Genomic DNA, 55992 nt, shown 5'->3' with positions numbered 1-55992 from the left:
TGGGACGCGCTCCTTACTTCGACAGGGCCTGCTTCACCGCGGCCGACACCAAGCCCATCTCGGCCTTGCCGGCCAGGCGGGTCTTCACCGCGCCCATCACCTTGCCCATGTCGCCCGGGCCCGTGGCACCCAGCTCGGCGACGATCTTCGCCACCTCGGCAGTCACCTCCTCGGCGCTCAGGCGCTTGGGCAGGTAGCCCTCCAGCACGTGCAACTCGGCGGTTTCCTTGTCCACGAGGTCGGTGCGGCCGGCGGTGCCGAACTGGGCGATCGAATCTTTGCGCTGTTTGATCAGCTTGTCGATGATCGAGACCACTGCAGCGTCGTCCAGCGTGATGCGTTCATCGACTTCCTTCTGCTTGAGCGCGGCCAGCAGTCCGCGGATGGTGAGCAGCCGGGCCGAATCCTTGGCCTTCATGGCGGCCTTCATATCTTCGGTGATCTGGTCTTTGAGGCTCATGGGGATTCCTTGTGTGTGACGTGCGGATGTGAAAAAGCCCGCGTGGTGCGGGCTTTTTAGCAGACTGCCGGGGCGGATCAGTACAGGCGCTTGGGCAGCTGCATGCTGCGGATGCGCTTGAAGTGACGCTTCACGGCGGCCGCCTTCTTGCGCTTGCGCTCGGCGGTGGGCTTCTCGTAGAACTCGCGGGCACGCAGATCGGTCAGCAGGCCGAGTTTTTCGATGGTGCGCTTGAAGCGGCGCAGTGCCACATCGAACGGCTCGTTTTCTTTGACGCGAATCGTAGTCATGTATCCAATGAATCCTAAGAAGTTGCGCTCGGTGTCAGGTGCGATTGGTCCGTCAGGAGGGTCCGGATTCCTGGCGGGATCAGCTTTCGGCTTTGCCTTTTCGGCTCACCTGATCGCGGCACGGGGTTGCTAGCAAAGACCAAGATTATAGCCCGCGATTTCACGGCCCGCAACGCCCGGTTAGTGGCTGCTCTCAAGCACCCGGGAGGGCCTGGGCGCAGGCGGCGGCGCTGGCCCAGGCCCACTGGAAGTTGTAACCGCCCAGCCAGCCGGTCACGTCGACCACTTCGCCGATGAAGTACAGCCCCGCTGTTTTCTGGCTTTCCAGGGTCTGAGAGCTCAGCTCGCGGGTGTCCACTCCGCCAGCGGTGACCTCCGCCTTCTTGTAGCCCTCGGTGCCAGACGGCGTCAATTCCCAGCGCTGGAGTCCGGTGGCCAGGGCTTGAAGGTCGCGGTCGCGCAGTTCGGGCATGGGCTTTTCGGCCAGGTCCGGCTTGCCGGCGAGCCAGGTCTGGGCAAGGCGGCGGGGGAGGATCTCGGCCAGTTCGTTGCCCAGCTTGCGTTTGGACGCGTTCTTGGCCGCAGCCAGGTCGGCTTGCAGGTCCTGCGCGGGGGCCAGGTCCAGGCGAATCGGCGTGCCCGGCGACCAGAAGCTGGAAATCTGCAGGATGGCCGGCCCGCTCAGGCCGCGGTGGGTGAACAGCAGGTCTTCCAGGAATTCGCCCTTGGACTTGCCCTCGCCCGTGGTGACGCGGGCTTCGAGCGACAGGCCGGACAAGTCGACGAAGGGCGCCCACTGGCCGGCATCGAACGTCAACGGCACGAGGGCCGGGCGGGTGTCGATCAGCTTGTGCCCGAACTGCTTGGCGATGCGGTAGCCGAAGTCGGTCGCGCCGATCTTCGGGATCGACAGCCCACCGGTGGCAATCACCACGCTGCGGGCACGCACCATGCCGCGGCTGGTGTCCAGCACGAAGCCGTCGCTGATGGCGTTGACCGAGCACGGCTGCCATCGAGCGACGCCGCCAGCCTCGCACTCGCGCAGCAGCATCTGGATGATCTCGTCGCTGCTCTCGTCGCAGAAGAGCTGGCCCTTGTGCTTCTCGTGGAAGGGGATGCGGTGCCGCTGCACGAGGCCGATGAAGTCCTGCGGCGTGTAGCGCGCCAGCGCCGAACGGCAGAAGTGCGGGTTGGCCGAGAGGAAGTTGGCCGGTCCGGCGTCGCGGTTGGTGAAGTTGCATCGCCCGCCGCCGGAGATGCGGATCTTTTCCGCCACCTTCTCGGCATGGTCGATCAACAACACCCGCAGCCCACGCTGGCCGGCCATGCCGGCACAGAACAGGCCGGCCGCGCCGGCGCCGATGACGACGGCATCGAAGGTGTGCATGCGGGAATTATCGGTGGCCCCGGCGGCGCGGCGACCTCGCCGCGACAATGCGCGCCATGTCCTCCGTCACGATGTCGTCCCACTCGCCCCGCACGCTCACGAATGCCTCCTGGGCCTTGCGCGCGCAGTTCTTCGTCACCGGTGCGATGTTCGCGACATCGGGCGTGCACGTGCCCACCGTGAAGGCGCACTATGGCCTGGGCGAGCAGGCGCTGGCCATGGCGATGCTGGCGGCCGGCGTGGGCAGCATCACGGTGCTGACGCAGGCAGGGCGCATCATCGGCCGGCATGGGCCGCGGTCCATCTCGTTCGTGATGGGCAGCGTGTGCGCGCTGTGCATCGCCTCGCTGATCCATTTCAGCAGCTACGTGGGGCTGCTGGCGCTCATGCTGGTGTACGGCGTCAGCGCGAGCCTGTTCGACGTGTCCATCAATGCCGAGGCCAGCGAGATCGAGCGGCTGTCCGGCCGTGCGCTCATGAGCGGCTTCCACGCGATGTTCAGCCTGGGCGGCATGGTGGGTGCGGGCGTGGGGTCGGCCCTGCCTTCGCTGGGTGTGACGCCTCAGCAGCACCTGCTGGGCGCTGCCCTGGTCTGCGGCGGCATTGCGCTGGCGGGCTCCACGGCCATGCTGCGCATGGAAGGGCCGCCGGCGGAGAAGGCGCCGCTCAGCCTGCCCCGCGGCCCGCTGGCGCTCATCGGGCTGCTCGCCTCGCTGGGCATGATCGGCGAGGGCGCGATGTACGACTGGAGCGTGCTCTATACCAAGCAGGAAGTGCATGCCGATGCCGGCATGGCGGCACTGGCCTATGCCAGTTTCAGCGGTGCGATGGCGGCGGGGCGCTTCGCTGGCGACTGGGTGCGCTCGCACCTGAGCGGTGTGAGCCTGCTGCGCCTGAGCGGCGCGTTGGGCGCCGTCGGCATGCTGCTGGCCTTGCTGGTGCCGTCGCCGTGGACGGCCCTCATCGGCTTCGCGCTGGTGGGCATCGGCTTCGCCAACGTCGTGCCGGTGCTCTTCAGCGCAGCGGCCAAGGTGCCGGGCGTATCGCCGGCCCACGGCATCGCTGCCGTCTCCAGCGTGGGCTACCTCGGAATGATGGCCGGTCCACCGATGATCGGCGTGATCGCCGAGGCCAGTTCGCTCACGGCCGGCCTCTTCGTGGTGGTGGTCTTCGCGGCAATGTTCGCGGTGTTCGCGAAGCGGGCGCTGCCGTGAAGCTTCAACCCTTCCACACGAACGGGAACTTCACCTGCTTCCAGAAGCCGTTGGGCACGTAGTCGCCCACCACGCCGTACTGGTTGGGCCACTTGCGGTCGGCCTGCACCGCGGTGCCGAAGAGGTGGTCCAGGAAGGCGAAGTGCGCCGCGTAGTTCTTGTCGATGGCCTCGTCGTCCTGCGAGTGGTGCCAGTGGTGGAAGTTGGGCGTGACGATGAGGTAGCGCAGGGGCCCGAGCCGCACGCTCACGTTGGCGTGGTTGAACACCGCCTGGAAGCCCACGATCACGATGTACGTGTCGATCACTTCCTTGCTGAAGCCCAGCACGTAGATGGGCGCGAGCACCAGCGTGCGGGTGATGAGCAGCTCCAGGATGTGCTGGCGTGAGCCGGCCAGCCAGTCCATGCTCTTCACGCTGTGGTGCACGGCATGCAGCCGCCACAGCGTGGGCACCTCGTGGTAGGCGCGATGCGTCCAGTACTGCACCAGGTCGGCCACCAGCACGATGAGGAACAGCGCCACGAAGAACGGCAGGTTCTGCACCCAGCCCTGGATGCCGTCCTTGGCCGCCCAGCCGAAGAGTTTGTGCACCAGCAGGTTGGTGGCCAGCAGGATGAAGCCCACCACCATGTGGTTGACGATGAAGTGGTGGAAGTCGGTCTGCCATTCGGCGCGGAACACCGGCTGGTCACGGCGCAGGGCGAAGAGCTTCTCGATGAAGATGAAGATCAGGGTCGAGCCCAGCAGGTCAAGGATGAACCAGTCCAGGCCGATGTAGGGCGTGCCGTCGCGGAAGTCGTTCACCGGCACCTTGTGGCCGCCCAGCGCGAGCGTGAGGCCGATGAGCACGAAGGCGGCAAAAGCCAGCCAGCGCGCGCGAGAGAAGATGATGTTGAACAGTGCCAGTGCGCCGGCGATGACCAGCGACCAGAACATGATCACGCGGATCACGTCCACGTTGTAGGCCTTGCGCAGCTGCGGCGTGGTGAGGTACTCGGGAAAGTGGAACGCGAGCACGCCCAGGAAGCACAGGATGGACAGCGACAGGGCGATCACGCCCGAAATGAAGCCGCTGCCCGGGCGCAGGGCGCCGTGCGACTCGGTGAGTTGGTTGAGCTTGTCGAGTTGTTTCATGCCGGCCTCCCCGCCGCATCGTGGACACGGCCGGCATTATCAGTGCGTCAGCTACGCGGCGATGCCCTGGATCATCCCCAATTCGGGGGCCTGGTTCATGCAGTTTGTCGCACGCAGCACATCGCCGATCACGATGATGGCCGGGCTGCCGATGTTTTCGCGGCGGACCATGCCGGCCAGGTCGGCGAGCGTGGTTTGCACGTGCCGTTGCTTGGGCAGGCTCGCATGCTGGATGACGCCGGCCGGCGTCGACGCAGCCAGCCCCTGCAGCAGTCCGTCCTGCAGGCTCTCGATGGTCGAGATGCCCATGTAGATCACGAGCGTGATGCCTTGCGCCGCGGCCGCAGCCAGCGTGGGCCAGTGCAGCGATTCCTCGCCGGCCTTCGCATGTCCGGTGACGAACATCACGCCATGCGCATGGTTGCGGTGGGTTAGCGGCACGCCGATCGACGTTGCCGCGGCCAGCCCCGAGGTGATGCCGTTGACGACCTCCACCTCGATGCCTTGCTCGCGCAGATGCTGGGCCTCCTCGCCGCCGCGCCCGAACACGAACGGGTCGCCGCCCTTGAGGCGCACCACGCGCTCGCCCTTGAGCGCCTCGGCGGCCATCAGCTTCTCGATGAAGGCCTGCGGCGTGCTCGCGCATCCGCCGCGCTTGCCCACGTACACCACACGCGCCGACTTGCGCGCGAAGCGCATCACGCCGTCGCCCACCAGGTCGTCCACCATCAGCACCGTGGCCGAGCGGATGGCCTTGATGGCCTTCAGCGTGAGCAGGTCCGGGTCTCCGGGGCCTGCACCCACCAGCATCACCTTGGGCGTGGACGACTCTGACGACTTCATGCACTCAACTCCGACGAGACCGCTTGGGCCGATGCATCCAGCACGCGCCGGATGCATTCGGCCTGATGCAAGAGTGGTGCCGGGGCGGGCTTCTCGCCGCTGATGACCGACTGGATGTAGACCGCCGTCGTGGCCGCGTCGATGGCGCGCGGCAGCACGGGCAACTCGGTGAGCACGCCTTCCTGCGCTGACAGCGACAGGTCCGGCCGATGCACGCCCTGCACGAACACCTCCAGCTTGGGCAGCCGGCGAGGATCGGCCACCGGTTCGCCCTCGGTGCCGCGCATCAGCATCGCCGTCGAGCGCGAATGCTGTAGGAACTGCGTGAGCGACACGGCGTATTCGGGATGGGTGTAGTTGCACACCCGCAGCGCCGCGCCGCCGCGCGTGGGGTCGATGAGCTTGGCCACCGTGTGCCCCGGGTTGCGCAGGCCGATCACCCAGCGCGCGTCCAGCAGCCTTGCCAGGGGCGGGCACAAGTGCTCGGTGGTGATGAACACCGGCTCGCGCCGTGCCCAGGCATGGTGGATGTCGCCCGCGTCCTGGGCGATGGGCAGGCCCAGGTCGTGAAAGATTTCCGCGGAAGTCACGCGCCCCGGGTCGCGCGACGGCCCGTGCACCAGAACGGGGATGCCTTCTTGCGCCAGCAGCAGCGCCAGCAAGGCGGTGAGGTTGGGCAGCTTGCGCGCACCGTTGTACGAGGGCAGCACCACCATGGGCCGCGACGGCTTCAGCGGGTGGCAGCGTTCCTGCACGGCGTCGAGGAAGCCCGAGAGCTCCTCGGTCGATTCGCCCTTGATGCGCATGGCGATCGCGAACGCACCGATTTCCAGATCGGTGACGCGTCCGTCGAGCACCTGGCTCATGAGGTCGTAGGCTTGTGCCTGGCTGAGCGAGCGGGCGCCTTCCTTGCCGCGCCCGATTTCCTTGATGTATGCGGCGATGGTCATGCTGTCTCCCTGCATGAGGCCGAGGCAAGTTTCAGGCCGGTTCCGGCTCGATGCGAGAAGACCATCCTACGCGGCCAGCGCGGGTGCGTTCGTCGAGCGGATGACGCGCTGGATTTCCGGTACGCAAGAGCCGCAGTTGGTGCCGCACTTGAGCGTGTCCTTGAGCTGCTGCAGGCGTGCGTCGGGCGAGCCGCTGCACCTGGGCAGTTCGTTCTCGATCTGCGTGAGGCTCACGTTGAAGCAGGTGCAGACCTGCTTGCCCTTGGACGCCACCGCCACCGGCGGCTTGGAGCCCGGCACCAGCAACTGGCGGCCGTAGCTCTGCGCGGGCAGGGCATCCTGCAGCACGGTGCGGATCCAAGCCTCGGCCGAGGTGTCGCCCGCAAGCAGGAAGCCTTCGAGAAAGGCGTTGCCCTGCGCGGTCTCCAGACGCATGCTGCGCCGTTGCCCGCGGCGCTTGTCCACGTAGTGCAGCACGGTCTTGGCGCCGAGGCCCAGCACGCCTTCGAGCTTTTCCAGCAGTTCCTGCGGCGGCGCCTCGTAGGCGGCGGCGCGGAACAGCATGCCCGTGCGGTCGCGGCCGAAGGGCACGCAAGCCGCGAACGGGAAGGCGGCCATCAGCTCGCGCAATTGCTCGCGCGCGCGCAGCGCCTGGTCATCGGGCAGCCAGGCCATGGCCAGCAGCTTCCACGGCATCTCGGCCTTGAGGATCTTCACCGCTGCATGCTTGAGTTCGGGCTGCTTGGATCGCGGGCAGTAGGCTGGCGTGGTCAGCGCATTCACCCCGGCGAGGCGCTCGCCGGTGCTGCTGGAGCCGGAGATGAATTCCTCGCCCCAGTGCATGGCGATAAAGCTCTGTGCGGGCTGCACCTGTGTGCTGGCCTGCACCGGCAGCACGAGGCTGCCGCGGCGTGAGGTGACATGCACCAGGTCGCCATCGGCGAGCTTCATGCGCGCCATGTCCTGCTCGTTCATCTCGATGGCGGGCTCGGGCACATGGCCGAAGAGCCGGCCCAGCGTGCCGGTGCGGCTCATGCCGTGCCACTGGTCGCGCAAGCGGCCGGTGTTCAGCGAGAAGGGGTAGCGGGCATCGCGCGGCTCGGCCAGCGGTTCGTTCGGCGTGTCAGCGAAGCGGGCGCGGCCGTCGGCCGTCGGGAAGATGCCGTCTTCGTACAGGCGCACCTTGCCTTGCGTCTCGCCATCACGGTACGGCCATTGGGCCGGCGTGGCATCGAGCTTTGCATAGCTCAGGCCGGTGATGTCGAGATCGCGCCCACGGGTGGACTCGCGGTGCTCGTTCCAGACCTGCTCGGGCGTGTCGTAGGGGAAGAGCGGCGGCAGTCCGGGGCGCAGCCTCGCTTCCAGCCGCTGTGCGAAATCGGTGGCGATCAGCCAGTCATGCCGCGCCTGGCCCGCGGCCTGCACGGCCGGCCGCACGCGGCTGATGCGTCGCTCGCTGTTGGTGACCGTGCCGTCCTTCTCGCCCCAGGTGGTGGCCGGCAGCAGCAGGTCGGCGTAGTCGCAGGTGGCGGTGGTGGCGAAGGCTTCCTGCACCACCACGAACTCCGCACGCTCCAGCGCGCGGCGCACCGTGGCCTGGTCGGGCATGGACTGGGCAGGGTTCGTGCAGGCGATCCACAGCGCCTTGATCTCGCCGTCGGCCGCCGCTTCGAACATCTCCACCGCCGTCTTGCCGGGCAGGGCGGGCACGTCGGGCACGCCCCACAGCGCGGCCACTTCGGCGCGGTGGTCGGGGTTGGACATGTCGCGGTGCGCGCTTAGCAGGTTCGCCAGGCCGCCGACTTCGCGGCCACCCATGGCATTGGGTTGGCCGGTCAGCGAGAACGGGCCGGCGCCCGGCTTGCCGATCTGCCCCGTGGCCAGGTGCAGGTTGATGAGCGCGGCGTTCTTCATCGTGCCGCTGCTGCTCTGGTTCAAGCCCTGGCAGTACAGCGACAGCGTGGAACGGCGCGGCTTGCCGCTGTGCTGAGGCTGCACGCCCGCGAACCAGCGCGCGGCCTGCAGCAGGGCGTCTTCGGAGATGCCGCACAGCTTGGCGACTTCCTTGGGCGCGTAGTCGCGCACGCGGTCGCGCAGCACCTCGAAGCCGTTGGTGTGCTCGGCGATGTAGGCGTGGTCGGTCAACCCTTCCCACAGCATCACGTGCAGCATGCCGTTGAACAGCGCCACGTCGGTGCCCGGCAGGATGGGCAGGTAAAGATCCGCGACGTCGGCCGTTTCCGTGCGGCGCGGGTCGGCCACGATGATCTTCATGCGCGGATTCGCGCGCCGCGCATCCTCGATGCGGCGGAACAGGATGGGGTGCGCGTACGCCGTGTTCGATCCGGTGATGAACAGCGTGTCGGCGAACTGCAGGTCGTCGTAGCAGGCAGGCGGCGCGTCCGCGCCCAGCGTCAGCTTGTAGCCAGCCACCGCGCTGCTCATGCACAGGCGCGAGTTGGTGTCGACGTTGTTGGTGCCGATGAGTCCCTTGGCCAGCTTGTTGAAGACGTAGTAGTCCTCGGTGAGCAGTTGGCCGGAGATGTAGAAGCCCACGGCATCGGGGCCGTGCTGGGTGATGACGCGGTGGAACTGGTCTGCTGCCAGGCCCATGGCCTCAGTCCAGTCGATGGCCGTGGGTGCCTCGCCGCGCACCATGCGCCGCTGCGGCTGCAACAGCCGCGACTGCAAGGTGATGGGCTGCGCCGCCGTGTGGTGCAGTGTGCTGCCCTTGGTGCACAGCCGGCCGAAGTTGGCCGGGTGGTCCGGGTCGCCGCGCACGCCGGTGATCTGCGTGCCTTGCGACTCGATAATCACGCCGCAACCCACCCCGCAATAGGGGCAGGTGGACTTTGTTTCGGTGACGGCAGCGGACACGGTGGTCATCAGGCGGCTTGTGCGGTCTCGTCCAGCGCGAGGCTGTTCAGTTCCTCGATGTCCAGGAACACGCGGCCAGCCTCGACGTTCACCTTGAACTTCGTGGTGCAGCCCTCGTCAGGCGACTTGGCGCAGCCGTCGTCCAGGCCGATGGTCCAGTTGTGGAGCGGGCAGGCCACGCTTTCACCGAAGACGATGCCCTGGCTCAGCGGGCCGCCCTTGTGCGGGCAGCGGTCCAGCAGGGCGAAGACCTTGTCCTCGCTGTTGCGGAACACGGCCACCGCGCAGCCTTTGTCGCGTGCGATGCGGCGCGCGCCCAGCACGGGGATCTCGGTGACGGCGCAGATGTCTTTCCAGTTGCTCATGGTTGGGCTCAGCTCAATTTCGAATACATGCCGGTCACGCGGTCCATCACCTGAAGGATGCGTTCGCTGGCGGTGAAGACTTCGCTCATCGCGCGCTTGTCGTTGCCGCCCGGCCTGAGGTTGCGCAAGGCGGAGTCGAAGAAGGCCCATTGCTGCTCGGCCAACCCGAGTTCGCCCTTGATGCTGGTGGTGGCTTCCGGTGCGTTCTTCAGCAATTCGTGGGCCACGACGAACTCGTCGCGGGCCTTGTTCATCTCGGTGGTGCAGGCATTGACCTGCACGCCCCAGCAGGCGCTGAGGTAGTGCGCGGCCATGCGCTGGCTGAGCATGCGCTGGCGCCCCGAGATGTTCACGAGCTTGCCCACGGGCCGCGACGAGACCTTCTCCAGCTGCCCGGTGCCGTCGTTGGCCAGCTTGAGCACCTTGCCCGACAAGGCCATGACCGGTTCGGCCTTGACCTTGCCCGGCTTCTCGCCGACCAGCAGCGTCTTGTACTCGTCCCAGGCCGTCTCCAGCTCCAGGTAGGTGGTCTTGATGTTGGCGTTGGGCGCGTACACCTTCAGCTCCACCAACTGCCGGTCGAACAAGGCCATGGACGCGCTGAGCGTGCGCTCGGCGAGGTCGGGCTCGACCCCTTGGCCGAGTGCCAGGAAGCTCTTGGCCATGCGCTGGCTCAGCATGCGCTGGCGGCCGGCCTTGTTGATGGCGTCGTTGAGGTCCGACACCTGGGCGCGCGCGGCCATCGGCGCGAGCATGGCCGCACCGGTTACTGCGAGCATCTCGCGTCGATTCATGCCGTGGCCACCGGAACGAACTGGCGGGTGTCCACCTCGGCCTTGGCAAACTCGAACCAGGGATCGGGCTCGCCGTCCAGCGCGAACTGCAGGCGTTCCCACAGCGCCTTGCGGCCGGCGTGGTCGTCCAGGATCTTCTTCTTCACGACGTCCAGGCCCACGCGGCTCACGTAGTGGCAGGTGCGCTCCAGGTACCAGCCTTCCTCGCGGTACAGCTGCAAGAAGGCGCCGCTGTACTCCAGCACTTCCTCGGCCGTCTTGAGCTTGCAGAAGAAGTGGGCGACTTCCGTCTTGATGCCGCCGTTGCCGGCCACGTAGATCTCCCAGCCGGAGTCCACGCCGATCACGCCCACGTCCTTGATGCCGGCCTCGGCGCAGTTGCGCGGGCAGCCCGACACGGCGATCTTCACCTTGTGCGGGGCGTACATGCGCCACAGCGCGCGCTCCAGGTCCTTGCCCATCTGGGTGGAGTCCTGCGTGCCGAAGCGGCACCATTCGCTGCCCACGCAGGTCTTCACCGTGCGCAGGGCCTTCGCGTAGGCATGGCCCGAGGGCATGCCGATGTCCTTCCACACGTTGACCAGGTCTTCCTTCTTCACGCCCAGCAAGTCGATGCGCTGGCCACCGGTGACCTTCACCGTCGGGATCTTGTACTTGTCCACCGCATCGGCGATGCGGCGCAGCTCGTCGGCCGTGGTCTCGCCGCCCCACATGCGCGGGATCACCGAGTAGGTGCCGTCCTTCTGGATGTTGGCGTGGCTGCGCTCATTGATGAAGCGCGATTGCGGATCGTCCTTGGCCTCCTTGGGCCAGGTGCTGATGAGGTAGTAGTTGACGGCCGGCCGGCAGCTGGAGCAGCCGTTGGGCGTGCGCCAGCCCAGGCGCTGGTAGACGCCGGCGATGGTCAGCAGCTTCTCGTTGCGGATGGCGTCGCGCACGTCCTGGTGGCTCATGTCGGTGCAGCCGCACATGGCCTTCTTCGTGGGCGCCTTGGAGTAGTCGCCGCCGGCGGTGAACATCAGGAGCTGCTCGACCAGGCCGGTGCACGAGCCGCAGCTCGCGCTCGCTTTCGTGTGCTTGCGCACCTCGTCCAGCGTGAACAGGCCCTTCTCCTTGATGGCCTTGCAGATGCTGCCCTTGTTCACGCCGTTGCAGCCGCAGACCTCGTCGCTGTCGGCCATGGCCGCGGCCTTGTTGTGGCCCTCGTGCCCGGTGTCGCCGATGTTGGACTCGCCGAACATCAGCTTGTCGCGGATGTCGCCGATGGCGCGGCCTTCGCGCAGCAGCTTGAAGTAGTACGAGCCGTCGACCGTGTCGCCGTACAGGCAGGCGCCCACCAGCTTGTCGTCCTTGATGACAAGCTTCTTGTAGACCCCGCCGAAGGGGTCGCTCATCACGATTTCTTCCGTGCCTTCGCCGCCCATGAAGTCGCCGGCGGAGAAGAGGTCGATGCCCGTCACCTTCAGCTTGGTGGAGGTCTGCGAGCCGGTGTAGCGGCCGATGCCGAACTCGGCCAGGTGCGTGGCGCACACCTTGCCCTGCTCGAACAGCGGCGCGACCAGGCCGTAGGCGATGCCGCGGTGCGCGGCGCATTCACCCACCGAGTAGATGCGCGGATCCGTCACCGTCTGCATGGTGTCGGTGACGACAATGCCGCGGTTGCAGTGCAGGCCGATCTTCTCGGCCAGCTCAGTGTTGGGGCGGATGCCTGCAGCCATCACCACCAGGTCCGCCGGGATCTCGGTGCCGTCCTTGAACTGCACGGCCATCACGCGGCCGTCCTTGTCGCCGATGAGCGACTGCGTCTGCGCGCCGATCATGAACTTCAGGCCGCGGTCTTCCAGCGACTTGCGCAACAGGCCGCCGGCCACGTCGTCGAGCTGGCGCTCCATCAGCCAGGGCATGATGTGCACGACCGTGACCTGCATGCCGCGCAGCATCAGGCCGTTGGCCGCTTCCAGGCCCAGAAGGCCGCCGCCGATCACCACCGCATGCTTGTACTTCTTCGCGGCGTCGATCATCGTGTTCGTGTCGGCGATGTCGCGGTAGGCGATCACGCCGTCCAGCTCCTTGCCGGGCACGGGCAGGATGAAGGGGTTGGAGCCGGTGGCGATCAGCAGCCGGTCGTACTCGGCTTCGGTGCCGTCGTCGGCCTTCACGATGCGGTTGCGGCGGTCCACGCTCACGACCTTCTTGCCCAGCTTGAGGTCGATCTTGTTTTCCTCGTACCACGACAGCGGGTTCAGCACGATCTCGTCGAGCGTCTGTTCCCCCGCGAGCACCGGCGACAGCAGGATGCGGTTGTAGTTCGGATGCGGCTCCGCGCCGAACACGGTGATGTCGTAGAGATCGGGCGCGATCTTCAGGAGTTCTTCGAGGGTGCGCACGCCGGCCATGCCGTTGCCCACCATCACCAGCTTCATCTTTTTCATCAATCTCTCCTCAACCACGCAGGGCGAATTTCTCAGCAGGGAAATAGCAAGGCTGGTGCCAGTTCCGGTGCATTGCACCGATTCGGCCACGCACCGTTTTGGGCGGTGCGTCTTGCCTCAGAATCGGCCCCGGGAGACCCGGGACCCTATGAGCTTCGACGTAGACATCGGCCACTTCAGCGTGAAGGGGCCGCGAGAACTGAACGAGGACTTCGCCGCTTCGGTGCAGCCTGCGCCCCACGATGAGGCGCGCGGTCTCGTTGCCGCGATCGCGGACGGCGTCTCCGCCGGTGGCCGCGGCCTCGAAGCAGCGCAGACCACCGTGATGACCGTCGTGCAGGACTACTTCGCCTGTCCCGACACCTGGGACACGACCGTGGTGCTGGACCGCGTGATCGGCGCGCAGAACGCCTGGCTCGCGGACCACAACCGGCGCCGGCAAGGGCAGGGCGCCGACGGCGGCGCGGCCATGACCACGCTCACCGCCATCGTGCTGCGCGGCCACGCCTTCACCATCGCGCACATCGGCGACACGCGCGCCTGGCTCATCCGCGGCGGCGACGGCGAGTGCGTGCAGCTCACGCAAGACCATTGTTTCGACCACCCCGACCAGCGCAGCCGTCTCACGCGCGCCGTCGGCCTGGACGACCGGGTGCGAATCGAATTCCTGCAAGGCGAGCTGCAGATCGGCGACGTGTTCGTGCTGACCACCGACGGCGTGCATGCCGCGCTCAAGCGCTCGCGTCTTGCAGCGCTGGCGCGCGACGACACCGCGCAGGCGGCGAGCCAGGCCATCGTGATGGCGGCGATTGCCGCGGGCAGCGGCGACAACGCCACCGCGCTCGTGTTGCGGGTGCGTGGCCTCTCGCAGGCCCGGCTCGAAGACGGGCTGATGCAAGGGCGCCAGCTGCCGGCCACGCGCAAGCTGCGTGTCGGCGATCAACTCGACGGCTACACCATCACGGCGCAGGTGTCCGACAACGGCGTTCATCGGCTCTACCAGGCCCGTGACGGCGCCACGCACGAACTCGTGGCGATCAAGACCTTGCACGAAGCCCGAGCCAGCGACCGCGAAGAGCGTGCGATGCTGGCGCACGAAGCGTGGCTTGGCAGCCGCGTCGCGCAGGGCTCGGGGCTGCATGGCGATGCGGCCTTCATCGGCGTTCGCGAGCAGCGCAATCCGACGAGCTTCTACACCGTGTTCGACTGGCATGCCGGGCACACGTTGGAGCAGTTGCTCAAGGAGAACCGGCGCTTCGAGGTGAGCGATGTGGTGGAGGCCGGGTTGAGCATCGCCCGCGCACTCGGACGGCTGCATCGGCACGGCGTGATCCACCGCGACATCAAGCCCGGCAACCTGCATCTCGGTGATGATGGCCAGTGGCGCGTGCTTGACCTGGGCGTGGCCATTTCCGGCAGCGAGCCCAAGGCCCTGCGCACCCTGCACGCGGGCACGCCCAGCTACATGAACCCCGAGCAGTGGGCCGGCGAAGAGCACGTGCCCGCCGACGCCGGCAGCGACGTCTACGCCCTGGGCGTGACGCTGTACCAGTGGCTCACCGGCCGCCTGCCCTTCGGCGAGATCGAGCCTTACCAGAAGTCGCGGCACCGGCGCGATCCGCGCCCGCCCTCGCGCCTGCGTCCGGACGTGCCCATCTGGCTCGATCATGTCGTGCTCAAGGCCATTGCGCTGGATGCACGGCAGCGTTTCGAGACCGCCGAGGAGATGGTGCTCGCGCTGGAGCGAGGGGCCTCGCGCCCCATTGCTCCACCCAGCGCCACGCCGCTCGTGGCGCGCGATCCGGTCGTGCTGTGGAAGATCGGCCTGGGCATCTCGGTGCTGTTCAACGCGCTCTTGATCTACTGGCTGTTGTTCCTGCCGCGCTGACGCATGCTGGCCGGCCACCACGCGCAGGCGGTGGCCAGACACAGCGATGCAGCGAGCGCGGGCCGGACGGTTCATGTTCAGGCGCGGGCCTTGTTGACCTTCGACAAGCCCACCGACCCGGCAGGCACGCCGCCCCCCGGCCGTGCGCGTCCACCCTTCTCGGCCCAGGTGCGCGTCCAGCGGATCTGCATTACGCGCATCACGCCGAGCATCGTCAGCGCCAGCACCGCGAAGAGCACGAAGCCCCAGGCATAGGTGCCGGTGTAGGTCTTGGACAGGCCCATCGCGTTGGGCACCAGGCCACCGCCCAGCGCGCCGATCTCGCCGATCATCGAGCCGGCCACTGCCGTCGTCAGCGGCCAGCGCAGGGGCACGAGCTGGAAGAGGGCACCGTTGCCTGCGCCGAGTGCGGCGAAGCAGATCATCAGCAGCAAGGTCGTCAGTGCCAGCGAGCTCGAAGTGAAGCCCACGAGCGTGAGGCAGGCCGTGACCACGCACAGCACCAGCGTGAGCGTGTTCACGCCGCCCCAGCGGTCGGAGATCCAGCCGCCGCCCACGCGCACTGCCGCGCCCATGAAGGCCGCGAGCATGGTGAGCTGGCCCGCCTGCACCTTGCTCACGCCGAACTGGTCGTAGTAGTAGGAGGGCAGGAATGTGGTCAGGCCGATGAAGCCGCCGAAGGTCACGCCGTAGATCAGGCTGAAGGCCCAGCCGTCCTTCTCGAACAGGCAGGCGATGTGCTCACGGAAGTTGGAGTGCGCATCGACATCCGGCGGCTCCTTGGCCAGCACGATCATCACCAGCATCGGGATGAAGATGGCCACGGCCGCGACGCCGTACACCGCTTGCCAGCCCAGCCAGTTGGCCAGCGGCGGCGCCACCAGCACCGACACCGCCGTGCCCACGTTGCCCGCGCCCACCAGGCCCATGGCCAGGCCCTTGTACTGCGGCGGGAACCAGCCCGAGCCCAGCGACAGCGCCACGCCGAAGCTCGCGCCGGCGATGCCCAGCAGCACGCCCATGGCGAGCAGGTCGTTGAAGCTCTTGACGAAGAAGAAGCCGAACATCATCGCCACCGCGATGAGCCCCATCTCCACCAGCGTCGCGCTCTTGCGGCCGATGTATTGAGCCAGCACGCCCAGCGGGAAGCGCATCAGTGCGCCCGCGATGATGGGCACCGACAGCATCAGGCCCTTTTGCGCGGGCGAGAGCTTGAAGGTCTCGGTGATGAACGGCGCCATCGCACCGTTGAGCACCCAGATGCAGCAAGAAAACGCGAAGTACAGGAAGGACGCGAACAGCGTGGGGCCGTGGCCTGCCTTGATGAAAGTCTTGAAATTCGACATGAGGATCATGGTCTCCATGGGACACCCCGGCGACATCAAGCCGGAGAAGGAGGCACATGACTGCCCGCGGTCGTTGCGGACATGGCCCGCCGTGCGTGGACGGAGCCTGGGTGCGTCGTCACACCCGTGGGTTCCTTTCGCAAGCACCGTGCCAACATGCACTGAAGGCTGCTATGGTGCGGTCCTTGCACGTGCTGTTTGCGCTTGGTTTTCCCTCGTAAATCCTCTGTTTTCGCGATGACGTCCTGCCTGCTCCTCGACCCTTTCGCGCCCGCCGTCGCGGATCTCCAAAGCGACTTGGAAGGGGCAGGAATTCACGTGCTTGGTGCAGTGCAGCGCGGCAACTTGGTGCGAGAGGCGGTGCAGTTGGGGCCCGACGTGCTCATCTGCCATGAGCTCTCGCCCGACGATGCCTTCTTCGACGCCATCGCCCTGATGCAGGCCACGGCACCGCGGCCCGTGCTCTTGTTCACGAACGATCCGGATGCCGACAAGCTCGCGCGTGCCCTTGAAGTGGGCGTGCATGGCTATGTGGTCAACGGCTATTCGCCGCAGCGGCTGCGTTCGCTGATCCACCTGGCCCAGGCGCGCTACAGCCACGAGCGCGAGCTGCTGGCCAAGCTCGCCGACGTGTCGCACCGTTTCGAGGAGCGCAAGCTGGTGGACCGCGCCAAGGGCATTCTCATGCGCGCGCGGCAGGTGTCGGAGGAAGAAGCCTTCCGTGTGCTGCGGGCCGCGTCCATGCACACCAACCAGCGTGTGGGGCAGGTGTCGCAGCACGTGATCGCGGCTGCGGGCATGGCGGAGTCCGTCAACCGCGCCGGGCAGCTGCGCATGCTGTCGCAGCGGCTGGTGAAGCTGTATGCGCTGGCCTGCATGTCGGCCGATGCGACGCCCATGCCCGAGTCCTGCGCGCGGGTGGATGCGAACCTGGGCGCGTTGGCCAAGAACCTGTCGAAGTCGACGTATGGCGACCTCATCGATGCGGTGGCGGCGCCGTGGGCGCAGCTCAAGCCGCTCATGAACGAGCGCGTGGACCCGGCTCGCCTGGCCGAGGTCGATGCACTGGCCGACCGCATGCTGCTGCAGGCCGACCGCCTGGTGACAGCGCTGGAGGCGCAGGGCGCGGCATCCACGCTGCACGTCATCAACGTGGCGGGGCGCCAGCGCATGCTGTCCCAGCGTGTGGCCAAGCATGCGCTGATGTCCGTGCTGCTCAAGGGCGTGGAAGCCGCGGCGGCCTCCGCCGAAGCGGAACGTGCACGCCTGGAATTCGAGCAGGCCCTGGCCTACCTTGATGCTGCACCGCTGACCACCCGCGAGATCCGCGAGTCGCTGGACGAGGCCGTGCAAGTCTGGGCCGGCATGAACCGCGCCGTGACCCGCCCGCGGGCGAGTGACACGCCGCGCACCCTGGCCGAGACCAGCGAGACGCTGCTGGCCCTCTTCGACCAGCTCACGCTTCGTTACGAGCACAGCATGCAGGTGTTGGTGGGCTGACACGCATCTGTGGACGTCCATGCGACGGCCTCGGAAATGTGTGCAGTCCTTCTCACTTCGCGGGGCAGGCTGATTCCTGTGTTCGATATGATCAATTTAGGGGGGTCGTGTCGCTTCTCACGGGGTGAAGCTTGCAAAGCGCTCGCCCCTCGGACACAGTGGACGCCCAGACACGGTGCGTCGCCGCGTGCGCCGAAGAAGGAAAAAAGCAGATGACCGAAACCATGCAGTCAACGCCCGCCGAACTGGCAGACCGGGCGCGCGAGCTTCGCGCGGCCCACGGTCTGGCCGATGGTTCGCTGGGCGCCGTGCTGCTGAGTGTGGTCGAGCGTCTGGAAGCACCTTTCGCGGTCAAGGAAATCGGCTCCGGCCGCTACGTCCACGTCAACATGCGCATGGCCGCGCTCTACGGCCGTTCGCCCGAACAACTGCTGGGCCACACCGACGCCGACCTGCTCGGCGCCGAACTGGCCGCCCATCTGCGCTCGGCCGACCAGACGGCGCTCGGCCAGTCGCTGGCCACCAGCACCGAGCACCGCATCGAGCGTGATCGCATCCGCCGCGACTTCAACGTGATCCGCGTGGCCTTGCCCACGGCCGACGGCGGCCCGCCGCGGCACATGTGCTGCGTGTGGATCGAGAACACCCTGCTCCACCAGCGTGATGCGCAGCTCACCAAGGCGCTGCAGCAGCTGGAGCAGCAGCAGATCGCCGCCGAGGCCCTGCGCCGCGAGACGCAGGACCAGTCCCTGCGCGACAACATCACCGGGCTGTACCAGCGGGTGCACTTCGACGACCAGTTGCGCCGCGAGGTGGACCTGTCATCGCGCGAGCACCGCGAGTTCGCGCTCGTGTCCATTGCGCTGGACCCGCTGCCTGACAACGTGCGCAGCCTCGGCGATGCGGCCCGCACCCGGGTGCTGGAAGCGCTGGGCCGGCTGCTGCGCGGGAACACCCGGGCGATGGATGCGTCCTGCCGCCTGGACGAAGACCACTTCGCCATCCTGCTTTCAGGCGTGGGCCTGGCCACGGCACATTCACGCATGGAAGGCCTGCGCCGCCAGTGCGCCACGCAGATCGTGGTGCTGGACGGGCGTGATCTCGGCTTCACCGTGTCCATGGGCGTGGCGAGCTTTCCGCACACGGCACACACGCAGGAAGAGCTGATGAACGCGGCGGATTCAGCGCTGGGCGAGGCTCAGCGCCGCGGTGGCAACCACGTCACGCTGGCCAGCATCCGCTTCGACGCAGCCTGATCTCAGGCCGTCAAGGCCTTGGTCAGCATGTAGCCGGCCAGACAGTAGAGCATTCCTGCGAACACCCGCTTGAGCTGCGCCATGTCCATTCCGTGTGCCACCTTGGCGCCTTGCGGGGCCATCAGCACGCTGGCTGAGGACACCACCGCGAGCGCCGGCAGCCACAGGTAGCCCACGCCGCCGGCCAGGGGGTTGGTGACGTTCCAGCCGCCGATCACGTTGCCCAGGGTGCTCGCCACCGCGATGGGAAAGCCCAAGGCCGCACTCGTGGCCACGGCGTTGTGCATGGGCACGTTGCACCAGGTCATGAAGGGCACGGAGATGAACCCGCCGCCCGCGCCCACCAGGCCGGACATGGTGCCGATGACGCCGCCGGCAGCCAGCCGCCCGGCGGTGCCCGGCATCTGTCGGTGCGCCTGGGTCTTCTTGTTGCGCAGCATCTGCGTGGCGGAGAAGCCCACGAAGAGGGCGAACACCAGCGCCAGCGCCGCGCCGCGGATCAAGGGGTAGATGAGGGCGCCGGTGATGATCGCCATCACCGTGATGCCCGGCGCGAGCGTGCGCACCAGGTCCCAGCGGATGGCGCCGCGAGCGTGGTGCGCGCGGATGCTCGACAGCGAGGTGAACATGATGGTCGCCATCGAGGTGGCGATGGCCATCTTCACCGCCAGCGCGCCCTCGACGCCGTGGTGCGAGAGCATGAAGGTGAGGAAGGGCACGAGCAGCATGCCGCCGCCCACGCCGAGCAGGCCCGCCATGAAGCCCGTGAAACAACCCAGTACCAGCAGTTCGAGGATCAGTTGCCAGTCGAGGCCGAGGATCATTCGCGTTCCAGAATTTCGAGCACGGCGCGCCACTCCTGGGGAGTGACCGGCGTGATGGACAGCCGGTTGCCGCGCTTCAACACCACCATCGACTCCAAGGATGGCGCATTGCGCATCTCGGCCAGCGACAGCAGGCGCGTCTTTCGCACAAGTTTCACGTCCACGTGCTGCCAGCGCGGTTCCTCGCGCTTGGCGGCCTCGTCGAAGTACTTGCTCTTCTTGTCGAACTGCGTCGCGTCCGGGTAGGCGGTGCTGGCCACTTCGGCCAGGCCCGCGATGCCGGGCTCCGGGCACGACGAGTGATAGAACAAGACGCCGTCGCCGACCAACATCCGGTCACGCATGAAATTGCGGGCCTGGTAGTTGCGCACGCCGACCCACGGAACGGTCTGATTGGGGCTGCGTGCGAGGTCATCGATCGAGCACTCGTCGGGCTCGCTCTTCATCAGCCAGTACGCCATGGATGTGCGCAAAGAAGTGAGGGTGTCCACCGCGAACCGTGAGCCGCATTCCTGAACCGGGGGTTCAGGTGGGCCAGGTCAACCGGGCTTCGGGTTCATCTGACGCGAGACGATCACGCCCACCGGGTTTGTTCCTTAGCCCGAGCTCAATGAGCATTGGTTCAAGGAAATTAAAAACTCACGCGAGGGCGGCGGACCAGATGGATTTTACGCCCCGCCCGCGCGCGCATCACAGCAATTGACCATCGGCGCCCAGGGTTTGATCGATGCGCTTGATCAAGGCGTCGATGTCCGTGCTAGCGCCGTCGGCAGAGGCTTCGCGCTTGCTCGAAGCAGGTGCGGCCGGTGCAGGAAGAGGGCGTTCTGCCAGGGCATACGCCAGGTTCAGCGCCGCCAGCACGGCGATGCGTTCGCGCGCCTTCACCTTGCCGGCATCGCGTATCGCACTCATCTCGCGGTCCACGTTGCCCACGGCCTCCAGCAGCGACTGCTCGCCGCCTTCGGGGCAGCCGAGGATGTAGCTCTGGCCCATGATGGTGACTTCCATCTGCTTCATCGGGCGGCGTCTCCGCTGTCGGTGGTGGCCTCGGACTTGTCGGCGGGCAGGCGTTCGAGCAGCGCGTCGATTCGCCCGCGAGCGGCGTTCAGCCGCGACTTCAGGCTGTCACGTTCGGTGGTGACTTGTGCGAGCTGCTGCTCCAGCAGCGCGTTGGTGCGCACCACCTCCTCGTGCCGCAGCAGCAATCTCTCGACCCGCTCGGCGAGTTCATCGATCTTGGACATGGCCATCGTGCCCTGTACCGGGGAAAGGTTCTCATTGTAGGTGGTGCTTACAATCCGCCCCGTTGGTGCCCGTGCCGGGTGTTCATTCCGGCACAGTTAAACGGGAAGCAGGCAAGGCCTTGGCGCCTTGAAACTGCGCTGCCCCCGCAACGGTACGGCGGACGAAGCCTTTGCTGCGCTTCAGCTCTCGCTCGCACACCACTGAGGACGAACAGTTTTCGGGAAGGTCGCGAGGGTCGGTCCGCCAGCCCGGATACCGGCCAACAGGCGGTGTGATCGGTCTTGGGCCGGCACGCCAATTGGGCCCATGCCGGCGGGGAAGCTGGCCAGGGCGTTCGAGTCGGCACTTCTCTCCATGAAAAACTCTGTCTGCATCGCGCGGCCGCTTGGCCTCGCCATCGCTGTCATCTGCGCGCAAGGCTTCGCGCTGCAAGCCCACGCACAAACCACCAACCTGGGCCCCGTGGTCATCACCGGATCGCGTGAACCCATGCCGCTGTCGCGCCTGGTGGGCGACATCTCGGTGATCGACGCCGAGCAGATCCGCAATTCCAGCGCGGACTCCGTCGAAGACCTGCTGCGCCGGCAAGGCGGCGTCCAGCTTTCGCGCACCGGCGGCCCGGGGCAAAGCGCATCGCTGCTGCTGCGCGGCAATTCGGCCAGCGGCACGGTGGTGCTGATCGATGGCGTGCGCGTGGGCTCGGCCACGCTGGGCCAGACCGATCTGTCCAGCCTGAGCCTGGCGCAGATCGACCGGATCGAAATCCTTCGTGGACCAGGCTCCAGCCTCTACGGCTCGGATGCGATGGGCGGTGTGGTGCAGATCATCACCAAGCGTGGCCAGGGCGCGCCCTCGTTCACGGCGCATGCGGCCGTGGGCGGCTACGGGTCGCATGAGGTGGATGCTGCGCTCGACGGCACGGTCGGCGCCTTCGACTTCGCCGCCAGCCTAAGCCATGAAGGCAGCGACGGCGTGTCCGCGGTGCTGCCCACCGACGTGTTCGGCCGCTACAACCCGGACGCCGACGGCTACAAGCGCACGGGCGCTTCGCTGCGCGGTGGCTTCACCGTCGCGCCTGGGCACCGCGTCGGCCTGAGCGTGCTTGACAACCGCCTGAACTCGCAGTTCGACAGCGCCGAGTACAACCCGCCCACCTTCGCGGCCGACCCCTCGCCGGACTTCCGCAACCGCTTCAACACACGCGTGGTCTCGGCCGACTACCGCGGCGCCTGGTCGCCGCAATGGGTCACCTCGCTGCAGATCGCGACGCAGCGCGATTCGCTGGAAAGCGGCGGTACCACGATGTCACGCTACGACACCGACCGGCAGCAAGTCACCGCACAGGCGGCCTGGACGCCCATTGCCGGCCACCAGTTGCTGGGCGCTATCGAAAACCTGGAAGAGAAGGTCACGGCCGCTGCGTTGGCCGGTGTCTCCAAGCGCCACAACAATGCGCTGGTGTTCGGCTACACCGGCAAGCTCGATGGCCACAAGCTGCAGGCCGACCTGCGCCATGACCACAACTCGGCCTCAGGCAACGTCGACACGGGCAAGATCGGCTGGGGCTATGACCTCACGCCCTCGCTATCAGTGCGCGCCGTGGCCGGCACGGCCTTCCGGGCTCCGTCCTTCAACGAGCTCTACTATCCGGGCTATGGCGTCAGCACCATCCGTCCGGAACGTTCGCGCAGCATCGAGGTCGGTGCGAACTGGACGGATGGTGACACCTCGGCCGGCATCACGATCTACGAGAACCACATGCGCGATCTGATCGGCTATGAGCCTGACCCGGCCAAGTGCCCGACGGGCTACACCTTCGGGTGCGCAGCCAACATCGACAAGGCCAAGCTGCGCGGCGCGACCATCAACGCATCGCACAAGATCGGCGCCTTCGCACTGCATGCCACCGTCGACTTCCTCGACGCGAAGGAAGCCACCACCGGCACGCGCCTCATCCGCCGCGCCGCGCACCAGGAAAGCTTCGGTGTTGACTGGAACAGCGGCCCGCTGTCGCTGGGCGCGACGCTGCTGGACGTGGGCGGCCGGCCCGAGGGCGGACGCGACCTCGACGCCTACCAGGTGCTCGACCTGCAGGCCCGCTACAAGCTGGACACGCACTGGCAGTTCGAAGCCAAGCTGCTCAACGCCACCAACCGCCAGTACGAACCGGCCCGCGACTACCAGGCCTTGGGCCGCCAGGTCTGGATCGGCGTGCGCTTCGACGGCTTCGGGGGCTGACGGCGTTCCATGAAGCCCGGCCGCGTCCTCCTCGTGCTGGTGCTGCTTGCGGCGGCATCGATGCTGGGAGGACTGGCGGCTGGATCGTCAGGCTTCGGCTGGGCCGTGCCCGACATCGTCTGGCAGATCAGGGCGCCGCGCGTCATGGCGGGCTTTGGTGCTGGTGCGGCGCTGGCGTTGTCGGGCGCCTTGATGCAACTGCTGACGCGCAATGCGTTGGCCGATCCGTACGTGTTGGGTGTGTCCAGCGGCGCTTCCGTTGGCGCCTTGTCGGCGATGCTGTTCGGTGCCGGCGTGGGCTGGTGGGCCGAATGGGGCATTGCGGCAGGCGCTGCCGCCGGGGCCTTCGGCGCGACGGCCTTGCTGCTGGGCCTATCGTGGCGCGTGCTGTCCCGCCAGGCGGCATCGGACGCACCCGTGTCGCTGCTGCTCATCGGCGTGATGATCGGCTCGGCAGGCTCTGCGCTCATCACCGTGCTGCTGACCTTCGCGCCGGAGGCGCAATTGCGCGGCATGGTGTTCTGGCTGCTGGGCGATCTGAACGGCGCGACGCACTGGTCCGCGGTGTGGACCGGACTCGTGCTGGCGCTCGCGCTGTGCTGGCCCTGGGCGCACCAGCTCGACTGGCTCGCGCGTGGCGATGCCTGGGCCGCCACGCTGGGCGTGCCGGTGGCGCGCCGTCGGCGGCAGGCCTTGCTGGCCTCGGCGCTGGCCACCGGCACGGCCGTGGCCACGGGCGGCGCCATCGGCTTTGTCGGACTCGTCGCACCGCACGCCTTGCGCCTCCTCGGCGTGCGCAGCGCGCCGTGGCTGCTGCCGGCCAGCGCCTTGGCCGGTGGAAGCTTCGTGGTCCTGGCCGACACGCTGGCGCGCACCATCGTCGCGCCGATTCAATTGCCTGTCGGCGTGATCTGCTCGGCCGTGGGTGTTCCCTTGTTCCTGGCCTTGCTGCTGCATGGCCCGCGTGGAGGGCGGCGATGAATGTCCCGCTTCGCATGGACCTGCGCGGCGTGAGCCTGAGGGCTGGCGGCACGGCTGCGGGCCGCGTGCTTTTCCATCCGCTCGACCTTGCCGTGAATGCCGGCGAGCGATGGGTGGTGCTCGGCCCCAACGGCGCCGGCAAGTCATCGCTGCTCTCGGCGATGGCGGGCGTCTTTCCACTGAATGCCGGCGAGGTGCGCCTGCAGGACCGTCCGCTGCCGCACTGGCGCGCCCAGGACCTGGCAGACTGGCGCGCCTGGTGCCCGCAGTTCTGGTCCGACCCATTTCCCTCCACCGTGGCCGAAACGGCAGCCATGGCGATGCGGCGCGGCGCCTGGTGGGCTGCGCCGGATGACGACGATGCAGCCGTCGCCCAGGTGCTGGCCGAACTCGACCTCGCTGCCTTCGCGAAGACCGACGTGCGCCAGCTCTCCGGCGGCGAGCGCCAGCGCGTGGCCGTGGCCACCACCTTCTTGCAAGGCGCGAAGCTCCTGCTGCTGGACGAACCGGTGTCGCACCTCGACCTTGCGCACCAGCGGCTGCTCCTGCGGGCGCTCATCAGGCGCAGCGAGGCGGGGCAGGCGGTGGTCGCCAGCCTGCATGACATCAACCTTGCCTGGGACCTCGCCACGCACGCCGTGCTGCTGGACGGCCGCGGCCAGGCGCTGGCCGGCGCACGCGAGGAGGTGATGTCGCCACGCCTGCTGTCGCAGGCCTTCGGCGTGTCCATCGAACGTGTGGAAGTCTGCGGGCAGACCCGCTTCTGGGTGGAACCATGAAACGCCTTCTTTGCCTTCTCGGCCTGGCAGCCGGCATTGCGCAAGCCGCGGTGCATGTGGACGATGCCAAGCGAAGCGTCGAATTCAAGACGCCACCGCAGCGCGTCATCACCCTCGCGCCCAACCTCACCGAGTTCGTCTACGCGGTGGGTGCCGGGGCCACGCTCGTGGGCACCATGGACACGAGCAACTACCCGGAGGAAGCCAGGCGCGTCGAGCGCATCGGCAACTACCAGCGGCTGGACGTGGAGCGCATCCTCGCGCTCAAGCCGGACGTGGTGCTGGTCTGGCACCACGGCAACCAGGGCCGCGAGCTCGGCCAGCTTGAAGCAGCCGGCGTAAAGCTGTTCTACATCGAACCACGCCGCGTTGACGACGTGGCCGATTCACTCACGCGCATCGGCGCCTTGCTCGGCCACGCGAAGCAGGGCGCCGAACGCGCGGCCGCCTACCGCCAGGCCTTCGCCGACTTGCGCCTGCGCTACGCCAACGCCGCGCCGGTGTCGGTCTTCTTCCAGGTCTGGAGCCAGCCGTTGATGACGCTCAACGGGCAGCATCTCACCAGCGACCTGATGGCGATCTGCGGTGGGCGCAACGTGTTCGCTTCGCTGCAGGCGCTCGCCCCGCAGATCTCGGTGGAGTCGGTCGTCGCGGCGAACCCGGAGGTGTTCTTCACGGCGCGCGAGTTCGACAACGGTGCCACCGCCTGGCAACGCACGCCGGATGGCGAAGCGTTCCGCCTCTGGCGCGACTTCTCCAAGCTCAGCGCTGTCCAGCGGGGATGGATGTTCACCGTCTCAGGCGACCTGGTGACCCGCCAGGGACCGCGAGCCATCGAAGGGGCGAAGGCTTTTTGCGCGATGCTGGATGAGGTGCGGCGCGAGCGCCGTCACACCAGCGGCCTCGTGACGCCGCCTTCGCCCACCCAGCAGCCAAAGGTCGCCTCCCGTCGCTCTCCGTAGCGTTCGCTCGCCACTGTCACGCGGTCCAGGTACCAGTCGGGCGCGTTGCCCTTGTCATCCCGGCGCACGGTGATCGATTGCAGGGGGCCGAGGTCGAGGCTCTCCATGAAGACGTAGTCCCAGGCGTTGTTCTCCATCCGGCCGGGGGTCTTGCCGAGCAGTGAGCCGATGAGCGAAGCATCGAAAGCCTTGCTCACGGAACCGTTGGGGCCTGTCAGCGTGAACAGCAGGTTCGCATCCGTTCCGGCGTTGTGGACCGTTCCCGTGTGGACCTGCAGCGCATACGCAGTGTCCGGACGGCCGAACGGATTGTCCCGGCGCAACGCCAGGCGGATCTTCGGGCGGAATTCCTCTTCAGTGATCACCCGCCGAAGCGTGGCGGTCATGTCCGCGTCGAAGCGGCTCGGGGACTTGCCGGGGATGATGCCGTTCACGCCGATGCGCAGGTATTCGCGCAGGGCGTCTTCATCGCCCACCGTCCAGGCGTAGACGAACTTGAGCTTGCCGGCAGCTGTCCGGAACGCGCTGGCACGCTCCAGCGATGGCCGAACATGCGGACTCAGGGTCGGTGACTGGAACGTCGGTGCCACGCCGTTGCCATAGCACGCATTGGCCACGTCGGAGAACAGGCTGATGATGGCCTCCGGGTCGTTCTCCTCGTCGACCATGAGGCCTTCCCGTGGACCCAGATCGCTTCTGATCTGGTCGAAGATCGACCGCTCATCCAGGCTCGCCACGGAAATGATGATGCTCAAGGTGCTGTCGAAGGTCAGCAGCCGGCGGGCAAGGTCCAGCAGCGTGCGGCCGTGCTCGGGCGTGGCCACCTTGGGCTTGCAATCGAAGATCACGAGCGCGAGGTTCTGCGGGTTCAACTGGGCAATGCCGTGGAGCTGCGCAAGGAAATCCGGCAAGGCCGGTGCGTCGTCGTCGCCACCCTTGTCGGTGTCCAGTGTGCCTGTTTCGCTCACGCACAGCTGGTCGGGGCGGCTCTCGTAGACGTTCACGTCGATCTCCACCGCATTGGCACCCGCGGCCAGTGCCTGCCGCACCTCGTCGAGGCTGTTGGTGTTGTGGCCGATGATGTAGAAGGGCCGGGGGGCCATGCCGGAGAGGATCGCGGCCGAAAGCTGCTTCAGCGTGAACGTCGGCCACATGCCGAGCACCTCGGCGATCGCCAGGGCACTCGTGGATCCGGTGATGCCGACGCGCTGCGCGCATTGGCTGAGCGTCAGCACCTGAGTCATGTCGAAGCGGCCGCCATGGTGGAGCCGGTGAGGGGAGCCCTGGAGCTGACATCGCACACGAGATTGGATCGTCCCTCGTTGTCGAACTCCACATGACAGGCGTCGGAGCCGCGGTTCGATCCTCCGAACAGGATGACCGCACCGAGTGCCAGGCCCGTCAGCGCCAGATCGATCACATCCACCGGCAGCGTGCTGGCCTTCAAGGTGGTCGATGTGCGGCTGCCGATGGCTGTTTCCCACTGGTCCTTGATGCGCAGGTCGAACCCGGCGATCTTCCAGGTGTCGGACTTCGGCCCCACCCCGAGCTTGCCGTGGACCTTGCCGCTGTTGCCCGTGACCAGCGTGGCGCCCGCGGCATCCTTCAGGTCGAGGACGGCCATGCAGATGGCGTAGCTGTCGCCGACGATGTCGTCTTCGTGCACGCTGCCGGTGAACAGCCAGTCCCCGTTGCTGTTGATCGCGAGCTGGCAGTCCCCGGACACGCCGCCGGCCGTGATCGGGCCCGACTTGAAGATGAAGGTTCGGGGCGGCAAGTTGTCGAGCACGCGGATGTTGGCAGGGCGTGGACCGCAGAGCACGGCGATGCCGTCCTTCGGCGTCCAGCCTGGCGGTTCGAGTCGGCGCGCCAGTGTCTGGCGCAGGCTGAAGCTGCTCATCGCCGGCCTACTTCTGCATGACGAGGACGCGGATCTGTCCGCGTCCTTCGTTGAGCGACTCGATCGCCTTGCCGATCACGGCGCCGAATGCGGCCTGAGGGTCGGTGGCCTTCATCGCATGTCCCGAGGTCGGCGAGGTGGTGAGCATGTCGCCGACCTGGATCGGCGCATAGCTCGCATCCACGTTGCAGCACACCTTGCCCATCAAGGCGATGGGGGCACGGTTGGTCGCGCCGTCCACGCGGTCCAGCACGATGGCGGGGCGGAAGGGGCCGGCGCCCGAGACCACGCCGACGGCGCGGCCATCGTAGGCCTTGCTGCAAGGCTGAATGACGCCTGACTCATCAAGCACCATCACATTGCCCGGCACGGCCGTCTCGGCCATGCCCCGGTATTCGAACTCCTCGGCACAGTCGGCCAGCATCACGTCGCCTCCGTTGCCGATCGTCAGGTTGCCATTGACCGTGGCCGATCCATTGACCACGAGGTTGCCGTCGAACCGGCCGGCCGGGTTGCCTCGGCCGTACAGGGCAATGCCCACATCGTTGACGGCCGCCACCCCGCAGTGCTGGGGACTGCCGCTGCGCCCCTGGATGCCGTCCATGGCGTCGGAGATGCCCAGGATGCCGACCGCGCGGTTGCTGTAGCCGTAGACGCCGACCAGGCCGGCGGCCGTCCAGCCGGGACTCTGCCCGACCAGGTGGCCTCGCGTGTCTTCGCCGGTCAAGGGATCGACGCGATGGCCTTGCACCGCAGGGCCGATGCTGGTGATGTCGACCCAGACCTCGCCCTGGATGCCGGGGACGATGGGAACGTCGCCTGGAAGGGTGACGTGGGTGAAAGGCCGGTTCTTGATGTCTGACATGGTGTGGTGCTCCTGGTGACGTGGACTGTCGAAGGAGAAACCGTGCTGCGGCGTGAAATCCGGACATGTGCCGCTCAAGAAAGACGAACCCAAAGTTAGGGGGGCGCGGGGTCCGGCGGGGCCGGCGCGCTTGCTTTCACCGCGGATTGACGGGAGCATTTCGCCGATGGGCGACATCACCTCCTTGCTCGAACGCGTGAACGCTGGCGACACGACGGCCCGCGGCGCGCTCTACACCTTGCTCTATGACGACCTGCGCCGGTTGGCGCGGGCGCGGCTGAAGCTGAGCGAGACGATCACGCTGCTGGACACGACCTCGCTCGTGCACGAGGCCTACATGCGGTTCCTCAATGCGCGGGAGCTCGACTTCGCTGATCGTGCTCGATTCTTCGGCTATGCATCGAGCGTGATGCGTTCGGTCATCGTCGATGAGGTGCGCAAGCGCCGCAGCGACCGCCGTGGCGGTGCTGCCGAGCACGTCGAGCTCGATGCCGAAGTCGCCGACATGGCCGGCGGCGACGAGGACCAGATCATCCGTGTGCACGAGGCACTCGACGACCTGTCCGCGCTCGATGCACGCCTGGCCCACGTCGTCGAGATGCGCTACTTCGCCGGGCTCACGGAAGAAGAAATCGCAGGGGTGCTGGGCGTGAATGAACGCACCGTTCGCCGCGACTGGGACAAGGCGAGGACGCTGCTGTTCTCGGCGCTCAAGTAGCACCTGGTAGACGCCAGCCAAGACCCATCCGTCCGAGGCCAGGGAGTCCACGATGCTCAGCTTCTCCGCCCGCGACTGGGCCGTCATCTCGCCCCTTCTCGACGAGGCGCTCGAGCTGCCGCCCGAGCATCGCGGCGATTGGTTGCGTGCCTTGCCGCAAGACGCGCAAGGCCATCGCGATGCCATCGCGCAACTGCTCGAAGACCACGCCCGCGTCGAGACACAGAATTTCCTGAATACCCTGCCCAAGGTGAGCCTGGCGCCTGACGGAGAGCTCGACCAGCGCGACGCGAACGCACGCACCGTCGGACCGTACAGGCTCCTGCGCGAGCTTGGCCGGGGCGGCATGAGTGTGGTGTGGCTGGCTCAGCGATGCGACAACTTGCCGGCGCGGACCGTGGCGCTCAAGCTGCCGCATCCCGCCGTGGCGGGGCGGGGTTTCGCCGAGCGGCTTGCGCGCGAGCGCGACATCCTGGCCTCGCTGGCGCATCCCCACATCGCGCGGCTGTACGACGCCGGCATCACGCCGGACGGGCAGCCCTTCATTGCCCTCGAGCATGTGCAAGGCCACACGCTGATCCGGCACTGTGACGCCGCGACCCTCGGCCTGCGTGCGCGCATCGAACTGTTCCGCCAAGTCCTCGATGCCGTGGAATACGCGCACGCGCACCTCGTGATCCACCGGGACATCAAGCCCTCCAACATCCTCGTGGACGAGCACGGACAGGTGCGCCTGCTCGACTTCGGCATTGCCAAGCTGATCGTGGACGGCGATGCCGAGTCCACCGAGCTGACCATGGACACCGGCCACGCGCTGACGCCGGACTACGCGTCGCCCGAACAGCTCGCCGGGCGTGCCGTCACCACGGCGTCGGATGTCTATTCGCTCGGCGTGGTGCTGTTCGAATTGCTCACAGGCAGCCGGCCCTACCGCCTGTCCTGCGCCTTGCGGACCGATCTGGAAGAAGCCCTCCGCACGATCGAGGCTCCGCGACCGAGCCAGTGCGTGCGCAGTGAGGAACCAGCGGCCCTGCGAGGCATGACCGCCGGCAAGCTGCAGGCCGCGCTGCGCGGTGACCTGGACACGGTCGTGCTCAAGGCCATCCAGAAGGATCCGCGGGCCCGCTACGCGACCGTCAACGCATTGGCCGACGACCTCGATCGCTACCTGAACGCACAGCCCGTGCTGGCGCATCCGGACGGCAGGTGGTACCGCGCCCGCAAGTTCGTGGGCCGCAACAAGCTGGCCGTCGCGTCGGCCGTGTCGGTGGTGTGCGCCCTGGCCGCGGGGCTGGGCACCGCGCTGTGGGAGGCACGCGTCGCGCAGATCGAGGCACGCACGGCCAGCTCGGTCGAATCCTTCATGGTCGACGTGTTCCGCACCAACTCCATCGAACACCCCGATCCGCTGAAGGCACGCGAAACCACAGCCCGTGAGCTGCTCGACCTGGGCAGCCGGCGGGTCGAATCCGAACTTCGGGATGCGCCGCGGGCGAAGCTGCGCGTGCTGGCCACCTTGGCGGAGATGTACGACGAACTCAGCCTGAGAGATGAGGCGAGCGCGTTGGCCAAGGCTCGTGTTCGCCTGGCGCGTGAAGAGTTCGGCAGCTCGGATGTTCGGCTGGCCGAAGCGCTCACGGAACTGGCCGGCAACCTGTATGGATCGTCCTTCGACAGCAAGGAAGTCGAAGCCGCCCTGGCGGAGGCGGATCGGATCTTCACCGCCAACGGCGATGCCAACTCGCGTGCGCGAGGCCAGTTCTACTGGACGCTCGCGCAGCACCTGCAAAGCGGTGACCTGGCGCGTGCGTCCGAAGCCGCGGGCCGGTCGGTGCAGATACTGCGGGCCTACCCGGACTCCTACGACCTCGCGCAGGCGCTGACCATGCGAGGCATCCTGCACGATGCCCGCAAGGAGTATCGCGAGGCCGCTGCGGCGCTGACGGAAGCGACGTCGCTCGCGCAGTCGCTGCAGGGGCGCACCCGGCGTGGCCTGGCGATCGCCTATGCCTACCTCGGCGAGGCGCAGGACAACCTGTTGGACCTCGCGGGCGCGGAGGCGAGCTACCGCGCTGCGCTGCATGCCTCGCAGTCATTGCGCGGGCCGGAACATGTCGACACGGTGCAGACCCAGCTGCGCCTGGGGCACTTCCTGTTCACCAGCGGCAAGCCCCACGAGGGGCTGCAACTCATTCGCGAAGCCTTGGATCTTGTCTTGCGGACCAAGGGAGAGAACGACAGCTTCACCACGCCCTACGCGCAGTCCGTCTACGGCCGTGCACTGGTGAAGTACGGCAGGACCGAAGAAGGCAGCCGCCTTCTTGCTCGCGCGATCGACAATCGACGCACGCATCGGCCTGGTACGAGGCAGCTCGCGTTGATGCTGGAGTCGCAGGCTTTCGCGATGACCGACCTGAGGCGTTATGACGAGGCTGCTGCAGCACTCGACGAGGCCGCGGGCATCCGCAAGAAGATCGGCGACACACTCGGGTCCGGGATGCTGGACGCGGCTGTGCTGGGGCGCGCTGAACTGCTCCTCGCGCGTGGTCGACCCGACGATGCCATGACGGCTCTGGCAGCGCTTCCACTGCCTGCCGGCGGCGCCAACAGTGTCACGCGACGCAACCTGGATGTGGCCATCCTGATGTCTCGCATCGAACTCGCACGAGGCCACGCCGCGGCGGCGGCAGCGATCGCGGCCCGTGCGCGCAACCTCATCGAATCCAGCCCCTTGCGTGGGTATCTTGCCCAGTACGAGACGCGCGCCGCGCTGGCCGAAGGGCAGGCCTTGCTGCAGGACAAGAAGGCGGAGCCGGCACTGGCCGCACTGGAGCGAAGCAAGGCCGTGGGCGTCGCGCTCTACGACCCTTCGAGCCCGGTCATGGTGAATCTCGAGGCTGCGCTGGTGCAGTGCCATGGGGTGCTGCGCGCAAGCTTGGACCACTGAGCATCGCCTGCGGTTTGTCGACGGGCCTGGTTCGGTTCGCGCCAGGCGCAGGGCTGCAGCCGGAGCCACTCACTTCCCGCCGCCGAAATCCTCATCCAGCGGCATCGGCATCGTCATCAGCCGGTTCGGCGTGCTGGGCTCCCACAGCCCGCCGGGGGTCGTGTCCAGGTGCGAGGTGATCGCGTTCATCAGCGCCAGGCTCACCCGCGAACCCATGCGGCGCAGCAGCTTCACCTGATGCGGCATCCACGCCTGCTGCTCGCCGATCTGCTCGCAGCTGAAGCATCCGTACAGCGTGCCGTTCACCGAGAAGCTCACGTCCAGGATGGACTGCACGCCCATCGGCTGGATGTACGACTCCATGAACGGCCGCAGCGCCGGATGCGTGCGGCAGTCGGTGGCCATCACGATCCCGTTGCGGATCAGGTCATCGAAGTAGGGCGTCGAGTCATCCGCCACCATGTCGGGCACGCGGACGTTGGCGTCGGTGGCGCTGTCGTGCATGGCCATCGACCGCAGGGCCGCACCGCGGTGTGCGCCGATGAGCATGCGCACGCCGGCGCGCGAGCAGCCGATGTCTTGCGCCATGCGGCGGGTGAACAGCTCCAGGAATTGGGCAGAGTCGATCTCTCCGCGGTCAAGCAGACCGCAGATGCGCTGCAGCGCCATGAGTTCGGGCATGGGATTCATTCTGGGCAGCGCGATGGCCGCCCGACACTGCAAACCCTTGCAGGTCAGGCGGTGGCCTGCGCGATGTCCGCGCCCTGGGTCGTGAACAAGTTCCGGGAATCGCACAAATGTGCGACCGCACATTGCTCGCACAGCGGGCGGCGGGCGATGCACACGTAGCGGCCGTGAAGGATGAGCCAATGGTGCGCGTCCACCATGTACCCGGCGGGCACCCGCTTGAGCAGGCCCATCTCGACTTCCAGCGGGTTCTTGCCGGGCGCCAGGCCAGTTCGGTTGCTCACGCGGAAGATGTGGGTGTCCACCGCCATCGTGGCCTCGCCGAAGGCCACGTTCAGCACCACGTTCGCCGTCTTGCGGCCCACGCCGGGCAGGGCTTCCAGCGCCTCGCGCGTGCGCGGCACCTGGCCCCCATGCTCGGCGATGAGGATGCGGCAGGTCTCGTGCAGGTTGCGCGCCTTGTTGCGGTACAGGCCGATGGTCTTGATGTAGCCCTCGATGCCTTCGACACCCAGGTCCAGCATGCGCTTCGGCGTGTTGGCCACCGCGAAGAGGCGGCGGGTGGCCTTGTTCACGCCCACGTCGGTGGCCTGGGCCGACAGCAGCACGGCCGCCAGCAGCTCGAACACGTTGGTGTATTCGAGTTCGGTGTTGGGCTGCGGGTTGGCCGCCTTGAGGATGGCGAAAAACGGCTCGATGGACGATGTCTTCATGCGCGCCGATTGTGGCAGCGCGCGGCGCCTGTCTCGCCGTTCAGCTCGTGGAAGTCGCCGACGCGGCCTGCGTCGTGGGCGTGGGCGGCTTCGGCGTGGGCTTCTTCTTGTCGCAAGCGGGCAGTCCGGCCGCCAGCAGCGCGCACAGGAGGAGCGCGGCCACCGGACGCATCACCGTCACCCGTAGCGCGATCTCAGCTCACGGATCTGATCGCGTGCCTCGCTCTCGCGGATGCCTTGCGCCTTCTGGGCCTTGGGGCCGCCGTGCGGGCGGCGATCGCGGTCTTCAGCAGCCTTGGCGCCGTCGCGGCGCTGGTCACGGTCGTGCTTTCTCGACCCCTCGGTTCGGTCTCGGCTCATGGCAACTGACTCCTTCGCACGGGTCCGCATGTCCCAGGCGGACCGTGCTGCAAAGCCTAGTTCCTGGCGCGGCGGATCGCAACGGCTTGCCGCCGCCGGCACAGTGGGAATGCGCCGATACGGCTGTAGGACGACACCGACACGCCGCGGCTCAGCCGGTGCGTGCCTTCTCCAGGTGTTCCTTCACCAGGCTCAGCACGGCCTTGGACTGGAAGGATCCCGCGAGCGACTGGATGTGTTCGCAGAAGGCGGCGTAACTGGGATCCTCGCTGGCGATGCGCGCGGCCCGCTCGCGGATGGCACGCATGTTCCCCGAGAGCGCGGCGCGGTGCAGTTCTTCCAGCTCGCTGGGCGGGGGCGCGACGAGTTCGGCCGTGGCAGCCGCCGGTGCAGCAGGCTGTTCAGCCTCGACCCACTGCAGGCCCAGGCAGCGCGCGAGGATGTCCAGCAACTGCTGCCGGTCGATGGGCTTGGCGAGGAAGCCGCTGGCTCCCGCGGCCAGGCATTCGGCCTGGTCGATGTCCGATGCGTTGGCTGAAACCGCGATGACCGGCACGCGCTGCCACTGGGTCTCGGCGCGCAGGCGGCGCGTGGCTTCCAGGCCGTCCATCACCGGCATGGACATGTCCATCAGCACGACGTCCGCGCTGCGCTCGGCCATGGCGCGCAGCATCTGCGCGCCGTCGCTGGCCTCGCGCAGGGTGAAGCCCAGCGGACGCAGCATGTCCATCAGCATCGCCCGGTTGCCGGGCACGTCGTCGGCCACCAGCACGTCTCGGCGCGGGCCGGCGTAGCCGATGATGCCGGGCTGCGCCGGCAACGACACCACATCCGCGGCATCCAGCAGCGGCAGCACCAGGTCGAACCAGAAGAGGCTGCCCGCGCCGGGCTTGCTCTCCACCCGGATCTCGCTGCCCATGAGCCGCGTGAGCTGCCGGCTGATGGCCAGGCCCAGGCCGGTGCCGCCCGCGCGGCGGTGCGAGTCGCCCACCTGCTCGAAGGGCTCGAAGATGCTCTCCAGGTCTTCCTCGCGGATGCCCACGCCGGTGTCCTGCACCTCGAAACGCAGCCGTGCCTGCGCGGGCTCCGAGGGCATGCGGTGCACGCCCAGGCGCACCATGCCGCTGTCGGTGAACTTCACCGCATTGCCCAGCAGGTTCAGCAGCACCTGGCGCAGCCGCTTCTCGTCCACGGCCACGGACTTGGGCAGGTCGCGGGCCGCGTCGAACACGAAGTTCAGGCGCTTCTCTTCGGCCTTGATCTGAATGATGTCGCCGATGCTGCGCAGCAGGGCGCGCGGCTCCACGGCCGTCGGGTACAGCTCGGTCTTGCCGGCCTCGATCTTGGACAGGTCGAGGATGTCGATGATGAGCATCAGCAGGTGCTCGCCACTGTTCTGGATGGTGTTGAGCCCCACCATCTGCCGCTCGCTCAGGCCGGCATGCATCTTCAGGATCTGCGCGTAGCCCATGATGGCGTTCAGCGGCGTGCGCAGCTCGTGGCTCATGCGCGCCAGGAAGGCGCTCTTGGCCTGGTTGGCCACCTCGGCGCGGTCCTTGGCCACGCTCAGCTCGTTGGTGCGTTCCTTGACGAGCTCTTCCAGGTGGTCGCGGTGGCGCTGCAGTTCCTCCTCGCGCTCCTGCAGCACGGCGATCATCCGGTTGAAGGCGTGCGACATCACGCCGATGTCCTTCGGCCCGGTGATGTCCGCCTTCACGTTGGCCTCGCCGCGCTCGGCACGCTCCATGGCCTGCGCCAGTTGCGTGAGCGGCCTGGCGATGCGCTGGCCCAGCAACCGGATGGCCAGCAGGAAGAGCGCCGCGAACGAGAACGACACCGCGAGGTTCGTGAAGAACACGTTGCGCATCATGCGCGTGAGCGTGGCCTTGCTCTGCACCACGCGCACGTAGCCCAGCAGCTCGTTCTGGTGTTCCACCACCTCGAAGGGCGAGTTGCTGGCCTTGGTGCGCACCGGCGCAATGAAGCGCCAGGAGGCATCGGTCTCGGCTTCGAGTTCCGCGCCTTCGGGCAGGTGCCCAGGCACCTTGGGGTCGGCCTTTACCGGCCCGGTCTTGCCGCGTGCGACGAGGGCGCGTCCGGCAGCGGTATGGATGGACACCTCGGTCACGTCCGGGAAGGCCAGGGTGGCGTTGACCGATTCGGAGGCGTTCTCGGCCGAGGCGTACAGCAGCGCCAGGCTGCTGTTGGACGCCAGGCTGTCGGCGATGCGCTCGCCTTGCTCCAGCAAGGTCTCGCGGATCTGCCGGCTGCCTTGCCATGAACTCACCACGGACGAGAAGAGCGCAATGCACAGCACGCCGGCGGTCACCGTCATGCTGAGCTGGTGGTTGATGGTCGTGTTGCGCAGGAGCGCCCCGAGCCAACGGCGGATGGACGTCGTCATCATGGCTCCGGGAAGATCAGGTCGAAGCTCTGCTGGCGGGAGCCGAGCTGGATGCCAAGGTGGCTGGCGGTGCGCAGGTTCGCAGCGACGAGAACCTCCTTCAGGGGAAGCATGCCCCGGCTGGGGTGGTTGGGGCCGAGCGCGGCAGCGGCCGACTGGGCCAGGCTCTTGCCGAGCTCGCGGTTGTTGGGGTACAGCGCAAACAGCGCGCCGCGCTTGACGTGCGCCACGCTGCTGGAGAAAACGGCCACGCCGCGGTTCCACGATTCCTGCAGCACGAAGGGCAGCACGGTCGCGTCGTCCACGGTGGTGGAGTCCTGCGGCAGCCAGATCACGTCGCGCTTGGGGTCGGCGGTGGCGAAGGCTTCCTGGTAGAAGCGGAAGGCGGTCTTGATGTCCTCCGCGTCCTGCACCACCATCTCGAAGCCCAGGGTGTGCGCCGCTTCCCGCGCGCGTCGGATCAGCCAGGCGTTCTGTCGCGAGTCGTGCACGACGAGGATGCGCTTGGTGTTCGGCAGCAGGCTCTTGAGCTGGCCGAAGAGCAGGGCGGGATCGGGCGCGAGGCTGTGCACGGTGAAGCGCTTGGCGTCGGCCTCGGGCACCGACAACACGCCGCCGGCGACGACGCCCACCTGGTCGATGCCGGACGCCGCCTTCAGGCCATTGCGGCCCAGCGCGATCACCACGCGCACGTCCTGCTTCTTCAGGTCGGCGGCCAGTTCCTGCTGGTTGACGGTGGCGGCCACGGGGATGGACACGACCCGTCCCTTGGCCTGTTCCTCGATGCCTTCGATGATCTTGAGGAACACACTGCGGAAAGGCTCGCCGATGTCCGGGTAGACCACTGCGATGCCCTTGGCATCCGCTGCGAACGCCGCTTGCGACAGGCAGGCCGAGACGCAAAGCGCCAGTGCCAGTGCGAGTCGTCGCGAGGGCGCAGGAGGCGTCATGTGCCGCTGCCGTCCTTGCTGCCGCGGCGCTCGCGCGAGCGGGCGAGTGCGGCTTCGATCACGGCGCGCTTCTTGTCCAGCTCGTCGGGTTCGGTGAGCTTGGAGTGGGCAGGCAGGTCTTGCAGCGCCGCACGGGCCTTGGCGGCGAGACGCTCGTCATGCTCGCGGGCGTCGCGTTCCACGCGGAACTGGTGGAAGGCGTAACGCTCGCGGGCCTGCGTGGCGGCATCGACGCTCCATGCATCCCACCCGGTGCGGGGGCTGGTCACGTCTTCCAGCGAAATGCAGTCGACCGGGCACACGGGGATGCACAGCTCGCAGCCGGTGCACAGCGGCTCGACAACGGTGTGCATGGACTTGGGGCCGCCGACGATGCAGTCCACCGGGCAGGCCTTCATGCACAGCGTGCAGCCGATGCACCAGTCCTCGTCGATGACGGCCAGTCGGCGCGGACCTTCCTCGCCGTGGATGGGGTCCAGCGGCAGCCCGGGACGGCCCGTCAATTCGGACAGTCGTGCGACACCTTGCATGCCGCCAGGAGGGCAGCGATTGATCGCCACATCGTCCTCGACGATGGCCTGTGCATAGGCATGGCAATCCGGAAAGCCGCAGCGCGTGCATTGCGTCTGCGGCAATGCATCGTCGATGGCGCGAAGGAGAGGCTTGGCGTCGGCGGGGGTCACTGGCGGATTATCGCCAGCAGCCGCCCCGCTTCCGTTTCGTTTATCACTAGGCCGACGCGGCGTTTTTGCGGCGTGCTGCGGCCTTCTTCACGGGCGCGGCATTCTTCTTCGCGGGCGTTGCGGCTTGATGGCCGGCGATGAAGTCACGAACGACGGGATAGACCATCTCGCGCCAGCGACGGCCCGAGAAGATGCCGTAGTGGCCCGCGCCTTCCACGTCGTAGTGAAATTGCCGACTCTTCGGGATGCCGGTGCACAGGTCGTGCGCGGCCTTGGTCTGGCCCGCGCCGGAGATGTCGTCGAGCTCGCCTTCGATGGTCAGGAGCGCGCTGGTCTCGATGTCTTGCGGGCGCACCAGCTGGCCATTGACCTCCCAGGTGCCGTTGACGAGTGCGAAGTCTTGGAACACCACCTTGATGGTGTCCAGGTAGTACTCGGCGGGCATGTCCAGCACGGCGTTGTATTCGTCGTAGAACTTGCGATGCTGCTCGGCGCTGTCGTCGTCGCCGCGTACCAGGTCGAGGAAGTAGTCGTAGTGCGAGCTGAGGTGGCGGTCGGGGTTCATCGCCACGAAGCCGGTGTGCTGCAGGAAGCCCGGGTACACCTGCCGGCCGTTGCCCGGGTAGTTGATGGGCACGCGGTAGATCACGTTGTGCTCGAACCACTCGTAGCTCTTGTTCATCGCGAGGTTGTTCACCGCGGTGGGCGACTTCCGGGCGTCGATGGGGCCGCCCATCATGGTCATGGTCAGCGGCGTGGCCTCGCCGTTGCTGGCCATGAGCGAGATGGCTGCGAGCACGGGCACGGTGGGCTGGCACACCGAGATCACGTTCACCTGCGGGCCGCAGTGGCGGATGAACTCCTGCACGTAGGCGATGTAGTCGTCCAGGTGGAAGGGGCCGGCCTCGGTGGGCACCATGCGCGCATCGGTCCAGTCGGTGATGTAGACCTTGTGGTCCTGCAGCATGGAGCGAACGGTTTCGCGCAGCAGCGTGGAGTGGTGGCCCGACAACGGCGCGACGATGAGCACCGTGGGCTGGTCCTTCATCTTGGCCAGCATGGGCATGTTGTCGGTGAAGCGCTTGAAGCGCAGCAGGCGGCAGAAGGGCTTCTCGATGGCCACCTGCTCCTGCACGGCGACGTCGATGCCGTCGCACAGCACCGAGTTGATCTCGAACTCGGGTTTCTCGTATTCCTTGGACAGCCGGTGCATCAGGTCCAGGCCCGCGGAGATGCGGTGGGCCATGGGCGTGTGCGTGAACGGCGACAGCGGGTGGTTGTACAGCTTCGATGAGGCGCTGGCGAACTCCGCGAAGGGGCTCAGCAATGCGCGCTGGGCTTCGTAAAACTGGTACAGCATCGACGTTCCTTTTCGTGACGATCCACTTCGAAAGCGCTTGCCCGGATGAGTATCAAGGCAGGCGCCCGAACGCAGCATACGCAGTAACCGCTTGTCATGGTGCGATGCAGCATTCTAGAAGTTTGGGGCCAATCTTGCCCGACCAAGACACTAGGCAAAGCCCGAAAAGAGCCCATTTCAGGTGCGGTTCACGCACTGGCCTGTCGCTCTGACGACAGGAATTCGAAATGCAAGGCCCGAATGTGAAAAAGGCCCGGTGTCACCGGGCCTTTCGGGTGCGTGGGTTACGGCGCGGTTACGAGACCTTGGCGATGGCCGAGACCACCGCGTCGATGTTCTTGCTGTTGAGCGCGGCCACGCAGATGCGGCCGGAATCGACGCCGTAGATGCCGAACTCGTCGCGCAGGCGCTGCATCTGATCCTTGTTCAGGCCCGAGTAGCTGAACATGCCCTTTTGCTGGGTGATGAAGCTCATGTCCTGCTTGACGCCAGCGGCCTGCAGCTTGGCCTGCAGGGCCACGCGCATTTCCTTGATGCGAACGCGCATGCCGGCCAGCTCGTCTTCCCACATCTGGCGCAGGGCCGGCGTGGTCAGCACCGTGGCCACCACTTGTGCGCCGTGCGTCGGCGGGTTGGAGTAGTTGGTGCGGATCACGCGCTTGAGCTGGCTCAGCACGCGGTCGGCTTCTTCCTTGGAGGCGCAGGCCACGCTCAGGGCGCCCACGCGCTCGCCGTACAGCGAGAAGCTCTTGGAGAAGCTGGTGGACACGAAGAAGTCCAGGCCGGCATCGACGAACTGCTGGATGACGGCGCCGTCTTCTGCGATGCCTTCGCCGAAGCCCTGGTAGGCCATGTCCAGGAAGGGCACGAGGCCGCGGGCCTTGACCACGTCCACCACCTGCTTCCACTGGGCGGGGGTGATGTCGTAGCCGGTCGGGTTGTGGCAGCAGGCGTGCAGCACGACGATCGTGCCCTGGGCCGCGCCGTTCAGCGCGGTGAGCATGCCGTCGAAGTTCACGCCGCGCTTGGCGGCGTCGTAGTACGGATAGTTCTCGACCGGGAAGCCGGCGCTCTCGAACAGCGCGCGGTGGTTCTCCCAGCTCGGGTCGCTGATGAGCACCTTGGCAGCAGGGTTCACGCGCTTGAGGAAATCGGCCCCCACCTTCAGGCCGCCGGTGCCGCCCACGGCTTGCACCGTGGCCACGCGGCCGGCCTTGAGGATGGCGCTGTCGGCACCATATACGAGGCCTTGCACCGCCTTGTCGTAGGCCGCGATGCCGTCGATGGGCAGGTAGCCGCGGGCCTTCGGGGCCTCGACCATCTGCTTCTCGGCGGCCTGCACGCATTTCAGCAGGGGCAGTTTGCCGTCGTCGTCGTAGTACACGCCGACACCGAGGTTCACTTTCGCCGGGTTGGTGTCCGCATTGAACTGTTCGTTCAAGCCCAGGATGGGGTCACGGGGAGCCATTTCGACGGCGGCGAAGAGCGAAGCCATGTCTGTCCTTGCAGGTTGAGACACCGGAGTGTCAGTAGAGCGGAAAAGCGAATTGGGCTAACCTCATCGATTGCCCTTTGTTGTCCCATCGCGGGAAAACCCCAGGATTCTAATTGCCATGGCAGACCTTTCTGTTGTCGGTTCCACAGGTTCTCCGGACGCCACGAGCATGGACGTGCCGCACAAGGGCGAATTCGTGAGCTTCCCGGACTCGCCGTTCCAGCTGTTCCAGCCCTATCCGCCGGCGGGCGACCAGCCCACGGCCATCGAGAAGCTGGTGGAGGGCATCCACGATGGCCTGAGCTTCCAGACGCTGCTGGGCGTGACGGGCTCGGGCAAGACCTTCACCATGGCCAACGTCATCGCGCGGCTGGGCCGCCCGGCCATCGTGTTCGCGCCCAACAAGACGCTGGCCGCGCAGCTGTACAGCGAGTTCCGCGAGTTCTTCCCGAAGAATGCGGTGGAGTACTTCGTCAGCTACTACGACTACTACCAGCCCGAGGCCTACGTGCCCCAGCGCGACCTGTTCATCGAGAAGGACAGCTCGATCAACGAGCACATCGAGCAGATGCGGCTGAGCGCCACCAAGAGCCTGCTGGAGAGGCGCGACGTGGTCATCGTCGCCACGGTGAGCGCCATCTACGGCATCGGCAACCCGAGCGACTACCACCGCATGGTGATGACGCTGCGCACCGGCGACAAGATGGGCCAGCGCGACGTGATCGCGCAGCTCATCCGCATGCAGTACACCCGCAATGAGATGGATTTCTCCCGCGGCAGCTTCCGCGTGCGCGGCGACACCATCGACGTGTTCCCGGCCGAACATTCGGAGCTGGCCGTGCGCATCGAGCTGTTCGACGACGAGGTGGATTCGCTTCAGCTGTTCGACCCGCTCACCGGGCGCATCCGCCAGAAGATCCCGCGCTTCACGGTCTATCCGTCGAGCCACTACGTGACCCCGCGCGACAGGGTGGTGGCGGCCATCGAGACCATCAAGGAAGAGCTGCGCGTGCGGCTGGACGAGCTGGTGAAGGCCGGCAAGCTGGTCGAAGCCCAGCGCCTGGAGCAGCGCACCCGCTTCGACCTGGAGATGCTGCAGGAGATCGGACACTGCAAGGGCATCGAGAACTACACGCGGCACCTGTCGGGCGCCGCGCCCGGCGAGCCGCCGCCCACGCTCGTGGACTACCTGCCGCGAGATGCGCTCATGTTCCTGGACGAGAGCCACGTGCTCGTCGGCCAGTTGGGCGGCATGTTCAACGGCGACCGGGCGCGCAAGACGGTGCTGGTGGAGTACGGTTTTCGCCTGCCCAGCGCGCTGGACAACCGGCCCCTGAAGTTCGAGGAGTTCGAGACCAAGGTGCGCCAGGCGGTGTTCGTCTCGGCCACGCCGGCGGACTACGAGAAGAGGAACACCGGCCAGGTGGTGGAGCAGCTCGTGCGGCCCACGGGACTGATCGACCCGATCGTGGAAGTGCGGCCGGCCACCCATCAAGTGGACGACGTGTTGCAGGAGATCCGCGAGCGGGTGCAGATCAACGAGCGCGTGCTCATCACCACGCTGACCAAGCGCATGGCCGAGCAGCTCACGGACTATCTCAGTGACAACGGTGTGAAGGTCCGCTACCTCCACAGTGACATCGACACGGTGGAGCGGGTGGAAATCCTGCGGGACCTGCGGCTGGGTACCTTCGACGTGCTGGTGGGCATCAACCTGCTGCGCGAGGGCCTGGACATCCCGGAGGTGTCGCTGGTGGCCATCCTGGACGCCGACAAGGAAGGCTTCCTGCGCGCCGAGCGCTCGCTCATCCAGACCATCGGCCGGGCGGCGCGCAACGTGAACGGCAAGGCGATCCTTTATGCAGACAAGATTACCGATTCCATGCGAAAGGCGCTGGACGAAACCGAGCGCCGGCGCAACAAGCAGATGGCCTTCAACGAGGCCGCCGGCATCACGCCGCGCAGCGTGACCAAGCAGATCAAGGAACTGATCGACGGCGTCTATTCGGAAAAAACCAAGCGCGACAACCTCCAGCGCGAGCACGATGCCGCCGAGGTGGAGGCCATGAGCGAGAAAGACCTGGGCAAACGCATCAAGGTTCTTGAAAAACAGATGCTGGACCATGCCCGCAACCTGGAATTCGAGAAGGCCGCCCGGGTTCGCGACCAGTTGGCCCTGCTGCGCGAACAGGCTTTTGGCGCCGCCGGCAGCGACAACGTGGTGCCGATCTCGGCCGCGCCAAAGACCTAGATGCCTGAAATCTCGGGATAAACCCTGACAGGCACGTGGATTGCCACCGATGCCCCTTGAGGCGTCGCGGGTTCATCCGCTTGGTCTTTTTGCGGCGCACCAAATCCGGATGAACTCAAGGGTCTCAATGCCGACTGAGTTAGTGGGACTCGGCTATACTCGACCAAAGCAGTAGGAATAAAGCAAGGGTTTCTCTGAAAGGGTAAACCCGATTGGTGAGTCGGCAGAGGGGAATCCGCCAGTGAGGTCGCTTGTTTTGTTGCGCCGCAAGGCATCAGGAGAAATTCAATGCGTTTGACCACCAAAGGGCGTTTCGCAGTCACGGCCATGATCGATCTGGCCCTGCGAGAGCATTCGGGCCCCGTTGCGCTGGCTGCCATCAGCGCCCGCCAGCAAATCTCCCTCTCTTATCTCGAACAGTTGTTTGGCAAGTTGCGCCGCCATGAGCTGGTGGAAAGCACCCGTGGTCCCGGCGGCGGCTATTCGCTGGGCCGCAAGTCGGAGGAAATCACCGTGGCCGACATCATCGTCGCCGTGGATGAGCCCATCGACGCCACCGGCTGCGGCGGCAAGGAAAACTGCATGGGCGAGGACAGCGGCCGTTGCATGACGCACGACCTCTGGGCCAGCCTGAACACCAAGATGATCGAGTACCTCGATTCCATCTCGCTGAAGTCCCTGGTGGACGAGCAACTGGCCAAGGGCGTTTCCATCGAGGAACACCCGGTCAAGCGCGCCATTTCGACCCAGCCGGTGGTCAAGCCCATCAAGGTCAACGCGCCCAACTCTGTTTTCGCGCTCGGCAACGCATTCTCGAAATAAGAAGTCTGGCCCCGGCGGCGCGTGGACGCGCCGCATTGCTCACTCTCGCTCCCATGGACACGACGACCCCTCACTTCCCCATCTACATCGACTATGCGGCGACCACTCCGGTGGACAAGCGCGTGGTGGACGCGATGATTCCGTGGCTGCACGATCACTTCGGCAACCCGGCGTCACGCAGCCATGCATGGGGATGGGAAGCTGAGGCGGCTGTCGAGAAGGCACGCGAAAACGTCGCGGCCCTCATCAACGCCGACCCGCGCGAAATCGTGTGGACCTCCGGCGCCACCGAGTCCATCAACCTCGCGCTCAAGGGCGCGGCCCAGTTCTACAAGACCCGCGGCAAGCACCTCATCACCGTGAAGACCGAGCACAAGGCCGTGCTCGACACCATGCGTGAGCTGGAGCGCCAGGGTTTCGAGGTGACCTACCTCGACGTGCAGGAAGACGGCCTGGTCGGCATCGAGACCTTCAAGGCCGCCATCCGCCCAGACACCATCCTCGCGTCGGTCATGTTCGTGAACAACGAGATCGGCGTGATTCAAGACGTGGCGGCCATGGGCGCCATCTGCCGCGAGCGCGGCGTGATCTTCCACGTCGACTCGGCGCAGGCCACCGGCAAGGTGGAGATCGACGTGACCCAGTTGCCCGTGGACCTCATGAGCCTGGCGTCGCACAAGAGCTATGGCCCCAAGGGCATCGGCGCGCTGTACGTGCGCCGCAAGCCGCGCGTGCGCATCGAGGCCCAGATGCACGGCGGCGGCCATGAGCGCGGCATGCGCTCGGGCACCCTGGCCACGCACCAGATCGTCGGCATGGGCGAGGCCTATCGCATTGCCAAGGAAGAAATGGCCAGCGACAACGAGCGCATCCGCATGCTGCACAAGCGGCTGGTGGATGGCCTGGCCGACATCGAGCAGACTTTCCTCAACGGCCACCCTGAAAAGCGCGTGCCCCACAACGTCAACATGTCCTTCAACTACGTCGAAGGCGAGTCGTTGATCATGGGCATCAAGGGCGTGGCTGTCTCGTCGGGCTCCGCTTGCACCTCTGCCAGCCTCGAGCCCAGCTACGTGCTGCGTGCGCTCGGCCGCAGCGATGAACTCGCGCATTCGTCCTTGCGCATGACCATCGGACGCTTCACCACGGTGGAAGACATCGACTACGTGGTGGCGACGCTGAAGGATCGCGTGGCCAAGCTGCGCGAACTGTCTCCCTTGTGGGAGATGTACAAGGACGGTGTGGACATCAGTGCCATCCAGTGGACGGCGCACTGATCGACAAGTTGGAGAACTGACATGGCATACAGCGAAAAGGTCGTAGACCACTACGAAAACCCCCGCAACGTCGGCTCGTTCGAGAAGAGCGACGACACGGTCGGAACCGGCATGGTCGGCGCGCCCGCCTGCGGCGACGTGATGAAGCTGCAGATCAAGGTGAACCCGGCCACCGGCCTCATCGAAGACGCGAAGTTCAAGACCTATGGCTGCGGCTCGGCCATCGCATCGAGCTCCCTCGTGACCGAGTGGGTCAAGGGCAAGTCGCTCGATGAAGCACTGACCATCAAGAACACGCAGATCGCCGAGGAACTGGCGCTGCCTCCGGTGAAGATCCACTGCTCCATCCTGGCCGAGGACGCCATCAAGGCTGCAGTGCAGGACTACAAGGCCAAGAAAGCCCATTGACTCCATGGCCGTGACCCTGACCGAAGCGGCAGCCCGCCATGTCTCGCGCTACATCACCAAGCGTGGCAAGGGCGTGGGTGTGCGCCTGGGCGTGAAGACCACGGGCTGTTCCGGTCTTGCCTACAAGCTTGAATACGCGGACGAAATCGCGCCCGAGGACATGGTGTTCGAAGGGCACGGCGTGAAGGTGCTCATCGACCCGAAGAGCCTGCCTTACATCGACGGCACGGAGCTGGACTTCGTGCGCGAAGGCCTCAACGAAGGCTTCAAGTTCCGCAACCCCCGCGAGAAGGACCGCTGCGGCTGCGGCGAGTCGTTCCGCGTCTGACCGGCATCCCCTGACGAAGGCGCGGCCGTGAACCGCGCCTTTTTTGCGTTCGACCCCAGCACATGAAGCTCGACAGCGACGACTTCGAACTCTTCGGCCTGCACCGGCGCTTTGCGCAGGACCGCGCCGTGCTGGATGCGCGCTGGCGTTCGCTGCAGGCGGAGGTGCACCCGGACAAGTTCGCTGCCGAAGGAGCGGCCGCGCAGCGCGTGGCCATGCAATGGGCGGTGCGCGTGAACGAGGCCTACCAGCGCCTGAAGGACCCGCTCAAGCGCGGCGCCTACCTGTGCGAGCTGAACGGTGTGGCCATCGGCGCGGAGAACAACACCGCCATGCCGACGGCCTTCCTCATGCAGCAGATGGAATGGCGCGAAGCGCTGGACGATGCCGACGGTGTCGGGACCGTCGAAGCGCTGGCCGATGACGTGGCCGCGCACCGCAAGCAGGCGCTCGATGAACTGGGCCGCACCCTGGACGACCGCAGCGACTTCACCGCTGCCGCGCAGCAGGTGAGAGCCCTCATGTTCATTGATCGCTTTGCGCAGGACGTCGAAAAGCGCCTGGAGGCGCTGGGACAATAAGCACATGGCATTGCTACAGATTTCCGAGCCGGGCGGCAGCCCCGATCCGCACCAGCGCCGCATCGCGGTGGGCATCGACCTGGGCACCACGCATTCGCTGGTGGCCGCCGTGCGCAATGCCGTGGCCGAGTGCCTGCCGGACGATCAGGGCAGGGTGATCCTGCCGTCGGCGGTGCGCTACCTCGAAGGCGGCGGCCGCCGCATCGGGCAGGAGGCGCTGGCCGATGCGGCACTGGACCCGCGCAACACCATCGTGTCGGTGAAGCGCTTCATGGGCCGGGGCCTCAACGACATCGCGCACCGCGAGAAGCTGCCTTACGAATTCGTGGATGCGCCGGGCATGGTGCAACTGAAGACCGCCGACGGCGTGAAGTCGCCGGTGGAAGTGTCGGCGGAGATCCTCGCCACGCTGCGCCACCGGGCCGAGGACACCTTCGACGATGAAGTCTTCGGCGCGGTCATCACGGTGCCGGCCTACTTCGATGATGCACAGCGGCAAGCCACCAAGGACGCCGCGCAGCTCGCCGGCCTGAACGTGCTGCGCCTGATCAACGAGCCCACGGCCGCGGCGATCGCTTACGGCCTGGAGCATGGGTCCGAGGGCCTGTATGCCGTGTACGACCTGGGCGGCGGCACCTTCGACATCTCGCTGCTGCGCCTGAGCGAAGGCGTGTTCGAGGTGGTGGCCACCGGCGGCGATTCGGCCCTGGGCGGCGACGACTTCGACCGCGCACTGGCCGACTGGGCACTGGCGCAATCGGGCCTGGAGGCCATCACGCCGCAGGACAAGCGCAGCGTGCTCGTGGCGGCGCGTGCGGCGAAGGAAAAGCTCTCAAGCGTCGACCACGTGACCATGGCCTGCCCGCTGTCGGGTGGTGAACTGTCGGTGCGCGTCGATCGCGCACAGCTCGAATCGCTGGGCGCTGCGCTGCTGGCGCGCACCATCGCCGCGGTGAAGAAGGTCCTGCGCGATGCCAAGGCCGACAAGGCCGAGGTCCATGGCGTCGTGATGGTGGGCGGTTCCACCCGCATGCCCATGGTGCAGAAGGCGGTGGGCGAGTTCTTCGGACAGACGCCGCTGACCAACCTCAATCCCGATGAAGTCGTCGCGCTGGGCGCAGCCATCCAGGCCAATGCGCTGGCCGGCAACGCCGGCGCCGATGAACTGCTGCTGCTGGACGTGATCCCGCTGTCGCTGGGGCTGGAGACCATGGGCGGCCTGGTCGAGCGCATCATCCCGCGCAACAGCACCATCCCCACCGCCCGCGCCCAGGAGTTCACGACCTTCAAGGATGGCCAGACCGCGATGGCCATCCACGTGGTGCAAGGCGAGCGCGAGCTGGTGAGCGACTGCCGCTCGCTGGCGCGCTTCGAGTTGCGCGGCATCCCTCCCATGGTGGCGGGCGCGGCGCGCATCCGCGTGAGCTTCCAGGTTGATGCCGACGGCTTGCTCAGCGTGAAGGCGCGCGAGGAGCTTTCGGGTGTCGAGGCGTCCATCGACGTCAAGCCCAGCTACGGCCTGTCCGACGATGACATCGCCCGCATGCTGCGCGACAGCTTCACCACTGCCGAAGAAGACATGAAGGCCCGCGCCCTGCGCGAGTCCCGGGTGGAGGCCGAGCGCATGCTGCTGGCCACGCGCGCCGCGCTGGATGTGGACGGCGACCTGCTGGCACCCGACCAGCGCCATGCCATCGACCTGCTGCTGTATGCGGTCGAAGGCGTGCGTGACGGCGAGGATCACCACGCCATCGATGCCGCCGTCGAGGCCCTGGCCAAGGGCACCGAGGCCTTTGCCGCCGAACGAATGAACCGCAGCATCCAGCAGGCGCTTGCCGGACGCAGCGTCGACCAGATCTGAACCATGCCCATCATCAAGATCCTCCCGCACCCCGAGTACTGCCCGAATGGCGCAGAGATCAAGGCCGACCCCGGCACCTCGCTGTGCGAAGCCATGCTGGAGCACGACATCGAGATCGAGCATGCCTGCGAGATGAGCTGCGCCTGCACCACCTGCCACGTGGTGGTGCGCGAGGGCTTCAATTCATTGGGTGAACTCGACGAGTCGGAGGAAGACCTGCTGGACCGTGCCTGGGGCCTGGAGCCGACCTCGCGTCTGTCATGCCAGGCGATCGTCTCGCAGCAGGATGTGACGATCGAGATTCCGAAGTACTCGATCAATCACGCGAAAGAAAAGCACTGAGTTGGCGCATGGCGGCCGGGAGGCGGCCAAAAAAAACCTCCGCAGCCGTGAGGCTCGGAGGTTTTGAACAAAGGGCAAGGCCCTACTGAGGAGATAAGCAGTCGCCAAGCGGCTGCCGCTTTCTCATACGCAAGGCCTGTGCCACCGTCTCGTTCAGGCCGCCAGCTTTTGGCCGTGGCGGGTGTAGAGGAAGTCCAGCACTTCCTTCCGATAGTGGACGTAGCGCGGATCCTCCGCCAGCTGCACCCGATTGCGCGGACGCTCCAGCTCCACATTCAGGATCTCGCCGATCGTCGCCGCCGGTCCATTGGTCATCATCACGATGCGGTCCGACAGCAGCACCGCCTCGTCCACGTCGTGCGTGACCATCACCACCGTGCTTTGCGTGCGTGCCACGATCTTCAGCAGTTCGTCTTGCAGGTGCGCCCGGGTCAACGCATCCAGCGCGCCGAAGGGTTCGTCCATCAACAGCACCTTGGGCTCCATGGCGAGCGCCCGGGCGATGCCCACGCGCTGCTTCATGCCGCCTGAGATCTCCTGCGGACGCTTGGCAATGGCGTGGCCCATGCCGACCAGTTCGAGCGCGTCCATCGTGCGGCGCTTGAGCTCGGTCTTGTTCGCTCTCTCGCCGAACACGCGTTCCACGCCCAGGTAGACGTTTTCGTAGCAGGTGAGCCACGGCAGCAGCGAGTGGTTCTGGAACACCACCGCCCGCTCGGGCCCCGGCGAGGCGATCTCGCGGTTGTCGCACAAGAGCGCACCACTGGTGGGCATGAGCAGCCCCGCGATGAGGTTCAGCAGCGTGGATTTGCCGCAGCCCGAGTGGCCGATGAGCGTGACGAACTCGCCCTTGGCCACGGTGAGGTTCACATCCTGCAGGGCATGGAAGCGGCCCTTCTTCGTGCTGAACACCATCTCGGCGGCATGAACGTCGATGAAATTCTTCATGGCGATTCCTTCCTCACTCGTTCTCGAAGCTGAAGCGGCGGGCGATGTTGATGAGCATCCATTCGAGCAGCAGGCCCACGGTGCCGATCACGAAGATGGCGATCAGGATGTGCTTGACGTTGAGGTTGTTCCACTCGTCCCACACCCAGAAGCCGATGCCCACGCCGCCGGTCAGCATCTCGGCCGCGACGATCACCAGCCACGCGGTGCCCACCGACAGGCGCACGCCGGTCAGCATGTAGGGCAGCACAGCGGGGAAGAGGATGCGCGAGAAGATCTTCCATTCCGACAGCTTGAGCACCCGGGCCACGTTCATGTAGTCCTCGGGCACGCGCTGCACGCCGACCGCGGTGTTGATGATCATCGGCCAGATCGAGCAGATGAAGATCGTCCAGATGGCCGCCGGATTGGCCGCCTTGAACACCATCAGGCCGATGGGCAGCCAGGCCAGCGGCGACACCGGGCGCAGCAGGCTGATGAGCGGCGAGGCCATGCGGTTGAGCAGCTCGAAGCGGCCGATCATGAAGCCCAGCGGGATGCCCACGGCCGCCGCCATGCCGAAGCCCAGGGCCACGCGTTGCAGCGAGAACAGGATGTTCCAGCCGATGCCCTGGTCGTTCGGGCCTTTGCTGTAGAACGGGTCTGAGAACACCTTCACCGCCTCTTCGAAGGTGGCGGCCGGCGACGGGAAGGTGCTGCCCTTCATCGTGAGCAGGCCCCAGATGCCGACCAGCAGGGCAATGCCTGCGAGCGGCGCGAAGACCTTGAGGAAGAGGGCACCCCAATCGGTGGACGGCTTGGCCAACACCGGCGCGACCGCCTTGGGCTGCGCCGCGGATGCCGAAGGCTTGGCCGCAGGTGCTGTTGCCCGCTTGTCCGATGCCGCTTCCAGCGGCGAATGAAACACTGCACTGACCATGAGTGGACTCCTTGGTTCCGGGTAGGCCTCAGGCGGCGGAGAACTTCAGCGCGAAGCTGTCGGCGTACTTCTTCGGGTCCTTGCCGTCCCACACCGTGCCGTCGATCAGCTTGCTGGTGCGCATCACGTCCTTGGGCACGCTGATCTTCATGGCGCCGGCGACCTCCTTGTAGAGATCGATCTGGTTGATCTGCTTGGCCACGGCCAGGTAGTCGGGGTGGTCCTTGATGAGGCCCCAGCGCTTGTGCTGCGTGAGGAACCACATGCCGTCGGACAGGTACGGGAAGTTCACCGCGCCGTCGTTGAAGAACTTCATGTGGTTGGGGTCGTCCCAGGTCTTGCCCAGGCCGTTCTGGTAGCGGCCCAGGATGCGCTGGTTGATCGCATCGACGCTGGTGTTGACGTAGCTCTTGTCGGCCACCGTCTCGGCCATCTTCAGCTTGTTCTGCAGGCTCGCGTCGATCCAGCGGCTGGCCTCGAGGATGGCCATCATCACGGCGCGCGCGGTGTTGGGGTACTTCTTGACGAAGTCGCCGGTGGTGCCCAGCACCTTCTCCGGATGGTCCTTCCAGATGTCCTGCGTCGTCACCCCGGTGATGCCGATGCCGTCCATGATCGCGCGGTGGCCCCAGGGCTCGCCCACGCAGTAGCCGTCCATGTTGCCCACGCGCATGTTGGCCACCATCTGCGGCGGCGGCACCGTGATGACCTTGGCGTCCTTCATCGGGTTGATGCCGTAGGTCGCCAGCCAGTAGTACAGCCACATGGCATGCGTGCCGGTGGGGAAGGTCTGCGCGAAGGTGTATTCGCGCTTGTCGGCCTGCATCAGCTTGGCGAGTGACGCGCCGTCCACCGCGCCCTTGTCCGCCAGCTTCTTCGACAGCGTGATGGCCTGGCCGTTGTTGTTCAGCGTCATGAGCACGGCCATGTCCTTCTTGGGGCCGCTCACGCCCAGGTGCACGCCGTAGATGAGGCCGTACAGCACGTGCGCCATGTCCAGCTCGCCGTTGACCAGCTTGTCGCGCACGCCCGCCCAGGAGGCTTCCTTGGTCGGGATGATCTTCACGCCGTACTTCTTGTCGAAGCCCAGCACCGAGGCCATCACCACTGAGGCGCAGTCGGTCAGGGGGATGAAGCCGATCTTCACCTCTTCCTTCTCGGGCTTGTCGGAGCCGGCGGCATAGACGGCGCTCTGCAGCCCGGGAACCATGCCGGTGGCGCCGGCGGCGGCAGCGGCCTTGATGAGTTGACGGCGGGTCATGTCGATCTTTCCGTGTGTGTTCATGGCGGTTTGTCTCGTGCAAAAACAAAAAGGCGTCCGCACGTCACTGGTCTAGACCAGTTCGGTGGGGACGCCATCGTCCTTTCGATGTGGGCGCCAGCCTTGGCGCGCATCGATGTGGTGAGTGGGAGATCGCCGTTGACCTTCCGGTGGGGTCTTACGCAAGCCGTGTGCCAGGGGCCTTTGCCCGGCATTTCAGTCCGATGCACCAATCTGTTCTGGTGCGTTGCACAAACCTTGTGCGCGTCAGCCCAGCAAATCTGCGACGTCGATGATCCGCTGCGCCACGTCGGCGATCTTCATGCCCTTGTCCATGGCCGTCTTGCGCAGGCGCGCATAGGCCTCGCCTTCATCCAGCGAGTGCCGCTTCATGAGGATGCCCTTGGCCCGGTCGATCACCTTGCGGTCGTTGAGCTGCGTGCGTGCATCCGCGAGCTCGCGGCGCATCGCCTCCTCGTGCTGGAAGCGCGCCATCGCCACCTCCAGCACCGGCTTCACGCGCTCCGGCGCAAGGCCGGCCACCACGTAGGCCGTGACGCCCGCGGCGATGGCATCGCGCACGTGCGAGGTGTCGTCGTCGTTGGTGAACAGCACGATGGGACGCCGCGCATCGCGCGTGGCCACCACCACATGCTCCAGCGTGTCGCGCGCCTGGCTCTCGGCGTCCACGATGATCATGTCCGGGCTGATCTGGGCCAGCCGGTCGGGCAGGAAGATGTCCGCGGGCAGCACGGCCACGATGTTGTAACCGTCCTGCAGCATTCCGATGCGCAGGCTGCGCGAACGCTCGGCCTCCTCCTCCGCCTGCGGATCGGCCGGATCGGGGGCGAGGGTCTCGGGCGCGACGATGACGATGCGCAGGGCCTTGGCCGGGTTCATGGTGCGAGCAATTGCAACAATCGCGCCATGGCTTTCAGAAATGCGAAAGCCCGCGTGATGCGGGCTTTTCTCACGGGGAGCTGGGGCTCAGCGGCTGCTGTGCGAGGTCGAGATCGCGCGGCGCAACCAGCCGCCCAAGGGGCGCAGGGACCAGAACTGTGCGTCGGGCGTCATGCACTCACGCTCGCGCAGCAGGCCCTTGGCTTCCAGCATTTCCACGAAGGCCTTGACCTCCATGCGCTTCAGGCCGCTCATATCAGCGAGCTGAGCGACGGTCATGTACCGCTGCGACATGTCGTTCGCCATGCGGCGGTATGCCGTGCGGTGGAAGGGCGGACTGAGCTCCGGCCAAGCTGATAGACGATATTCTTTCATGGCTCCAACGACCTTCTGCTCTTGTGGGGCATCGCCGCTTCGAGACGGCATGCGCTCTTGTGGGAGGTGCAGGTTAGTTCTTGAAAAGGCTTGCGGGAAGGTATTTTTTGCCGAACTCGGGCAAACCCTTAGACATTAGCTGTTTCCAAATGTGTTGCTCGCGGGCGTGAGGGGCCTTTCATCGCCTCGTAAACTCCGGCCCGATGAACATTCTTGGTGTGGAGTCCTCCTGCGATGAAACCGGCGTGGCCCTGGTCCGCGCCGGACCGAAGCAGCAGATCCCCGAGCTTCGCGCCCACGCCCTGCACAGCCAGATCGACATGCACCAGGCCTATGGCGGCGTGGTGCCGGAGCTGGCCTCGCGCGACCACATCCGCCGGGTGCTGCCGCTGACGCGCCAGGTGCTGGCCGATGCCGGCGCCCAGTTGTCCGACATCGATGTGGTGGCCTTCACGCAGGGGCCAGGGTTGGCCGGCGCCTTGCTCGTGGGCGCCGGCGTGGCCTGCTCGCTGGGCGCTGCACTCGGCAAGCCGGTGGTGGGCGTGCACCACCTGGAAGGGCATCTGCTGTCGCCCTTCCTCTCGAAGGATCCGCCGCAGTTCCCGTTCGTGGCACTGCTGGTCTCGGGCGGCCACACGCAGCTCATGCGGGTGGACGACGTTGCCAGCTACGAACTGCTCGGCGAGACCATCGACGACGCTGCCGGCGAAGCCTTCGACAAATCCGCCAAGCTGATGGGCCTGGGCTACCCTGGGGGCCCTGCTTTGGCTCGGCTCGCCGAGTTCGGCGATGCCAAGGCCTTCGACTTGCCGCGACCCTTGCTGCACAGCGGCAACCTCGACTTCTCCTTCGCCGGGCTCAAGACGGCTGTGCGCACCCAGCTCATGAAGCTCGCCAACGTCTGCGAGCAGGACAAGGCCAACCTTGCCGCGTCCACGCAGGAAGCGATCGTCGAGTTGCTGGTGCGCAAGTCCCTCGCCGCGCTGAAGGAGACTGGCCTCAAGCGGCTGGTCGTGGCGGGCGGCGTGGGTGCCAACGCCCGGCTGCGTGAGATGCTGAACGCCGAATGCGCAAAGCGGCAGGTGAGGGTGCATTACCCGGAACTGTCGCTGTGCACCGACAACGGCGCGATGATTGCGCTGGCCGCCGCGATGCGCCTGCAGCGCGGCATCGCGAAGACGAGCACCGACCACACCTTCAATGTGCTGCCGCGCTGGCCGCTGCACGCCGCGTGAGGCACCGTTCATGAGAGACATCATCCGGGACCTGCCCGGTTCCAAGATCCGCGAGGTCGCCAACGCCGGCATGGGCCGCAGCGACGTGCTGGCCTTCTGGTTCGGCGAGAGCGACGAGCCGACGCCGGGCTTCATCCGCGAGGCTGCGATGGAGTCGATTTCGCGCGGCGAAACCTTCTACTCGCACAACCTCGGGCTGCCGGAGTTGCGCGAGGCGATCGCCCGCTATACCTCGCAACTGCATCCCGGCGTGAAGGCGGATCGAATCGCCGTCACGTCGTCGGGCGTGAGTGCGCTGATGCTGTCCATGCAGGCGTTGGTGGGGGCGGGCGACGAGGTGGTGGCGGTGGTGCCCGTGTGGCCCAACCTGACGGCACAGCCAGAAATCCTCGGGGCTCGGGTGAAGCGCGTGGCCTTGCGCACCGACGGGACCGCGTGGCGGCTCGATGTGGATGAGTTGCTGTCGGCGATCACGCCGCACACGCGGGCCCTCATCGTCAATGCGCCGAACAACCCTACCGGTTGGACGCTCAGCCGCACCGAGCAGCAGGTCATCCTCGACCATTGCCGCCGTAGCGGCACATGGATCGTTGCCGACGAAGTCTACGAGCGGCTGTATTTCGCCGAGGGCGCCTCCTGCGCGCCGAGCTTTCTCGACATTGCCACCCACAATGATCGCCTGATCGTGGTGCACAGCTTTTCAAAGAGCTTCCTCATGACCGGCTGGCGGCTGGGCTGGATGGTCGCGCCCGCCGAGGTCATCGCCCACATGGGCAAGCTGATCGAGTTCAACACCTCCTGTGCACCGGTGTTCGTTCAGCGGGCGGGGCTGGCGGGCCTGGCGCATGCGGACGAGTTCGTGCCCGGCCTGGTGAGTCGATTGAAAGCCTGCCGCGACGTTCTGGTGCCGCAATTGGGGCGCATTCCAGGTGTCCACCTGGCCAACCCGCTGGGCGGCATGTATGCCTTCTTTCGTGTCGAGGGGCAGGGCGATTCGCTGGCCTACGCCAAGCATCTCGTGGCGACGGCCGGCCTTGGAATCGCCCCCGGCGCAGCCTTCGGCGATGAGGCGGAAGGCTGGCTGCGCTGGTGCTTCGCATCGCAGGACACAACCCGCCTCACGCAGGGGGTGGAGCGACTGAGGCGGACGATCGTCACAAGTCCGCTATAATCGATAGGCTTTGCCCGTCAAAGGTGAAGTATTTCGCACGGCGCTGGTCGGTTTCACCGGCGACCGCAAGTTCAACACCAGGAAACCGATGAGCCGCCTTCTGAAGTTGCGGCGCACGGCCTTCCTCCATCAGGAAACTGCATGAGCAACATCAACAAGGCCGAGATCGTCAAGGCCAATGCCCGCGGCGCCAACGACACCGGGTCCCCCGAAGTCCAGGTCGCCCTGCTGACCGCCCGCATCAACGAACTCACCCCCCACTTCAAGACCCACCTCAAGGACCACCACGGTCGCCGCGGTCTGCTGAAGATGGTCAACACCCGCAAGAGCCTTCTGGCCTACCTCAAGAAGAAGGACGCGGACCGCTACACCGCCCTGATCCACAAGCTGGGTCTGCGCAAGTAAACCGCCAATGAAATCAAAGAGCCTGTCTGCCGAACCGTGCAGCACAGGCTCTTTGTGTTT

At 66.5% G+C, this 55992-nt stretch carries 53 protein-coding genes and 1 riboswitch; of the genes, 21 read left to right on the top strand and 32 right to left on the bottom strand.

Going from position 1 to position 55992, the window contains the following annotated elements; translation table 11 throughout:
• Positions 1-13: 13 nt before the first annotated feature.
• The 3 genes from DZC73_RS07570 to DZC73_RS07560 form a co-directional block, all read right to left on the bottom strand.
• Entirely contained in the window at positions 14-460 is a 447-nt protein-coding gene (locus DZC73_RS07570) for a GatB/YqeY domain-containing protein (RefSeq protein ID WP_124539637.1), read from the bottom strand.
• A 77-nt stretch (positions 461-537) separates the two neighbouring features.
• On the bottom strand, positions 538-750 hold the full coding sequence (gene rpsU, locus DZC73_RS07565; protein ID WP_124539636.1) for a 30S ribosomal protein S21: 213 nt from the start codon (positions 748-750) through the stop codon (positions 538-540).
• Positions 751-943: 193 nt separating this feature from the next.
• Entirely contained in the window at positions 944-2137 is a 1194-nt protein-coding gene (locus DZC73_RS07560; protein ID WP_124539635.1) for a BaiN/RdsA family NAD(P)/FAD-dependent oxidoreductase, read from the bottom strand.
• 56 nt (positions 2138-2193) lie between these two features.
• On the opposite strand from DZC73_RS07560, the gene DZC73_RS07555 reads away from it, so the two are divergent.
• Positions 2194-3351, top strand: coding sequence for an MFS transporter (locus tag DZC73_RS07555; RefSeq protein ID WP_235835033.1), 1158 nt, complete (start codon positions 2194-2196; stop codon positions 3349-3351).
• A gap of 4 nt (positions 3352-3355) precedes the next feature.
• On the opposite strand, the gene DZC73_RS07550 is transcribed toward DZC73_RS07555, so the two are convergent.
• The 7 genes from DZC73_RS07550 to nirB all read right to left on the bottom strand — a co-directional run bounded on the left by DZC73_RS07550 (position 3356) and on the right by nirB (position 12747).
• Positions 3356-4486 carry a sterol desaturase family protein gene (locus DZC73_RS07550; RefSeq protein WP_124539634.1) on the bottom strand — a complete coding sequence of 377 codons (1131 nt, stop codon included), beginning with the start codon at positions 4484-4486 and terminating at the stop codon, positions 3356-3358.
• A 51-nt stretch (positions 4487-4537) separates the two neighbouring features.
• Entirely contained in the window at positions 4538-5329 is a 792-nt protein-coding gene (cobA, locus tag DZC73_RS07545; RefSeq protein WP_124539633.1) for a uroporphyrinogen-III C-methyltransferase, read from the bottom strand.
• On the bottom strand, positions 5326-6279 hold the full coding sequence (gene ybiB / locus DZC73_RS07540) for a DNA-binding protein YbiB (RefSeq protein ID WP_124539632.1): 954 nt from the start codon (positions 6277-6279) through the stop codon (positions 5326-5328). Before ybiB ends, cobA begins: the two co-directional genes overlap by 4 nt.
• Before the next feature lie 66 nt (positions 6280-6345).
• Positions 6346-9165 (bottom strand): nitrate reductase, encoded by a 2820-nt coding sequence (locus DZC73_RS07535; RefSeq protein ID WP_124539631.1) that lies wholly within the window; start codon positions 9163-9165, stop codon positions 6346-6348.
• Positions 9165-9521, bottom strand: coding sequence for a nitrite reductase small subunit NirD (gene nirD, locus DZC73_RS07530; RefSeq protein ID WP_124539630.1), 357 nt, complete (start codon positions 9519-9521; stop codon positions 9165-9167). Before nirD ends, DZC73_RS07535 begins: the two co-directional genes overlap by 1 nt.
• A gap of 8 nt (positions 9522-9529) precedes the next feature.
• The gene (locus DZC73_RS07525; protein ID WP_124539629.1) at positions 9530-10315 is read right to left on the bottom strand and encodes a type IV pili methyl-accepting chemotaxis transducer N-terminal domain-containing protein; all 786 of its coding nucleotides are present in this window, start codon (positions 10313-10315) and stop codon (positions 9530-9532) included.
• Positions 10312-12747: a nitrite reductase large subunit NirB gene (gene nirB / locus DZC73_RS07520; RefSeq protein WP_124539628.1), complete on the bottom strand. Its 2436-nt coding sequence runs from the start codon at positions 12745-12747 to the stop codon at positions 10312-10314. Before nirB ends, DZC73_RS07525 begins: the two co-directional genes overlap by 4 nt.
• Before the next feature lie 148 nt (positions 12748-12895).
• Between nirB and DZC73_RS07515 the strand changes: the two genes are divergently transcribed.
• Positions 12896-14635, top strand: a complete 1740-nt coding sequence (locus DZC73_RS07515; protein WP_124539627.1) for a bifunctional protein-serine/threonine kinase/phosphatase — start codon at positions 12896-12898, stop codon at positions 14633-14635.
• A gap of 77 nt (positions 14636-14712) precedes the next feature.
• Here DZC73_RS07515 and DZC73_RS07510 read toward each other — a convergent pair whose 3' ends face one another.
• A complete protein-coding gene (locus DZC73_RS07510; protein WP_124540347.1) occupies positions 14713-15981 on the bottom strand; it encodes an MFS transporter in 1269 nt (422 codons plus the stop codon).
• Positions 15982-16299: 318 nt separating this feature from the next.
• On the opposite strand from DZC73_RS07510, the gene DZC73_RS07505 reads away from it, so the two are divergent.
• Positions 16300-17481 (top strand): type IV pili methyl-accepting chemotaxis transducer N-terminal domain-containing protein, encoded by a 1182-nt coding sequence (locus DZC73_RS07505; protein ID WP_235835032.1) that lies wholly within the window; start codon positions 16300-16302, stop codon positions 17479-17481.
• Positions 17482-17693: 212 nt separating this feature from the next.
• A complete protein-coding gene (locus DZC73_RS07500; protein WP_235835031.1) occupies positions 17694-18737 on the top strand; it encodes a sensor domain-containing diguanylate cyclase in 1044 nt (347 codons plus the stop codon).
• Positions 18738-18739: 2 nt separating this feature from the next.
• Here the strand turns inward: DZC73_RS07500 and DZC73_RS07495 are convergent, their stop codons facing one another.
• From DZC73_RS07495 to DZC73_RS07480, 4 genes are all read right to left on the bottom strand, one after another.
• On the bottom strand, positions 18740-19561 hold the full coding sequence (locus DZC73_RS07495; RefSeq protein WP_124539625.1) for a sulfite exporter TauE/SafE family protein: 822 nt from the start codon (positions 19559-19561) through the stop codon (positions 18740-18742).
• Positions 19558-20022, bottom strand: coding sequence for an EVE domain-containing protein (locus tag DZC73_RS07490; RefSeq protein WP_124539624.1), 465 nt, complete (start codon positions 20020-20022; stop codon positions 19558-19560). The genes DZC73_RS07495 and DZC73_RS07490 overlap by 4 nt, the downstream gene beginning before the upstream one ends.
• A 229-nt stretch (positions 20023-20251) precedes the next feature.
• A complete protein-coding gene (locus tag DZC73_RS07485; protein ID WP_124539623.1) occupies positions 20252-20578 on the bottom strand; it encodes a cell division protein ZapA in 327 nt (108 codons plus the stop codon).
• The gene (locus tag DZC73_RS07480; protein ID WP_407924091.1) at positions 20575-20805 is read right to left on the bottom strand and encodes a DUF904 domain-containing protein; all 231 of its coding nucleotides are present in this window, start codon (positions 20803-20805) and stop codon (positions 20575-20577) included. Before DZC73_RS07480 ends, DZC73_RS07485 begins: the two co-directional genes overlap by 4 nt.
• A gap of 46 nt (positions 20806-20851) precedes the next feature.
• Positions 20852-21084: riboswitch (cobalamin riboswitch) on the top strand.
• Between the two features lie 76 nt (positions 21085-21160).
• Between DZC73_RS07480 and DZC73_RS07475 the strand changes: the two genes are divergently transcribed.
• The 4 genes from DZC73_RS07475 to DZC73_RS07460 are packed head-to-tail and all read left to right on the top strand — an operon-like array spanning position 21161 to position 25766.
• Positions 21161-23044 carry a TonB-dependent receptor domain-containing protein gene (locus tag DZC73_RS07475; RefSeq protein WP_161974493.1) on the top strand — a complete coding sequence of 628 codons (1884 nt, stop codon included), beginning with the start codon at positions 21161-21163 and terminating at the stop codon, positions 23042-23044.
• 9 nt (positions 23045-23053) lie between these two features.
• Positions 23054-24025: a FecCD family ABC transporter permease gene (locus DZC73_RS07470; protein ID WP_124539620.1), complete on the top strand. Its 972-nt coding sequence runs from the start codon at positions 23054-23056 to the stop codon at positions 24023-24025.
• Positions 24022-24804 carry an ABC transporter ATP-binding protein gene (locus DZC73_RS07465; RefSeq protein WP_124539619.1) on the top strand — a complete coding sequence of 261 codons (783 nt, stop codon included), beginning with the start codon at positions 24022-24024 and terminating at the stop codon, positions 24802-24804. The genes DZC73_RS07470 and DZC73_RS07465 overlap by 4 nt, the downstream gene beginning before the upstream one ends.
• Positions 24801-25766 (top strand): cobalamin-binding protein, encoded by a 966-nt coding sequence (locus tag DZC73_RS07460; RefSeq protein ID WP_124539618.1) that lies wholly within the window; start codon positions 24801-24803, stop codon positions 25764-25766. The genes DZC73_RS07465 and DZC73_RS07460 overlap by 4 nt, the downstream gene beginning before the upstream one ends.
• Here the strand turns inward: DZC73_RS07460 and DZC73_RS07455 are convergent.
• Genes DZC73_RS07455 through DZC73_RS07445 form a run of 3 tightly spaced genes read right to left on the bottom strand, consistent with a single transcriptional unit; the run spans position 25694 to position 28531 of the window.
• A complete protein-coding gene (locus DZC73_RS07455) occupies positions 25694-27010 on the bottom strand; it encodes a PLAT/LH2 domain-containing protein (protein ID WP_124539617.1) in 1317 nt (438 codons plus the stop codon). The two genes, DZC73_RS07460 and DZC73_RS07455, sit on opposite strands and share 73 nt — an antisense overlap.
• On the bottom strand, positions 27007-27666 hold the full coding sequence (locus tag DZC73_RS07450) for a hypothetical protein (RefSeq protein WP_124539616.1): 660 nt from the start codon (positions 27664-27666) through the stop codon (positions 27007-27009). Before DZC73_RS07450 ends, DZC73_RS07455 begins: the two co-directional genes overlap by 4 nt.
• Positions 27667-27673: 7 nt before the next feature.
• Entirely contained in the window at positions 27674-28531 is an 858-nt protein-coding gene (locus DZC73_RS07445) for a hypothetical protein (RefSeq protein ID WP_124539615.1), read from the bottom strand.
• Between the two features lie 166 nt (positions 28532-28697).
• On the opposite strand from DZC73_RS07445, the gene DZC73_RS07440 reads away from it, so the two are divergent.
• Both DZC73_RS07440 and DZC73_RS07435 read left to right on the top strand, forming a co-directional pair.
• Positions 28698-29249 carry an ECF-type sigma factor gene (locus DZC73_RS07440; RefSeq protein ID WP_124539614.1) on the top strand — a complete coding sequence of 184 codons (552 nt, stop codon included), beginning with the start codon at positions 28698-28700 and terminating at the stop codon, positions 29247-29249.
• A gap of 52 nt (positions 29250-29301) precedes the next feature.
• Positions 29302-32196 (top strand): serine/threonine-protein kinase, encoded by a 2895-nt coding sequence (locus DZC73_RS07435; RefSeq protein WP_124539613.1) that lies wholly within the window; start codon positions 29302-29304, stop codon positions 32194-32196.
• Between the two features lie 69 nt (positions 32197-32265).
• Here DZC73_RS07435 and DZC73_RS07430 read toward each other — a convergent pair whose 3' ends face one another.
• The 9 genes from DZC73_RS07430 to DZC73_RS07395 form a co-directional block, all read right to left on the bottom strand.
• Entirely contained in the window at positions 32266-32877 is a 612-nt protein-coding gene (locus DZC73_RS07430) for a GAF domain-containing protein (protein ID WP_161974492.1), read from the bottom strand.
• Between the two features lie 53 nt (positions 32878-32930).
• Positions 32931-33596 (bottom strand): endonuclease III, encoded by a 666-nt coding sequence (gene nth, locus DZC73_RS07425; RefSeq protein ID WP_124539611.1) that lies wholly within the window; start codon positions 33594-33596, stop codon positions 32931-32933.
• 40 nt (positions 33597-33636) lie between these two features.
• Positions 33637-33759, bottom strand: coding sequence for a hypothetical protein (locus DZC73_RS30430; RefSeq protein ID WP_268879037.1), 123 nt, complete (start codon positions 33757-33759; stop codon positions 33637-33639).
• A gap of 14 nt (positions 33760-33773) precedes the next feature.
• Entirely contained in the window at positions 33774-33956 is a 183-nt protein-coding gene (locus DZC73_RS07420; protein WP_124539610.1) for a hypothetical protein, read from the bottom strand.
• A gap of 151 nt (positions 33957-34107) precedes the next feature.
• Positions 34108-36360, bottom strand: a complete 2253-nt coding sequence (locus DZC73_RS07415) for an ATP-binding protein (protein WP_161974491.1) — start codon at positions 36358-36360, stop codon at positions 34108-34110.
• Positions 36360-37310: an ABC transporter substrate binding protein gene (locus DZC73_RS07410; RefSeq protein WP_124539608.1), complete on the bottom strand. Its 951-nt coding sequence runs from the start codon at positions 37308-37310 to the stop codon at positions 36360-36362. The genes DZC73_RS07415 and DZC73_RS07410 overlap by 1 nt, the downstream gene beginning before the upstream one ends.
• Entirely contained in the window at positions 37307-37993 is a 687-nt protein-coding gene (gene rsxB, locus DZC73_RS07405; RefSeq protein WP_124539607.1) for an electron transport complex subunit RsxB, read from the bottom strand. Before rsxB ends, DZC73_RS07410 begins: the two co-directional genes overlap by 4 nt.
• Positions 37994-38039: 46 nt before the next feature.
• Positions 38040-39353, bottom strand: coding sequence for a polyhydroxyalkanoate depolymerase (locus DZC73_RS07400; RefSeq protein WP_124539606.1), 1314 nt, complete (start codon positions 39351-39353; stop codon positions 38040-38042).
• Positions 39354-39648: 295 nt separating this feature from the next.
• The gene (locus tag DZC73_RS07395) at positions 39649-40848 is read right to left on the bottom strand and encodes an amino acid aminotransferase (protein WP_124539605.1); all 1200 of its coding nucleotides are present in this window, start codon (positions 40846-40848) and stop codon (positions 39649-39651) included.
• Positions 40849-41017: 169 nt separating this feature from the next.
• On the opposite strand from DZC73_RS07395, the gene uvrB reads away from it, so the two are divergent.
• The 8 genes from uvrB to fdx all read left to right on the top strand — a co-directional run bounded on the left by uvrB (position 41018) and on the right by fdx (position 48718).
• The gene (gene uvrB, locus DZC73_RS07390; protein ID WP_124540345.1) at positions 41018-43099 is read left to right on the top strand and encodes an excinuclease ABC subunit UvrB; all 2082 of its coding nucleotides are present in this window, start codon (positions 41018-41020) and stop codon (positions 43097-43099) included.
• Between the two features lie 288 nt (positions 43100-43387).
• On the top strand, positions 43388-43921 hold the full coding sequence (gene iscR / locus DZC73_RS07385) for a Fe-S cluster assembly transcriptional regulator IscR (RefSeq protein ID WP_124539604.1): 534 nt from the start codon (positions 43388-43390) through the stop codon (positions 43919-43921).
• 53 nt (positions 43922-43974) lie between these two features.
• Positions 43975-45198, top strand: a complete 1224-nt coding sequence (locus tag DZC73_RS07380) for an IscS subfamily cysteine desulfurase (protein WP_124539603.1) — start codon at positions 43975-43977, stop codon at positions 45196-45198.
• Between the two features lie 21 nt (positions 45199-45219).
• Positions 45220-45606, top strand: a complete 387-nt coding sequence (gene iscU, locus DZC73_RS07375) for a Fe-S cluster assembly scaffold IscU (protein ID WP_124539602.1) — start codon at positions 45220-45222, stop codon at positions 45604-45606.
• 4 nt (positions 45607-45610) lie between these two features.
• Positions 45611-45934: an iron-sulfur cluster assembly protein IscA gene (gene iscA, locus DZC73_RS07370; protein ID WP_124539601.1), complete on the top strand. Its 324-nt coding sequence runs from the start codon at positions 45611-45613 to the stop codon at positions 45932-45934.
• Between the two features lie 62 nt (positions 45935-45996).
• The gene (gene hscB / locus DZC73_RS07365; RefSeq protein ID WP_124539600.1) at positions 45997-46515 is read left to right on the top strand and encodes a Fe-S protein assembly co-chaperone HscB; all 519 of its coding nucleotides are present in this window, start codon (positions 45997-45999) and stop codon (positions 46513-46515) included.
• A gap of 4 nt (positions 46516-46519) precedes the next feature.
• The gene (gene hscA, locus DZC73_RS07360; RefSeq protein WP_124539599.1) at positions 46520-48376 is read left to right on the top strand and encodes a Fe-S protein assembly chaperone HscA; all 1857 of its coding nucleotides are present in this window, start codon (positions 46520-46522) and stop codon (positions 48374-48376) included.
• A gap of 3 nt (positions 48377-48379) precedes the next feature.
• Positions 48380-48718: an ISC system 2Fe-2S type ferredoxin gene (gene fdx / locus DZC73_RS07355; protein WP_124539598.1), complete on the top strand. Its 339-nt coding sequence runs from the start codon at positions 48380-48382 to the stop codon at positions 48716-48718.
• A gap of 153 nt (positions 48719-48871) precedes the next feature.
• Here the strand turns inward: fdx and DZC73_RS07350 are convergent, their stop codons facing one another.
• From DZC73_RS07350 to DZC73_RS07330, 5 genes are all read right to left on the bottom strand, one after another.
• Positions 48872-49666, bottom strand: coding sequence for an ABC transporter ATP-binding protein (locus DZC73_RS07350; RefSeq protein WP_124539597.1), 795 nt, complete (start codon positions 49664-49666; stop codon positions 48872-48874).
• Between the two features lie 13 nt (positions 49667-49679).
• Complete coding sequence (ntrB, locus tag DZC73_RS07345) at positions 49680-50585, bottom strand: nitrate ABC transporter permease (protein WP_124539596.1); 906 nt, start codon at positions 50583-50585, stop codon at positions 49680-49682.
• A gap of 28 nt (positions 50586-50613) precedes the next feature.
• Positions 50614-51870: a CmpA/NrtA family ABC transporter substrate-binding protein gene (locus DZC73_RS07340; RefSeq protein WP_124539595.1), complete on the bottom strand. Its 1257-nt coding sequence runs from the start codon at positions 51868-51870 to the stop codon at positions 50614-50616.
• Between the two features lie 243 nt (positions 51871-52113).
• Positions 52114-52746: an ANTAR domain-containing response regulator gene (locus tag DZC73_RS07335; protein ID WP_124539594.1), complete on the bottom strand. Its 633-nt coding sequence runs from the start codon at positions 52744-52746 to the stop codon at positions 52114-52116.
• A gap of 87 nt (positions 52747-52833) precedes the next feature.
• The gene (locus DZC73_RS07330; RefSeq protein WP_124539593.1) at positions 52834-53052 is read right to left on the bottom strand and encodes a hypothetical protein; all 219 of its coding nucleotides are present in this window, start codon (positions 53050-53052) and stop codon (positions 52834-52836) included.
• A gap of 272 nt (positions 53053-53324) precedes the next feature.
• On the opposite strand from DZC73_RS07330, the gene tsaD reads away from it, so the two are divergent.
• From tsaD to rpsO, 3 genes are all read left to right on the top strand, one after another.
• Positions 53325-54356 (top strand): tRNA (adenosine(37)-N6)-threonylcarbamoyltransferase complex transferase subunit TsaD, encoded by a 1032-nt coding sequence (gene tsaD / locus DZC73_RS07325; RefSeq protein WP_124539592.1) that lies wholly within the window; start codon positions 53325-53327, stop codon positions 54354-54356.
• 10 nt (positions 54357-54366) lie between these two features.
• The gene (locus DZC73_RS07320) at positions 54367-55527 is read left to right on the top strand and encodes a pyridoxal phosphate-dependent aminotransferase (protein ID WP_124539591.1); all 1161 of its coding nucleotides are present in this window, start codon (positions 54367-54369) and stop codon (positions 55525-55527) included.
• 141 nt (positions 55528-55668) lie between these two features.
• Entirely contained in the window at positions 55669-55932 is a 264-nt protein-coding gene (rpsO, locus tag DZC73_RS07315) for a 30S ribosomal protein S15 (RefSeq protein WP_124539590.1), read from the top strand.
• Positions 55933-55992 lie beyond the last annotated feature (60 nt).

The organism is Rhizobacter terrae, from assembly GCF_003852895.1.
GTDB classification, from domain to species: domain Bacteria; phylum Pseudomonadota; class Gammaproteobacteria; order Burkholderiales; family Burkholderiaceae_C; genus Albitalea; species Albitalea terrae.
Note: the sequence above shows the minus strand (reverse complement) of the source record. Positions and strands in the feature narration are given on the sequence as shown.

Coding starts and splice junctions, on each gene's coding strand:
- DZC73_RS07570 (WP_124539637.1), bottom strand. CDS start 460: ATGAGCCTCAAAGACCAGATCACCGAAGATATGAAGGCCGCCATGAAG.
- rpsU (WP_124539636.1), bottom strand. CDS start 750: ATGACTACGATTCGCGTCAAAGAAAACGAGCCGTTCGATGTGGCACTG.
- DZC73_RS07560 (WP_124539635.1), bottom strand. CDS start 2,137: ATGCACACCTTCGATGCCGTCGTCATCGGCGCCGGCGCGGCCGGCCTG.
- DZC73_RS07555 (WP_235835033.1), top strand. CDS start 2,194: ATGTCCTCCGTCACGATGTCGTCCCACTCGCCCCGCACGCTCACGAAT.
- DZC73_RS07550 (WP_124539634.1), bottom strand. CDS start 4,486: ATGAAACAACTCGACAAGCTCAACCAACTCACCGAGTCGCACGGCGCC.
- cobA (WP_124539633.1), bottom strand. CDS start 5,329: ATGAAGTCGTCAGAGTCGTCCACGCCCAAGGTGATGCTGGTGGGTGCA.
- ybiB (WP_124539632.1), bottom strand. CDS start 6,279: ATGACCATCGCCGCATACATCAAGGAAATCGGGCGCGGCAAGGAAGGC.
- DZC73_RS07535 (WP_124539631.1), bottom strand. CDS start 9,165: ATGACCACCGTGTCCGCTGCCGTCACCGAAACAAAGTCCACCTGCCCC.
- nirD (WP_124539630.1), bottom strand. CDS start 9,521: ATGAGCAACTGGAAAGACATCTGCGCCGTCACCGAGATCCCCGTGCTG.
- DZC73_RS07525 (WP_124539629.1), bottom strand. CDS start 10,315: ATGAATCGACGCGAGATGCTCGCAGTAACCGGTGCGGCCATGCTCGCG.
- nirB (WP_124539628.1), bottom strand. CDS start 12,747: ATGAAAAAGATGAAGCTGGTGATGGTGGGCAACGGCATGGCCGGCGTG.
- DZC73_RS07515 (WP_124539627.1), top strand. CDS start 12,896: ATGAGCTTCGACGTAGACATCGGCCACTTCAGCGTGAAGGGGCCGCGA.
- DZC73_RS07510 (WP_124540347.1), bottom strand. CDS start 15,981: ATGTCGAATTTCAAGACTTTCATCAAGGCAGGCCACGGCCCCACGCTG.
- DZC73_RS07500 (WP_235835031.1), top strand. CDS start 17,694: ATGACCGAAACCATGCAGTCAACGCCCGCCGAACTGGCAGACCGGGCG.
- DZC73_RS07495 (WP_124539625.1), bottom strand. CDS start 19,561: ATGATCCTCGGCCTCGACTGGCAACTGATCCTCGAACTGCTGGTACTG.
- DZC73_RS07490 (WP_124539624.1), bottom strand. CDS start 20,022: ATGGCGTACTGGCTGATGAAGAGCGAGCCCGACGAGTGCTCGATCGAT.
- DZC73_RS07485 (WP_124539623.1), bottom strand. CDS start 20,578: ATGAAGCAGATGGAAGTCACCATCATGGGCCAGAGCTACATCCTCGGC.
- DZC73_RS07480 (WP_407924091.1), bottom strand. CDS start 20,805: ATGTCCAAGATCGATGAACTCGCCGAGCGGGTCGAGAGATTGCTGCTG.
- DZC73_RS07475 (WP_161974493.1), top strand. CDS start 21,161: ATGAAAAACTCTGTCTGCATCGCGCGGCCGCTTGGCCTCGCCATCGCT.
- DZC73_RS07470 (WP_124539620.1), top strand. CDS start 23,054: ATGAAGCCCGGCCGCGTCCTCCTCGTGCTGGTGCTGCTTGCGGCGGCA.
- DZC73_RS07465 (WP_124539619.1), top strand. CDS start 24,022: ATGAATGTCCCGCTTCGCATGGACCTGCGCGGCGTGAGCCTGAGGGCT.
- DZC73_RS07460 (WP_124539618.1), top strand. CDS start 24,801: ATGAAACGCCTTCTTTGCCTTCTCGGCCTGGCAGCCGGCATTGCGCAA.
- DZC73_RS07455 (WP_124539617.1), bottom strand. CDS start 27,010: ATGACTCAGGTGCTGACGCTCAGCCAATGCGCGCAGCGCGTCGGCATC.
- DZC73_RS07450 (WP_124539616.1), bottom strand. CDS start 27,666: ATGAGCAGCTTCAGCCTGCGCCAGACACTGGCGCGCCGACTCGAACCG.
- DZC73_RS07445 (WP_124539615.1), bottom strand. CDS start 28,531: ATGTCAGACATCAAGAACCGGCCTTTCACCCACGTCACCCTTCCAGGC.
- DZC73_RS07440 (WP_124539614.1), top strand. CDS start 28,698: ATGGGCGACATCACCTCCTTGCTCGAACGCGTGAACGCTGGCGACACG.
- DZC73_RS07435 (WP_124539613.1), top strand. CDS start 29,302: ATGCTCAGCTTCTCCGCCCGCGACTGGGCCGTCATCTCGCCCCTTCTC.
- DZC73_RS07430 (WP_161974492.1), bottom strand. CDS start 32,877: ATGCCCGAACTCATGGCGCTGCAGCGCATCTGCGGTCTGCTTGACCGC.
- nth (WP_124539611.1), bottom strand. CDS start 33,596: ATGAAGACATCGTCCATCGAGCCGTTTTTCGCCATCCTCAAGGCGGCC.
- DZC73_RS07420 (WP_124539610.1), bottom strand. CDS start 33,956: ATGAGCCGAGACCGAACCGAGGGGTCGAGAAAGCACGACCGTGACCAG.
- DZC73_RS07415 (WP_161974491.1), bottom strand. CDS start 36,360: ATGACGACGTCCATCCGCCGTTGGCTCGGGGCGCTCCTGCGCAACACG.
- DZC73_RS07410 (WP_124539608.1), bottom strand. CDS start 37,310: ATGACGCCTCCTGCGCCCTCGCGACGACTCGCACTGGCACTGGCGCTT.
- DZC73_RS07400 (WP_124539606.1), bottom strand. CDS start 39,353: ATGCTGTACCAGTTTTACGAAGCCCAGCGCGCATTGCTGAGCCCCTTC.
- DZC73_RS07395 (WP_124539605.1), bottom strand. CDS start 40,848: ATGGCTTCGCTCTTCGCCGCCGTCGAAATGGCTCCCCGTGACCCCATC.
- uvrB (WP_124540345.1), top strand. CDS start 41,018: ATGGACGTGCCGCACAAGGGCGAATTCGTGAGCTTCCCGGACTCGCCG.
- iscR (WP_124539604.1), top strand. CDS start 43,388: ATGCGTTTGACCACCAAAGGGCGTTTCGCAGTCACGGCCATGATCGAT.
- DZC73_RS07380 (WP_124539603.1), top strand. CDS start 43,975: ATGGACACGACGACCCCTCACTTCCCCATCTACATCGACTATGCGGCG.
- iscU (WP_124539602.1), top strand. CDS start 45,220: ATGGCATACAGCGAAAAGGTCGTAGACCACTACGAAAACCCCCGCAAC.
- iscA (WP_124539601.1), top strand. CDS start 45,611: ATGGCCGTGACCCTGACCGAAGCGGCAGCCCGCCATGTCTCGCGCTAC.
- hscB (WP_124539600.1), top strand. CDS start 45,997: ATGAAGCTCGACAGCGACGACTTCGAACTCTTCGGCCTGCACCGGCGC.
- hscA (WP_124539599.1), top strand. CDS start 46,520: ATGGCATTGCTACAGATTTCCGAGCCGGGCGGCAGCCCCGATCCGCAC.
- fdx (WP_124539598.1), top strand. CDS start 48,380: ATGCCCATCATCAAGATCCTCCCGCACCCCGAGTACTGCCCGAATGGC.
- DZC73_RS07350 (WP_124539597.1), bottom strand. CDS start 49,666: ATGAAGAATTTCATCGACGTTCATGCCGCCGAGATGGTGTTCAGCACG.
- ntrB (WP_124539596.1), bottom strand. CDS start 50,585: ATGGTCAGTGCAGTGTTTCATTCGCCGCTGGAAGCGGCATCGGACAAG.
- DZC73_RS07340 (WP_124539595.1), bottom strand. CDS start 51,870: ATGAACACACACGGAAAGATCGACATGACCCGCCGTCAACTCATCAAG.
- DZC73_RS07335 (WP_124539594.1), bottom strand. CDS start 52,746: ATGAACCCGGCCAAGGCCCTGCGCATCGTCATCGTCGCGCCCGAGACC.
- DZC73_RS07330 (WP_124539593.1), bottom strand. CDS start 53,052: ATGGCGAACGACATGTCGCAGCGGTACATGACCGTCGCTCAGCTCGCT.
- tsaD (WP_124539592.1), top strand. CDS start 53,325: ATGAACATTCTTGGTGTGGAGTCCTCCTGCGATGAAACCGGCGTGGCC.
- DZC73_RS07320 (WP_124539591.1), top strand. CDS start 54,367: ATGAGAGACATCATCCGGGACCTGCCCGGTTCCAAGATCCGCGAGGTC.
- rpsO (WP_124539590.1), top strand. CDS start 55,669: ATGAGCAACATCAACAAGGCCGAGATCGTCAAGGCCAATGCCCGCGGC.